Origin of the sequence: Endozoicomonas numazuensis (genome assembly GCF_000722635.1) — a bacterium.
Taxonomy (GTDB): Bacteria; Pseudomonadota; Gammaproteobacteria; order Pseudomonadales; family Endozoicomonadaceae; genus Endozoicomonas_A; species Endozoicomonas_A numazuensis.
Genome location: NZ_JOKH01000002.1, coordinates 746,427 through 804,097 on the forward strand (window position 1 = coordinate 746,427; position 57,671 = coordinate 804,097).

Below are 57,671 nucleotides of genomic sequence, written 5' to 3' on the forward strand. Positions count from 1 at the left end.
GCTCTCCTTGCATTAATTAGCCATCATTTTTGGCCAGTTCGTATCACCCAGCTTGATGAAGCCCGGTATATCTTTCTGCCACTTTCCCTGAATATCTGCGTCGTAATTCAGATAAAGTTTCTTGTCTACAATTTTCCAGTAATTGGGATCACCTGGCGCTCTTTGTTTTTTTTCAGCCACAGCCCAAGCGCAATAACCACCGTACTGAGGACGATATTTATCAGGTTCTCTCTTGAACATATCAAGGTGTTTTTCAGAGGAGAAGTACCATTCTACATCCAGATACTTGTACTTGAATCGGGCGTTACCCTTAACGGCTTTACCTTGAGTAAAATAAGCCACCGTGTCATACCCACTGACTGCTTTATTACTGAACCAGCCGGTATAAATATTCTTGGCAGCAAAAGCATTGCTGCTGAACAGCAACACCAGAGCCAAAATAGCGCGGATCATCCTCGCCTCCCTGCGGACAATTACTCCGTATCCGGATATTGTCTGACAAGCTCTCGCTCCTGCTTCCATTGTTTATACAACGCAAAAATGGAAGGTGGGCGAAATCCCCGGCGCCGATTGAGCCACCCCAGTCGAAAGAGCGTGCGATACTGATAAAACAGAACTCGATAGACTTCTCTCAGAGAATTTCTGCAATCCCAGATATGGGCTGCTTCGCTACTGGCACCATTCACTTCAAGTATATAGTAATTTTCGCCATTCATTATAGAATTTATATCTCTAAATCGAATATCAATGCGTCCGTAGAAGTAGTCTGGCAAGCCTTCAGCCACTTTATCAAAGGCTTCTTCAAGCTTCGGGGTTATATATTCCCTGCCATCTCGGAAGATAGCGCCTCTGGAATGACTGCCTGCAAATGCCAATCGAAATGGAACGTCTCTGGGAATAACCTGCTCCAACTTTTGAAAATGACGCCTGAAATACAGCTGGCTGACTTTACTGGCCCTTGGATCTTTTTCGATTAACTGCCGCAAAGTATCCACGCCATTTCCAATCACATAAGGAGGGTATTTCAGTGTCATTGAAAATATCCGTCCTCGTTCTTCCCCCGGGTAACGAATGTAAAATACACCGGCCTCTGCTTCATACGGTATGACTTTCTGAAGCATAATCTGACCCGAACTGGGAAAGTTATTGATATAAGCTTTAAGCTCCAGAGTATCTCTGACAATTTGAACCCCTGCCCCCCGGCAGCCGACATCAGGCTTGGCAATAACTGGAAACTCCAGCTCAATAGACCCCATAAGCTGGCGAGCTTGCCAGACAGCATCTTCTGTTGAACTCCAATCCGAAATAAGGCACCAGGGCGCAATTTTTTCTCTGGCCTCTCCAGAAGCGGATGAAAAAATTTCTGACTTTGATTCCCCTACCATTCCACTAAGGCTGATTCCGGGGTTACTGATTAAAGGTAAGCTGACTCCCCTATATCGAATCGATAACCAAAGCCATTGCACAGCGACGGGAAGATAAAAAATATAACTGGGCCAGAATTCAAAATAGGAAATGGTTTTATCCGACATATCCAGTGGTGGCATTCCCTGATGAACCACCTTGTCTTTTCCGTCAGGGCGTACAAATGTTTCAACCAGACGTTCCGTGTCGGTTATTTCCATGGTTATTTCAACACTCCATATGTGCGATAAATCAATCGATGTCCATACATGATTAAAATCACGACAACAGGTAACAAAATCCACTTCCAAAGGCCTAATTCAGACCAGAACATAACTCCAACCGCATAAAAGCCCGAAAATAAAAACGCAGTCCAGACAATAGAAGCAATAAAAACCAACATAAAAAACTTTAAGAAAGAGAGCTTAAAGAATCCACAGGCTGTATAAACAGGAAATCTCAGTCCCGGTATAATCCGCACAGATAGCACGGTCGTCGACATTCGATTTTCCAGCCAAACTCCAGAACGTTCAACAGATGAAAGGTCAAGAAAACGACTTAGTCTGTTTACTTTTCTGGCAAGAACGCCTAATCCATAAAGCCCAAGATCACCTGTAAAGATACCAATAAACAGTGCCCAAAATGCCAATTGACTGCTGATGGCTCCGTCTGCACTTAATAAAGCCGCGAATACGATAGCAGCATCTTCCAATATATAGCTGCCCAAAAGAATGAGTAATGCCAGCAACCAGGGATGCTGAATAGAACTCAACCAGTACTCAAGCATATCTCAACTGCCATTTTTTTGTCATTTGATTCAGGTTATAACGTTGAAACATGGTAATTCAATCATAAACAGCAGAAATTACAGATCTGATATGACACATCAGGTGGATTATTACTTGGTTCAAACTCTTAATACAAGGCACCCCCTGTACAGGAAAAACGACACCTCTTCGAAGATGCAGTGTCGTCCTGTTTAACATCAACCATACTATTTTGAATCGCTTTTCTAAGAACCAGAGATAAGGATATCTCGCCATGAAAGCAAGGATTGCTTTATTACTGTTTTTTCTTGGATTCATTCCTCAAAGTGCTACCCCCCAGGAAATGGAGAATGAAACAGCTCCCCGTCAGGTAACCGACCGAATCATCGTCAAGTACCACCCCAAGCCCACCCAGGGTAATGCCATGGCTTTCATCAAACAGGGCGTCAGCTATGGTTCTTTTGGTGTTGCTGCTGGCAAGGATAAAGAAATTCTTGAGATTGGCAGCAGCCTGAATATTAATGATGTTCAGACACTGGCAGACAGCCTGGAGGACGACCCTCAAATTGCCTTTGCTGAGCCTGACTTTATTATGCAGATCATGCGGACTCCCAATGATTCACGCTACAACGAACAATGGCATTACTTTGAATCAACAGCAGGTAGCAACCTGCCTGCCGCCTGGGACATTTCAACAGGCCACAATGTCATTGTTGGCGTTATCGATACAGGCATCGTTTATCACAAGGATATTGATGGTAACGTAGTTTCAGGCCATGACTTCATATCACACTCATGGATAGCCAATGATGGTGGAGGCCGTGACAGTAATGCAACTGATTCAGGCGATGCTGTGACTTCAGCAGGAGCCTGTGGTTACACTAATGGCCAGCCCATTCCTTCTTTACCCACTGAAAGCAGCTGGCATGGAACCCATGTTTCCGGCACCATCGCCGCAGAATCCAATAACAGCACAGGCGTTGCTGGCGTTGCCTGGAATGCCAAAGTCATGCCTTTACGCGCTCTGGGACGATGCGGTGGTTATACCTCGGATATTATTGATGCCATGCGCTGGGCAGCAGGACTGGACGTTTATGGTATGGCTCGCAACAGCAACCCGGTCAAAGTAATCAATATGAGCCTGGGAGGTTTTTCCTACGGCTGTCCCCAGAGTTATCAGAATGCAATCAATGAAGTCGTCAGTGCCGGGGTAACCGTTGTTGTTGCTGCAGGGAATGAAAACACTAACGCAGCTTATGCCACGCCTGCAAACTGTCATAATGTCATCACTGTTGGCGCTGTTGATCGAGGCGGTGACCGCAGCTGGTATTCAAACTATGGAAGCCATGTGGATATTTCAGCTCCCGGCGGAGAGACTCGCTATTATGGAAATGGTGTCCTGTCTACCGCCAATGCGGGAGCCACTTCTGCCACTCAGGATAATTATGAGTATTATCAGGGTACCAGCATGGCCACGCCCCATGTTGCCGGAGTTGCCGCTCTCATGTATTCCATCAACCCTGATCTGACACCAGCCAGATTAGAAGAAATCATCAAATTCAATGCTCGCCCCTTCTCCGGCGGTACATGCAATACCCGTCTTTGCGGCGCAGGCATTCTTGATGCGGGTGCCGCAGTATTAGATGCCAGCGACGAATAAATCATAAAAAGCAGGTTCAAAGCCCATGCAGGACCTGCTCCCTTTATTACCCACCCTTTATCACATAGAAAGCACCTTTATCAGTCAGACAGGACAAATTCAGTTTTTCCAATTCACACTCCTCTAAATCAGCTAGGTTTTAAAGAGGACCTTTTAGTTTTTTTGAATCTTCAACTTCAGCAGTGTTGGGATTAAATCAAGATCCATGGAGCGGAACCTTGAAAACCAAATTTCTACCCACACTGCTGGCCACGTGTATTTTCGCAAGCAGCCAATCTATCGCAGAACCCCAGGAAGAAGAGGATCTTTTTGATCTCAGCCTTGAAGAGCTGATTTCCATGGAGATTCCTGACGTTACTTCTGTATCCCGAAAAAAGCAGCGTTTAATGGATTCCGCCGCCGCTATTTATGTCATTACCAATGAAGACCTTCAACGCACCGGGGTCACTTCAATACCCGAAGCATTAAGAATGGTTCCGGGTATGCAGGTAGCAAAACTGAATGCTAACACCTGGTCTATTAGTACACGGGGATTTAACTACATCTTTGCCAACAAGTTGTTGGTACTGATTGATGGCAGAACCGTTTACTCCCCTCTCTTTTCGGGTGTCAATTGGGACGTTCAGGACACCATGATGGAAGACATAGACCGGATTGAAGTAATCCGGGGACCCGGTGCGGCACTCTGGGGAGCCAATGCCGTCAACGGTGTTATTAACATCATTACAAAAAAAGCAGCCGACACCCAGGGCAATCTACTCTCAGTCGGAGCTGGCACCGAGGAAAAAGCCTTTGGAGCCTTCCGTCATGGTGGCGAGTTTGGCGAAACAGGTTTCTACCGAGTTTATGTCAAAGCCTTCGAGCGGGATGGCCAGGTCAATGCAGAGGGTCAAGACACTGCTGATGACTGGAAGATGCGCAGGGCTGGCTTCAAATCAGAATGGAAAACAACACCTGACTCAGAAATGACGGTTCAGGGTGAACTATACGAAGGCACTACCCGACCACCATTAAGGTTACTCGATAAGTCGCAGCCAACCAATCCACAACTCTTAAATGGCTTTATCGTTAATGGACTCAGTCGGGATCAACGTGGCGGTAACATTGGGGCTAATTGGAAAAGAACCCTTAGTGACACACACGATTACTCCTTCAGAGCCATCTACGATAACTACCAGAACTTTGATTACCGGATCGCTGAAAAACGTGACACGGTTGATTTTGAGTTTCAGCATTACTCCCAACTTTGGGGTAAACATGATCTGGTATGGGGGCTGGGTTATCGAGCCACATGGTACGAAGTCAAAAACACGTCCTACATGTATTTGCTGGAAGGCAAGGATTCAAAACAAACAGAACTGTTCAGTGCTTTCATACAGGATGACATCACCCTGAATGATCAATGGACGTTTACTCTAAGCTCCCGATTTGAACACAACAGCTTCACGGGTAATGAAGTTCAACCCAACGCAAGACTGACCTGGAAACCCACTGAAAACAGGACATTCTGGGCTGCTCTTTCAAGAGCTTTAAAAACGCCTTCTATCAGTGAAACAGCATTACAAACGGATGGCATCACTATCGAAAGTAGCGGTGATGTCGCCTACGTGATCCCCATCATGGGCAACCCTGATCTGGAATCAGAAAAGCTAACCGCTCTTGAAATAGGCTACAGAGAGCAGTTTGGCAACAGTTTCCGGTTAGATATCACTACATTCTATAGCCAGTATGAAGATATTATTGCCTATGTTGATATCAACCGGTGTCCTAACGGCAATCCCACAATGTCATTTGGGCAATTGCAGAACTTTTGCCCCTATCCTGGCCTTGTTCAAATACCCACCACTCTAATCAATGGTCTGGATGTAAAAACATACGGACTCGAAGTAATTGCAGACTGGCAAGCAAAAGACTGGTGGAAACTGCAGTTTACCTATAGCTGGCTGCAAACAGATGCCATTCCCAACAGGTCAAGCACAAGCTTCCTTAAAAGTAATGAAAGAATTGTTGAAGAACTGAGCGCCCCCCATACCGCCAATATCAGATCCACAATGAACTTACCTAATCAGTGGTACTTTGATTTCTGGGTCCGTTACATGGACGAGCTCAAGAACGCAAAAATTGGTGCCCACACATCACTGGATATTCGACTGGCTAAAAAATATAGCGAAAACCTTGAGTTTTCTTTGGTCGGACAAAACCTCTTCAGGAATCATCACCGGGAGTTTTATGAATCTCTGAGTGGTATGGCCCCAACTGAGACCCAGGAATCATGGTACGCCCAGATTCGCTGGCAATTTTAATCGGATGGAGGAGGATAACTTCATGCCGATGCCAATGAACATGATTAAATCAAACATCAGTCTGTTGTTGATTACTGTCAGTTTATCAGGACTGTTCTTTGCCCCTGCTGCAAAAGCCGGCACACCGGAAGATAGGGTTAAAACAGCTATTGTCTATAAGATCACCAAGTTCGTCACCTGGCCCAAGAAAAAGCAAAGTCTGACTCTTTGTATTCTTGGTGAAGGTTCGATCAACAGTGAGTTAATTAAAATCAATCGAAAAAGCAGCATGGGCAGACGCTTGTCTGTCACTCATAAGGATCTTAATGCTCCTGTGGGTAAGCTCTGTGACATTCTTTACTTGCACAGTATTGATCAGGCTTCCTCTTCAAAAATTACCAGCAGTCTGCAGGGTAAACCCATTCTTACGATCAGTGATAATCGCTCATTTGCTGAACAGGGGGGATTGATTGGCTTGGCCAGACAGGGAAAGAAAATCAATTTCACCATCAACAAATCATCGGTTGATGCATCAGGCCTGAATATCAGCTCACAGCTGATGAGTCTGGCCAAAGTGATCGAGTAATACGGCCATGAGCTGAAGATGCAGTGAATTCTGAACCTGAGAAGACTGCCTTTTCAAAATAAACAGTAACGACTCGTTTTCATCCCGTCCGGGATGGAAACCTTTTTTGGTAGCACAATAAAAAATGGTTACTTTCAGGAACCTTCCTATTAAGCGAAAGCTGCGATATGCCATGCTGATCACAGCATACGCAGTTCTGCTGGTAACCTTATCCATTCAGAGTGTCAGTGACCTGATTAAATCCCGAACCTCTCTGGTTGACCACATGGAAACCCTGGCTGAGGTGGTGGGCTCCAATGCTCATGCAGCTCTGGTTTTTGAAGATGAAAACTCTGCAAAAAATCTTTTAACCGGCTTTGATAGTGCTCCACATATTCAATCGGCTTTTCTCTTGAATGCCGATGGTGAAGAAATTGCTGCCTATCACCGCTCAAACCATAGCCCCTGGGCTTTCTCACTTCAGGATTTTGAACGCCCGGTCACTATTTTCAGCAACACCCGTCTCCACTTATACCGCCCCATTATTCTGGATAAACAACTGATTGGGGCTATTTATATCCAATGCGATTTGTCACCACTGTATATAGAACTGACTCAAAACCTTTTACTGGCGCTGGTAGCAGCCCTGATCTCTGTCATTCTTGCTTCTATTCTCGCCTCAAAACTGCAGAGATTACTGGGCAAGCCTATTACGGAACTGGCTAACACTATTTCCCAGATGACCAAAAATGAGCAATACGATCATCAGGTACAAAAATTTGATAACGATGAGATTGGTCAACTGTACGACTGCTTCAATGAAATGCTGATGCAGATAAAAGAGAGAGATCAAAGACTTCAGCAACACCGTGAAAATCTGAAAGCTTCCGTTGCAGAAAGAACCCGGGAATTACACAGCGCCAACCGAGAGCTCAAAGACAACATTTCAGAACTCAATGAAGCCAAGGAAGCCGCACTGGAAGCCGCCAAGGCTAAAAGCACATTTCTAGCAAATATGAGTCACGAGATCCGTACCCCCATGAATGGGGTGCTGGGTATGCTGGAACTTTTGAAGGATACCCGTCTGGATCGAGTGCAACAGGACTTTCTGGAGACGGCATACAGCTCAGCCGATGCTTTACTGCAAATTATTAACGACATCCTCGATTTCTCCAAAATTGAGGCGGGTAAAATGGAAATTGAATCCATTGAGATGAATCCCGCTGAAATTGCTGAAGATGTCTGTGCTCTTTTAGCAGGAAAAGCCAGAGAAAAAGGTTTAGAGCTCAATTGTTACACCGATGTTGACCTGCCCAGCATTCTTAAAGGAGACTCTGTACGCTTACGACAAGTTCTTACCAACCTCGTCGGTAATGCCGTCAAATTTACCGAAGAAGGTGAAGTGGTTGTCCGGCTGAATATGCTGGAAGCCAAAGACAAACATGTCAAAGTAGAGTTTTTAGTAGAAGACACCGGCATTGGGATTGCCGCTGATGTTCTGCCAAACCTGTTTACAGCCTTCACTCAGGCTGATGGCAGCACGACCCGAAAGTTTGGAGGAACAGGTCTGGGACTCCCCATATCCAGACAATTGGTGGAACTGATGGGCAGTGATGTAGAAGTATCCAGTGCACTGAACCTTGGCTCAACGTTCTCATTCGTGCTGGATCTGGACGTCTCTGAAACCCAGGCAATTAAACCCAGAAACGTCAGCCATGCTCTTGAAGGCATTAAAGCATTGATTGTGGATGATAATGCCACCAATCGCGAAATTCTCAGGCACTATCTGACCGCCTGGGGTATTGACCACTCGGAAGTAGACAGTGGGATTAAAGCACTGGAAGTCTTGAATAAAGCACTGGAAGAAGGTGCGCCCTACGAATTAATTCTTCTTGATATGGATATGCCTGAAATGGATGGACTGGCACTGTCCAGAGCTATTGACGGACAGCCAGAACTAGCGAAAGCCAGAAGAATTATGCTGAGTTCTTCTGGTTTTATTACTCGCGCTAAACAAAAAGAAGTGGGTATCTCTGCCTGCCTCAGCAAACCTTATCGGCAATCCAGGTTACTGGATACCACCATGCAGGTTATGCATGAACACCACATCAAACAAACTGAAACAGTTGAAGCTCATGTTGAGGAAAGCGCCTTCAGTCATAATATTCGCATTCTTCTGGTTGAGGACAACATTGTTAATCAGAAAGTAGCTGTCAGTATGTTGAAAAAAGTCGGACTGAACAGCCCAGATATTGCCGCAGATGGTAAAGAAGCGGTAGCCATGATCCACAAACAGGAATATGACTTGATACTCATGGATTGTCAGATGCCTGAAATGAGCGGCTATGAAGCCACCGGTTTGATAAGAAAACGTGAAAACACTCACAACCTGCCTCGAATCCCAATCATTGCCATGACAGCCAATGCCATGCAGGGAGACAGAGAAAAATGCCTGACTTCCGGTATGGATGATTATCTGAGTAAACCCATCAAAGCCAACACCCTTAAGGAAAAGCTGGCTCAGTGGTTAATCAATGATCTTGATGACTGTGATATTGACTCAGAAACAGAAGAAATTCTCGAAAGAGTGGAAACGGAAAATCATCTGGAACCTGAAGAGCTGAATCCCATTCTGGACATGATGACACTTAATACATTGAAAGAAATCATGGAAGAGGAGTTCGACAGTCTTGTAGAAAGCTATCTTGAAGATGCGCCATCACTCTTGAAAGATATCCAGAATGCTTCAAAAGAAGCCGACTTGCAAATTATGATTCGGGCAGCCCACACATTAAAATCCAGTAGTAATAATCTTGGTGCCTCACTCTTAGCGGGCTTCTCATTGCAAGTAGAAAAACTGGGTAAGGACAATCAACTGGCAGAAGCAATCCAGATAATCCCTCAACTGGAAGATGCTTTAAAGAAAACAACAATAGCGCTCAAGTCCCTCTGAAATACTATTTAACGCTTCCTAAAAAGAAAAAACCTCGCAAAGCGAGGTTAATTGTTCCTGGGCTGACTCCCTGTGAGCGTCCTGCTCGTTATTTTGCTTCCTTGCCTCTACATTCCATGTAGATTAATAGCCCATTAATTTAACTATAGACAAATGGTCAGGAATGAAAAGTTGATTGAGTTAAAGATTAACGCTGTTTGTCATTCAATTGACTTTCAGCTTTCCTATCTTTCATAGGAAAAGCCTTTCAACCCAAGAGTGAAGAAAGGCTTTCTTTATCCATTTATTCTATTAATACATCGCTTACAAATTGGAAAAAATGCTTATCAGAATTGTTCAACAGATAAGTCATAAAGCGCCTCGGCTCCAGAAGCAGCAGAGAGTAACAGACCTTCCATTCTTGGTAACAAACGCTGGTAATAGTATCGGGCAGTGATAAGCTTCGCCTGATAAAAGCTGTCTTCCTCAGTACCTGCCAATAACTGATTCTGAGCTTCTCTTGCCATCATCGCCCACATCCAAGCATAAGAAACATATGAAAAAGCATGAAGGTAATCAGTACAGCTGGAATTAACAACATTGGAATCTTTTGCTGCTTGCTTAATCAGCTTATTCGTCAAAGATTCCAGTTTGGCCAATGCAGCTTCAAGAGGAGCAGAGAACTCATCACTTTCACCTGCAGCAAGGAAGCTTCTGATATTCCCGGCAAACTGTTTGAAATAGCTGCCGCCATTCATAGTAATCTTGCGACCCAGTAAATCAAGCGCCTGAATACCATTGGTTCCTTCATAAATCTGAGCTATGCGAACATCTCTCACCAGCTGCTCCTGACCCCATTCACGAATGTAGCCATGTCCACCAAATACTTGCTGACCAGCCACACAACTTTCCAGCCCCATATCGGTCAGAAATGCTTTGACGACAGGTGTCAACAGAGCCACCTGGTCGGCAGCCTGCTTTCTCTCTGTCTCATCCGGACTGAATTTTGCTGTATCCAGAAGAGTCGCCACATAAGTTGAGAATGCTCGCCCACCTTCATTCAAGGCTTTCATATTAAGCAACATTCTTCGTACATCACCGTGCACAATAATTGGGTCTGCTGCTTTTTCAGGCTCCTGAGGACCAGTAGCTGCACGCCCCTGAATTCTGTCCTGAGCATACTCAAGGGCTGTTTGGTAAGACATTTCACTGGTACCTAAACCCTGAATGCCTACGAAGAGTCGTTCGTAGTTCATCATAGTGAACATAGCGTTAAGACCCTTGTTCACTTCACCGACCAGATAACCTTTAGCACCATCAAAGTTCATGACACAGGTGGCTGAAGCCTTGATACCCATTTTGTGTTCTAGAGAACCACAGCGAACTTCATTTCTATCTTTCAAAGATCCATCTTTATCAACATTCACTTTTGGAACCAGAAACATAGAAATGCCTTTGGGGCCGACAGGAGCATCTGGCAGTTTAGCCAAAACCAGATGGATAATATTGTCTGTCAGGTCATGCTCACCGGCAGTAATAAAGATCTTGGTACCCGTGATGTTATAGGAGCCATCGCCATTATCTTCTGCCCGGGTTCTGATAATGCCAAGGTCTGTTCCACTGTGTGACTCAGTCAGACACATAGCACCGGTCCACTCACCAGAATAGAGTTTGGGAAGATAGAGTGATTTAAGCTCTTCAGAAGCATGAGCATCAATAGCCAAAGCAGCACCAGATGTCAGACTTGGATAGAGGATAAATGCCAGGCTGGCACTGCTGAACATTTCATCAAACTGAGCACTGAGCGCTTTTGGCATCCCCATGCCTCCATGCTCTGGGTTGCCTCCTATCCCTGTCAGGCCGGCCTCGGAAAATAACTGATAGGCTTCTTTGTAACCCTTTGGGGTGGTGACACCTTCTTCACTCCAGTGACACCCTTCTTCATCACCTTCCCGGTTCAGGGGAGCAACGGTTCTTGCGGCTAGTTTGGCTCCTTCCTCCAGAAACGCATCGGCTGTTTCACGATCAACCAATTCCTTAATAGCAGGCCACTGCCCCCAACGCTTGTCAGTATTGAAAACTTCGTACATCACAAAGCGCATATCACGGAGAGGTGCCTGATAGTCAGCCATAGAGAACACTCCTGGAGTCTTAGTGTTTTTAGTCAAGTGTACTTTTATTTTACCCCAGAGTTTCAGGGGCTAAAAGGAATGTTTTAAACTAACGTTTGAATTTTTAACTACAAAAAAGCCACAGTATTTATCTGTGGCTTTTGCGCTCAATCTGAAGGGCTTAATATGGGATATTTCTAATATCAGAACCGGTAATAAAAACCTGCTGTCAGAACAACACCTGCCCAGGAGAGTTCAACACCAAAGCCTTTATAATCAATATCAAGCACAGCCTGAGCCAAGGGGAAGAAGCGTGTGTCATACAAAGTCAGGTACTTTTTGTAACCATACATAAGGCCTGCACGATAGCCCGCCCCTACATCAAATTCGCCATACTTCTGCTGAAACAAGGTTCGTTGCCAACCAGCTGACCACACCCGGTCTCTATGCGTATTGATAAAGGTTCCGCCATAATAACCCTTGTAAGAGAAACCGACCAATTCATTATTGTTTTCCTGATCATCGCCGGGATCCAGATGCAGCGTCCACATGCCCAGATAGATATGATCCCGGGATGGGCGCCCCCAGATTTGATCAACCCATCCAGACTCCTGCTCAAAACTGTCATAAGCCAAATCAATTTCTAATGTTTGTATTACCTCCACTTCCTTTGGCGATTCCTCTTCAACCTGACCCCCTTGCTGGTCAGTATCTGCAGCCAACATAACACCAGCAGGCTCTAACCATTTAGACTGTCCTTGATGTGCTCGAAGTCCGTAGTCCATTTCGCTGCTTTCTGCAGCTTGTGCCTTTAAGCCACAGACAATCAAAAGGATAAGAAGTACCTGCAAGAAAGAATTAATGAAGAGCTTAAAAAAGCCCGATAAGGGGTTTATTAGTGTTTTATATTTGCTCATCGCCTCGCCTAATACAGCTCTGGTGCGGCTGTTATATCTCCATGGACTATGAAAAAAGGATTAATGCCGTATTTTTTTATAGACCAGCGCTGAAGGTTAGGCAAAAAACAAATAGACGATAGACTCAAAAGGGCCCTCTTAAAAAATCACCGGATTATGATTTTTTTCATGTTAACTTAAATATGTGCGCATATTTCAAAGGAATGACTATGCGGTATCTGATGACCCTGATCAGCATTATGTTGAAAATCAAATGGCAACCTGACTGGATGCAGAACCAGTCGCCTGAGGCCAACCACTTTTATCGCAGAACCTTTACCCGCTCTTATCGAACAAAAAAAAGAATTGTAAAAAATATCTGGATTGCTGCCGGACTGTTAATGTTAATCAATCCTGTTATTCACATTGTGATGTTAATTGCCCTGCCCGCGACATTACTCAGTTTTGTAATACTGGATGAGACTTCATAACTTCCAGACATAAAAAAAGGGCTGCCAGAAGCAACCCTCTTTCAAAAGATTAATCAGTGATTAGAGCTCACCAAAATCTTCCTCTGCCATATCCAGCAGATTTTCTGTACCTGACATCATGGCAGACTTATGAGCCAATGTTCTTGGCAGGATACGCTCGTAGTAGAAGCGTGCAGTCTGAATCTTGGCTTTATAAAAGCCTTCTTCAGTAGTCCCTTCAGCCAGTTTTTCCTTCGCTAAACGAGCCATATCAGCCCACATGTAAGCCAGTGTCACATAACCGGAGTACATCAGGAAATCGACTGCAGCTGCACCCACTTCATCAGGATTCTCCATCGCCTTAAGACCCAGCTGCATGGTGAGATCACCCCACTCTTTGTTCATGGCTGCCAGTGGTTCAACGAAGGCTTTCAGATCATCATTCTCGGCATGAGCCTGACAGAATTTGTGTATTTCTTTGGTGAAAGGCTTCATGGACTCACCACCGGTCTGGAAGATTTTCCTTCCCAGCAGGTCCAAAGCCTGTATACCAGTCGTTCCCTCATAAAGCATGGAAATGCGGCAGTCACGAACATTCTGTTCCATGCCCCATTCACTGATATAACCATGACCACCGTAGCACTGAACACCATGGTTAGCAGACTCAAAACCTGTTTCAGTCAGGAAAGCCTTTAAAATAGGTGTCAGGAAGCCCAACTCTTTATCAGCCTGCTTACTCACAGACTCATCAGGACTGTGCAACAGATCCGCTTTCTTGGCTGTATAGTACATCAGAGCACGGTTACCTTCTGTGAAGGCTTTGATCGTCAGCAACATGCGGCGCACATCAGGATGTACGATGATTGGGTCTGCTGGACCATCAGGATTCTTGACGCCGCTCAGAGAACGCATTTGCAGACGCTCACGGGCATAACGCAGAGCACCCTGATAGGCAATTTCACCATGAGACAGTCCCTGAATACCGGTACCCAGACGAGCCGTATTCATGAAGGTGAACATGCAGTTCAGACCACGGTTTTCCGGACCAATCAGGAAGCCCGTCGCTTCGTCAAAGTTCATGACGCAGGTCGCGTTACCGTGAATACCCATCTTGTGTTCGATAGAACCACAGCTGACGCCGTTGCTCTCACCGTGCTTACCTGGCAGATGCTTGGGAACGATAAACAGGGAGATGCCTTTGGTACCTTCAGGCGCACCCGGCAGACGAGCCAGAACGATGTGGACAATATTGTCTGCCATGTCGTGTTCACCGGCAGAAATAAAGATCTTGGTACCTGAAATCTTGTAAGAGCCATCAGCAGCAGGCTCAGCCTTGGTACGCAGCATACCCAGATCAGAACCACAATGAGGCTCGGTCAGACACATGGTGCCGGTCCACTCACCGGATACCAGTTTGGTCAGGTACGTTTGCTTCTGATCTTGAGTACCGTGGGCTTCCAGGGTATTCATAGCACCATGGCTAAGTCCGGGATACATTCCCCAGGACCAGTTGGCTTCACCCATTAGCTCGCTGAGAACCAGACCCAGAGAGTAAGGCAGACCCTGACCACCATATGCAGGGTCACTGGCCAGTGAAGGCCAGCCACCTTCAACATACTGCAGGTATGCATCTTTGAAACCGTCAGGTGTTTTCACACCGTCCTCAGACCAGGTGCAGCCTTGCTCATCGCCTACCTGATTAAGAGGAGCCAGAACCTGCTCACAAAACTTGGCACCTTCTTCAAGAATGGCGCCCACCATATCAGGGGTGGCTTCTTCACCACCGGGAATACTGCCGTAATGCTCTTGATATCCTAAGAGCTCGTCACGTACGAACCGGATATCGCGCAGGGGGGCCTTATATTCTGGCATAACGGTACCTCTGGGTTCTCTTATATTTATTCAATGAACTGATCATATGTAAAAGTATAGTATCAGTTTCAAACAGTTGTTTGAAAGTTACGTTCGCTTTCAGTAAATGTCAACTATTGTCATGCTTTATCTTTCAAAAACGTGGTGGTTAAAGAAGAACCTGATCAGTGGCTTTTTTATTGGAGTCTTCCGGGGGGCAAGCGCCTGACTGCCTCGCTCACTGTGTGCAGAATTTTATTATCACTTTCGGGCTCTTTTCGGAGCCATTGTGCAGCAGCTTCTTCACCCAAGGTTAGCTGACCCAGCTTAACCAGAAAACTTCTGGCACTGGAAAGTGTGAGCAGATGATTGGAAGCCAACACATCTCCTCTTCGGTACTCGTCATAGGCGTTATCCACAGCTTCTCGAAGGCGGTTCAGATAGCTTCCTTCATCAGCAAACTCTGCCAGCAAACGACCGGTATACTCCTCTGGATGATTCAAGATTTCTCTTTCAATACTGTTCAGAAAATCTTCCTGTGCATGACCTTCACCGGTGTAGAAAGCTCTCTGATGCATCAGCTGCCTCACAGAAAAGATATCTTTCATAAAAGACTCTGTATTCCCCTCTCTCAGAGAGGACAAGGCAGTATCAACCCGACTTTTGATTTGAGCATCCATACGTGGAACGGCCCTGCTGGCCCAGTTCGAGGGCTTTAAGAGTCCCAGTCGAAACTTGAACTCTTCCTTTGTCATTCTTTTGATTCGTCTTTGCCCGGAAGAGCGTTTGAATGGATTAGTCTTTAAATGACCCAGCTTTCTTTTTACGCCCTCGGAAATTCTGACTTTAAAGCGACCTTTCCATTTGACGGACTTTGGCTGAACCTGCTGAGGAGTAGTGTCCGTTGAATGATGGAGTGCTGGGGTCTCGCCGACTTTCTTATCCATAGAATGAAGTTCCAATATCCACTATTGGCTTTATCGGAAGACAGGAAAGAAACTGTTATGAGTCAGGAGCCATGAACGACTCCTGCTCTTGAGAAAAAGATCAGATATTGAGGTGAGAGAGGTCAAGACTGGCTATAGCATCAGTCTGCTGGTCATCTGAACACCAGGGGACAACACCAAGACAAGGGGCGTTAATCGAACGCTTTAACGTTTCAACATTTTCCTGAAAACGACTCATATTAGGATCAATCTGATTAGCCACCCAACCCGCCAAGTGACAACCACTTTGTAAAATGGACTCAACCGTCAGCAGGGAATGACTGATACAACCCAGCTTCATTCCCACGACCAGAATCACCGGAAGATTCATCTCTCTGGCCAGGTCCGCCAACATTTCCCGATCATTCAGAGGAACTCGCCAGCCACCTGCTCCTTCAATAAAAGAGAGATCATGACGGGTCATCAGGGCTCCACGACAAAAACCGGTCAACCGATCCACTGTCACACGCCTGCCTTCTTCCTGTGCTGCAATATGAGGAGCAACAGGCGGTTCAAACAGAACCGGGTTGACCTGTGAGTAGCCCAGCTCAACATTCATGGCACTCATCAGATTAAGTGCGTCATCATTCCTTGGGCCGTCTGGTGTGTCATCTGAACCGGCGGCTACCGGTTTCAGAGCCAGCGTTTTCAGTCCTTGCTTATTGGCCACCTGCAACATGGCACAGGTAACAAAAGTTTTTCCGGCATCCGTATCGGTACCTGTAACAAAAAACGTTCTAGGCATGATCAGGTTTTCTCAAAATCCCGTACAACACTTGATAGGACAGGGGTAAACCGGCGTCCACACGAAAAGATTCATAGGCTTCCTGCAACCGGGCCAAACGACCCCGGGTCATTAATCCAGGCTGCCTGCTGTGCACTGTATTCACCCCCAGTGCTTTCAGTTCTCTCAGTAACTGAAACAGATCAGAATAGTAAAGTGTTTCAGTCTGCTGTTTGAAAGACTGTTGCTTAAAGCTCGAGTCAAGAATCCACTGTTTCTGTTTTTCAAAACTGTCGAATCCGTTGATATGGACATTACTGTCCACCTGCTGCCAGGCCTCCCCCAACTCAGCCATAGTGCCACTAGTCAGACTGGAGAATACAAAGACACCACCAGGTTGGAGCACCCGATAGATTTCCTCCAGTACTGTTTCAAATGAGCACCATTGAATGGCCAGACTGGAGAACACCAGATCAAAGCTGTTCGACTTAAACGGCAGTGCCTCAATATCACCGGAACACCAGGCAGCCGAATCACATTGAGAACGGGCAAATTTAAGCATCCCCATGGCCAGATCAAGCCCGGTAACATAAGATTCAGGGAAATGACTGGAGAGCAATGAAGTCTGGCTACCCGTACCCGACCCAAGATCCAAAACATAGTCAGGACAACTGTCAGTGGACAGCCCCATCATAGCCCTTGCTGCAACACGATTCTGAAGCACTGCAGCTGAATCATAAGTGCTTGCAGCCCGACTGAAATTAGCAGCAACACGTTGCTTGCTGATACGGGCTTCTATCGAACAATCAGCTACTTTCAGCTTCGGTTGCATAAGCGGTTAACCTGATCAGCTACCTGTCTGATGGCCCCAGTGCTGTGATCAAGGAAGAAACAGTGGCCGCCTTCCATCATCAACACATTATGTGCAGGGTAGTCCTGCTCAATTCTCTTGCCGGTATCGGAGGGCACAAGAGCATCATCCTTTCCAAAACAATGCACTACCGGACAACGGATATCAGCCAGCTGAGAACGAACATCACTGGCCCCTAATAGTTTCAACAACTGCAAAAGAATAGTTGATTCCAGGTCAGCGTCACGACGCACAGCACTTTGCAAATTTTTAGCGACTTCTTTGCGATTGCTGTTACCCATACTGCAAAGCAGGGAAAATTGATCAACAGTCGCGGCAGAATCTTCCTGCATACCGGCGTAAAAGCTTTCGAACGTCTGCGGCAACATAGCTTCTGACCAGTCCTGGTTTCTAACAAAACAGGGGTTGCAACCCAGTGTTACCAAACCTGCTACTTTGTCTGGATTCTGACTGGCATATATTGAAGCCAGTGTCCCCCCTAAAGACCAACCGATCAGAATGACTGGAGTTTCCAGCAAATGCATGTCCAGATAGTCCAGCAGTTGCTTCCAATCATACTTTTTACGCTCCCAGACCAAGCCTGGCAGCTGAACCACAGACACTCGACCATCGCCGTCCAAAGCCTCAGCCAAGGGCTCCATAACAGTTGCAGGCATCGCCCAACCACTGACCAGAACAATGGGTAAACTCATGCTACTTCCTCCTGTAACGGGCGTACCGTTCTCTCCAGTGCATCCAGTAGCTGCTCTACATGTTGTTGTTTATGAGCCGCACTGAAGGTAATACGTAACCTTGAAGTTCCTTTAGGAACCGTGGGGGGACGAATGGCCGTCACCAGGATACCCTGAGCGGCCAGAGCTTCACTCATGGCCACAGCGGTATCAGCAGACCCGACAATAACAGGCTGAATGGGAGAGTGCGAGTCCATGAGTTTCAGCCCCATTTGCTTGCACTCTTTTCTGAAGAATTGAATCAGTTTATTCAGGTGTTCTCTTCTCCAGTTTTCTTCTTTCAAAATCCGAAGACTGGCTCTGGTTGCCTCTGCAACCGCAGGAGGCATGGAGGTTGTGTAAATATAAGTACGGGCAAACTGAATGAGTGTTTCAATCAAGGCTTCACTGCCTGCTACAAAAGCACCCGCTGTACCAAAAGCTTTACCCAGAGTACCGACCAGAACCGGTAAGTCATCCTGATTCAGGGAAAAATGTTCGGCAACACCACCCCCTTTTGCACCCAAGGCGCCAAAGCCATGGGCATCATCCACCATCAACCAGGCACTATGTCGATGTGCAAGTTCTGACAACTCTTTCAGAGGCGCCAGATCACCGTCCATACTGAATACGCCGTCAGTTACGATCAACTTGCGTCTGGCGTCCGTTCTGCTCAACCGGGCTTCAAGGTTGACCACATCATTGTGAAGATAACGCTGAAACCGAGCCCCTGATAACAACCCTGCATCCAACAGAGAGGCATGGTTCAGCCGATCCTGAAAAACAGCATCTTCTTTGCCTAACAAAGCACTGATGACCCCCAGATTCGCCATATACCCATTGGAAAAAAGCAAAGCCCGCTCACGCCCGGTAAACGCTGCCAGCTCTTCTTCCAACTGATGATGTGCACGACTATGGCCGATTACCAAATGGGAAGCACCGCCCCCAGTACCATACTCTGAAGTAGCACTTGCCATAGCAGCACTGACTTCAGGATGACTGGCCAATCCGAGGTAATCATTGTTGCAGAAAGCCAGATAAGGCTTTCCATCAACTTTCACTTCGGCCCCTTGAGGAGCTTCAAGCGTTTTTCGTGTTCGATATAGCCCTTGAGCCCGGCGAGCCTGAAGGTCCTTTTCAAGGTCAAAACTCATCAGAAAGCCTTCTGCCCCATGGGGTTACTCTTCATAGCATCAAAATAATGCTCATTGTTCAATAAAGCGTCCTGCTCTCGCAAAGGGCAAACCTCCGCCAGCTCCTGCTCTTCCAGCTTGGTAGTGTCATCCATGTTGATGCCCAGCTTGTTGAACAGCTGTCGATCACTGCTTTCTTTAGGGTTGGCAGTCGTCAGCAGTTTGTCGCCCAGGAAGATTGAGTTAGCGCCCGCCAGAAAAGCCAGAGCCTGAAGCTCATCACTCATGTTTTCACGGCCTGCAGACAGACGCACGCAGGAAGCTGGCATCATAATCTTGGCGACCGCAATCGTTCGTACAAAATCAATCCCGTCGACTTCTTCAACATCTGCCAGAGGCGTACCTTCTACACGAACCAGCATGTTGACAGGCACACTTTCCGGATGCTTGGGCAGGTTGGCCAGCTGGATTAACATACCGGCACGGTCTCTTTCTGTTTCTCCCAGACCTACAATACCGCCACTGCAGATATTCATTCCTGCATCACGCACATGGGCAAGCGTATTCAAACGATCGGAGTAAGTACGAGTAGTGATGATGCTACCGTAGAACTCAGGCGAGGTGTCCAGGTTGTGGTTGTAGTAATCCAGGCCAGCTTCAGCCAGCTCCCCTGCCTGCGCTTCATCCAGCATCCCCAGCGTCATGCAGGTCTCCAGCCCCATCTCTTTCACCCCTTTAACCATCTCCAGGATGTAAGGCATGTCTTTTGCCGGTGGGTTTTTCCATGCGGCCCCCATGCAAAAACGCGTTGCACCCGAAGCTTTCGCCTGACGAGCTTCTTCCAGCACCTTACGCACTTCCATCAATTTTTCTTTATCCAGACCGGTGTTGTAATGACCGCTTTGAGGACAGTATTTGCAGTCTTCCGGGCAGGCACCTGTCTTGATGGACAGTAGTGTACTAACCTGCACCCGATTGGGATCAAAGTGTTCTCTATGAGCCAGCTGAGCCTGAAAGATCAGATCATTGAACGGCAATTGGAACAGGGCTTCGACTTTGTCGAATGTCCAGTCATGGCGCAGTGCGCTGGAACCTGAGTCTTTGAGGCTTGAAACGTTGGTCATGTTTTTCACTGATTCTTCCCTTGGGAAGCTCTCTATTTGTTAGTTAGGCCTCAGGCCAAATATTAGAAATCAAGATTAAAAACATGACTGATGATAGTAAAATGAAATTATGCGTCAATTGTTAAAACGTAACAGCGTTTACAAGCGATTAAATATTAATCAGCTTATTAGTATAAGTTGCTTGCTTTGCAGGGCAGATACACCGATGAACAAGCCTGTCTGTAACCTTTGCATACAGGCATTACCTATAGCAGATAAGCACTGCCTGCTTTGCGGTATTCCTGTTCTGGCCAACTCTTCCGATCTCTGTGCCCGCTGTGTTCAGAAAAAGCCGGCCTTCGACATTTGCCACTCTGCTTTCAATTACGAATTTCCTGTTGACCACCTGCTCAAAAAGATTAAATACCACCAGCAACTGATCTACCTTCCTCCCCTGGCAGAACAACTGAGTCGCACCTTGCTTCACCATTACGACGGAAAAGTTTGGCCCCAGGCCATATTGCCCGTCCCACTTCACAACAAACGACTGCGAAGCAGAGGCTTCGACCAAGCATTAGTCCTGGCCAGGCAGTTGGTCAAAAACCTTCACCCCTACCAGCAAATGAAACTGGAAACCCACCTGATCAAGCGTCAAAAGCATACAGACCCACAACAGGGCCTGCAGGCCTCACAACGCAAGAGAAATATCAAGAATGCTTTTTCTCTGACGGGAACGCCAGACTATCAATATCTTGCCATTCTGGATGATGTAGTGACGACTGGGGAAACAGTATCTGAGATTACCCGACTGCTGAAACAGCAAGGTGTAAAACGCGTGGATATCTGGTGTCTGGCCAGAACACCGGTCTAAGTCAGAACTCAGGATGCAACCTATTTGAGAACGCTAAGAGCATATTGCGCTGTTGGCCGATGTTTTGGATGCCAGGCCAACATCGATTTCAATAATGGGGCATATTGTTTATCAATAGCTTCTACTTCTTTCAACCGGGTATTCAGATACTCATAATAAATGTGCTGTTTTCTCATTCTGCTCTCATCAAACCCTTCAGGAAACAGCTTATCATTGGTCAACATCTCAAACAAAATAACCCCAGCTGAAAAAACATCGGTTTTCTTGGAGATTTCCTTCCCTCCCATATAAAACATCTCAGGGGGCTTGTAACCCTCTGTACAGACTTCTTTTTGCTCTGCTGGACCAACATATTGGGACAGACCAAAATCAATAATGGTGAGATGGTGTTCATCATCAATCAAGACATTGCCCGGTTTCAAATCCAAATGCCAGATTCGTGAGTCATGTAAGTGAACAATGCCGTTCATTAACTGTAAAGCATAAGGCTTGAATTCACCGTATGGTAATCCTGCACCGGGTTCCGTCAAGAGGTCATGAAGAGTCTTTCCAGCGTAAGGCATCAACAGTGAATCATCATCCGTTTCTATCAGAGAAATGATATTCGGCCCCTGAGCTTGTCTGAGAATGTATTTTTCATCTTTTAAAAACCTCTTATTATCATCGCCAATAGCACACTTTCTCATATAGATATTTTGCCCCATAGGTGACCCCCAAATCTCACAGGTCACCAAATAATCTTCATCCTTGTGCGCCTCCTGCGAGTCCAGCAACTTCTCATTTACATTGATCAGTCTGGCCTTACCCAACACGTAATAAACGGCCTTTGATATCGCCTCACAGGCATTCTGAGAGCGGCCTTGAACAGACTGTGAAATATTTCCGGGGTAAGAGGCGCTTTGTACATCCATTATTTCGTCCTTCCTGAGATTGATATCTGCTTTAGACCCAATAGGGGTCGGAATAGTTTTCAGAACAACTGACAGAAAGGTCAGTAAAACTAACGCCGCTGAATACCCTTATGAATTGAGTGCACACCCTTGCTCCAGTTTCGTAGTAAACTGCAGCAGCTAAAGATTATTGGCCTATTGGGAGCCTTCTATGAGTTCAGAAATCCAGCACCCCTATGAGCGACTGACTCCTGACCGGGTGATGGACGCAGTGGAAAGCCAGGGGTATCTGTGTGATGCCAGAAATCTGGCTCTGAACAGTTACGAAAACCGTGTTTATCAGGTCGGTATTGAAGATGACACGCCCATCATTGCGAAATTCTATCGCCCCGAACGCTGGAGCAAGGATCAGATCCTGGAAGAGCACTCGTTCTCACTGGAATTACAGGAGATGGAGTTTCCAATAGTCGCGCCTATGCAAAATGAACATCAGGAAACACTCCATGAATTTGAAGGGTTTCAATTCGCTCTGTTCAAACGAATGGGGGGTTACCCTCCGGAACTCGACAACCTGGACCACCTGCTGATACTGGGACGGTGCATGGGAAGGCTTCACAAACTGGGCTCAGCCGAGCCCTTCCAACACCGTCCAGAAATCAGCCTGCAGAGGTACGGTACTGATAATGCAGTCTGGCTACTGGAAAATGACTTTATTCCATCCGCACTCATAGAAGCATACGAAACCCTGACCCGGGATGTTCTGGACCGTCTGTCCAAAATCGAAGCCAGTTACAATCCAGAGCTGATCCGGGTTCATGGTGATGCCCATGTAGGCAACATTCTCTGGCGCGACGACAATCCTCACTTTGTCGACTTTGATGACACCTGTATGGCTCCGGCCATTCAAGATCTGTGGATGTTTCTAAATGGTGACAGAGCCAGCCAGACAATCCAGCTGGCAGAACTACTGGAAGGGTACGAAGAATTTCACGAGTTTAATCCGATAGAACTCAACCTGGTAGAATACTATCGAACCCTCAGACTCATGAATTATTCCGGCTGGCTGGCAAAACGTTGGACTGACCCTGCCTTCCCAATGGCGTTTACCTGGTTCAACACCGAACGGTATTGGTCAGAACATATTCTGGAATTAAGGGAGCAATTGGCCAACCTGGATGAGCCACCGCTTTCGGTTTACGGAAACCTCTAAAGATCTATAATTCACCACTGGCGGACACAGCCAGTGGTTGGAAAATAATGAAGGTAATGGTTACTTTAAGGCGAGATTATTCACAATCTGAATCAGTAATTCTTCAATTTTATCGAACCGACTGTTGTTCTCTTTCTGCATGAACCCCATCTCTTTTTTCAGCAAACCAACTTCTTTTTTCTGCTCCATCTGTTCCTTCAGAATCAACGCAACAGTACCCTCTATACCAGTGAGCACCTTATCCCAGTGCTCTCGGTTTTCTTCCAGCGCTGCTACTCTGGCCTCAAGAGTCATACTGCAAACCTTTATTGTTCGTTGTTTGAGTCATGAGCATAGCAGACAAGAACAGAAACATCTGACACCAGACCTTGTCTTACAAAAAGCTATTTCAATCGCCAATCGATCACTCATCATCAAAGTTAACATAGGCATCCGGGGCAAGATTCTCAAACCGGGTGTACTGACCAATAAAGGCCAGCCTGACAGAACCAATGGGACCGTTACGCTGCTTACCAATAATGATCTCACCAATCCCCTTATACTCGGTATCAGGGTTATAGACCTCATCCCGGTAGATAAACATAATGACGTCCGCATCCTGCTCAATCGCTCCGGATTCACGAAGGTCTGAGTTCACGGGGCGTTTATTGGGTCTTTGTTCCAGAGCCCGGTTCAGCTGGGAGAGTGCAATAACCGGTACATTGAATTCCTTGGCAATGGCTTTCAGAGATCGGGAAATTTCCGAGATCTCGTTGGTTCGACCTTCACTGAATCCGGGAATCTGCATCAGCTGGAGATAGTCGATCATGATCATGGCCATATCACCATGTTCACGCACAATTCGACGAATACGTGAGCGCATTTCTGAAGGGCTGATACCTGCGGTATCATCAATAAACAGTTTCTTGTCTTTAATTCGCTCTACAGCGGATACCAGCTTGGGCCAGTCTTCCTCTTCCAGCTTACCAGAACGCACCTTGGACTGATTGATACGACCCAGGGATGACAACATACGCATCATCAACTGTTCACCTGGCATCTCAAGACTGAACACCATCACCACTTTCTCGGTATTCAGCAGTGCGTTTTCAACCAGATTCATCGCGAAAGTAGTGTTATGAACACAAAAGTCTTCTGCAACAAAGTTATGTGTACCTTCTACCGTTAAATCATAAACCTGTTTGTCGCCTTGAGGCTCAATGGCAGTAATTTTATCCCAGTAAACATCTGAATTTGATAAATCCCACAAGTAAGAGTCTGCAAAAAGCTCTGCAAAGAAAGCTACTCTCTGACGACTAAGCCCTCTTCGGCTCGCTCCACTCAAGTGGGGGTTATAATTCTCCGGGTACTCTTTACCTGCCTGGTCAAAGATCTCGCGCCAACTTCTTTCACCTTTCAGCTTCAAAATGTAGTCACACAAGCTCTCAGGTAAAGTGTCACTATTATCATGAGGTTGTTTATTTACCAATACCTGCCGAACAGAATCAATACGCTCTTCTTTGGCAAAAATACCAATCTCATCTATGAATCTCTTTATGGATGACTGGTTGAGAATTTCCAGTTCGTAAGGCACCTGAGCCTTTTCATAGCGGGTCATTTTTTCCCGGACTTTTGCATTTATTCCAAAACGAATCAGCAGGTGCTGAACCGCCCGAATCAGTTTATGGCTCGAAGATGAATAGGAGATGCGACACTGTCCATTCGCCTGAACAAACGCACTGCCATCACAAGCAAAAAGATGACTCAGGAATAAGGCAATTTGGTCTTTTTCTAACTCATAAATAATTTCTGGAATTTCTTTTTCATAAGCCAGTTTATTATGCAGCCCATGCTGCTCAAGCCAGAGAGCAACTGTACTCATACCATTCCATACAGCCTGCTTATAACTTTCAGAGAAAAGCTGCTCTTCAGTAACTTCTAGCGCCACACATAAGGGAGATACAAACTCTACACCTGGCACGGCTTTACCGTTACGCCAATAGCTCACTGTTGATTTGGCCGCGCCCAGCTTTTCTGCCAACCTTTCTCCAGTCATATTCAGCTGATCAAGGAGAAGGTTCAGCTCTTTGGCAAACTTGTTTCTTGTAACTTCTAGCTTACTACTGTCCGAAGACACTCTTATAGACGTTGTCCGGCCTTCAGATTCTATTCGTGAACACTTCACATTGCCAAAATGGCTCATAGCCTCAGTAAAGTCTCTTAATAACTCTTCATTACTGTTTGTGAAGTGCATTGAAGGCTGTGTAGTACCACCATCACCCAGAAAATAGGCCAGAGCTTTAACTTCGTGTTCAGAAAGCTTTGCTCTACCAAAGACAGGCAGAATTCTTGGAACGGCTACGCTATCGCCAACCTTAAGGTTACCAAGGGGCAGCCATCCTTGCTCCGACAGAAAAGGGTGAGTCAGCGTTGTTTCTATAGTTCGACCCAGTGCGGTTGTGACCTTGAAGACAGGTTTTAGCCCATCATCCACAAAAGCCGAAGGTGTAGCAGGCAACAACTTGAAGTCATTGCCCAGTGATAGCAGGGCGCCAGATTCTCTAAGCACCAAATCATCTATTTTGACCAGAGCACCGGATTCTGGATCAAGAACCCTGCTGCCTGCAACAATACATTTGCCCATGGAAGGACGAGCCGCGACAATGATCATATCGGACGACTGCATGCCCGATGTCATTTCATCCAGATCATTAAAACCCGTGGTAATACCGGTGATGGAATCGCCGGCATTAAAGAGCTCATCGATTTTCTGTACGGTGTTGTCCAGGATTTCTCTGACACCCACTGGGCCACCGGTTTTTGGCCGCTCTTCGGCAATATTGAAAACCAACCGTTCAGCTTCGTCGAGCACAGTCTGACTGTCTCGACCTTCCGGATTGTAAGCCGTTTCAGCCATCTGCTGACTGGCGTTAATCACCTTTCTGAGAACGGAGCGTTCCTGAATAATTTGAGCATAGGCTTCAATATTGGCAATACCGGCAACATTGGCCACCAACTCTGTGATGTAAACCATTCCACCCGCCTGCTCCAGCTCATCCTGATTTTCCAGGGTGGCGGCCATTGTCAGAGGGTCAAAGGGGATACTTTCATTCGCCGATTTAGCCATCGAGCCAAAAATGATCTTGTGGCGGGGGTGATAAAAATCTTCTGCAGTGACTTTGTCAGCCACCTTGTCCCAGGCCTCATTATCCAACAACAACCCACCCAGCACAGATTGCTCCGCCTCAATAGAATGAGGGGGAGTTTTAAGGCTTACGGTTGCCTCATCAATGGGCAATTCACTTTCTCGGGGCAGTGCTTCCAGCATGATGTCATGAATACCAAAGTCGGAACTTACAGAATAACGCAAGTCGGGCATAGGCTGAACAGGGAATTATCCCTTAGCAGGAAAAAGGCTTAAGAAGAACGACTGTACTTATTTAAGACCTTACTCTTTGCCAAGGAAGAAAATCTATTCAGGCATCTGACAGTACTGACTTCCAGTTGTAAGACAACTGTCATATTTTATCCATATAACACGATTAATATGACCTCATTCGGCTGACCACAAACAGCTGAAAGGTTTTCCACAGTCAATGTAAATGGAGTCATAACTATGGGCCTTGGCGGTATCAGTATCTGGCAACTGTTAATTGTGCTGTTAATCGTTGTTATGCTGTTTGGCACCAAACGACTAAAGGGTCTTGGCAGTGACCTGGGGGGAGCCATCAAGGGCTTCAAAAACAGCATCAACGACGACTCCAACTCTGTTGATAATGTTGCAACCCAAAGCCAGGACAGCGAAAAAAACAGGGAACTGAGTCATAACAAAGCCTGAGGGTATTCAGAGTGTTTGATATAGGCTTTGCTGAAATCCTGTTTATCTCAGTACTTGCACTGGTCGTTCTGGGGCCAGAGCGTTTACCTCACGCAATAAAAACCACCCTGCAATGGGTCAACTACCTTCGTCACAGTGCCAGCCATATCAAAGAAACCGTGCATAAAGAGCTGAAGGTAGACGAAATCAAACAGAATCTGCCGTTAGAAGAGTTGAATCAACCGCTTCAATCCCTGAAGCAGGAAGCCTCCACATTAACGGACAGTCCTTCCAAACCATCATCCGATATCAACAAAAAGGCAGCCTGACGCTGCCTTTTTTTGATGCATTTTCGAGATACTTATGACGACTGAACCCCCTGCTGTTCAATCCGAACAGCCTCTGATTCAACATCTAATTGAATTACGAACACGACTACTGAAAAGCATGATCGTCACTCTGCTGTTCTTTGCCGGGCTTTTCTATTTTTCCAGTGATATTTATGAGCTGGTTTCTGAGCCTTTGCGCCTGTTGATGCCTGAAGGTACCAGCATGATAGCAACAGACGTAGCCTCCCCTTTCTTTGCCCCTTTTAAGCTGAGCCTGGTGCTCTCCCTGTTCCTGGCTATTCCCTTTATTCTCCATCAGGTCTGGGGCTTCATTGCTCCGGGTTTGTACAGGAATGAAAAGCACCTGGCCATCCCGCTGCTCATTGCCAGCGTCATACTCTTTTATGCCGGTGTCGCCTTTGCCTATTTTGTGGTGTTCCCGCTGATCTTTGGCTTTTTCACCACCACCGGGCCTGAAAGTGTCACCATGATGACCGACATCAGCAGCTACCTGAACTTTATCCTGAAACTGTTTTTTGCCTTTGGGCTGGCCTTCGAAATCCCTGTCGCTACGGTATTACTGATCTGGTCCGGCGTCAGCACCGTTAAATCCCTTTCCCAAAAACGTCCTTACATCGTAGTGGGCTGTTTTGTCGTCGGCATGCTTCTGACACCTCCCGATGTCATTTCCCAGAGCCTGCTGGCAGGCCCCATGTGGGTGTTGTTTGAGATTGGAATTCTTTTCGCACGACTGATCCCTTCCTTGAAAAAATAATCCTGATCAAACAAAAAATGGGTTCACCCAATGATGAACCCATTTCAGGAGGCTGACCGAGAATAGCGTCCGAGCATAAAATTCAGTAGAACGAGTCAGCTTTTTAACTGGATTTGTGCGAATAGTTGACCTATTTAAGCAAATTCAGTGGAAAAGATGGCCGTTCTTTCTGGATTTTTAGGCTGGGTTGTCTATTCCCGGTCAGGCTCCTGGACAGCCTTAGTTGATCTTAGAGACCGACTTCACCACCACCGTCTTTCATAATCACAACAGTGGAAGAACGAGCCCTGTTGGCACCGCTGCTATCGGTAGCATCGATAGCACCCGCTGCTGGCCAATTACCCGGATGCTGCACATTCAGGAAGAAATTCTGGTTATCGGGCGTGAACGCCAAACCGGTCACTTCACAGTCGTTTGGACCTACAAAGAACCGCTTAAGCTGATCCTGATTACTGGAATTAACAGCCAGCATATTCTCGGTACTGTTCAACTCAGATGGTATGATAGCCAGCATCTGGTCATTAGTATTCTCATTGACACCTCCATCTGTCTGAATCCACAACAAGCCACGATCATCGAACGTCAGCCCATCTGGACTGCCGAATTCATTGGTTTCATTCAGGCCAGACAGGTTCACTAACGTGTTCGCAGATGCGAAAGAGCCAAACAGGAAAAACTCCCAGGTAAACTGACTGGGGTCAGCCCCCTCATTCCACCGAATAATATGTCCATACTTATTCCCTTCACGTGGATTAGCTACGTTGGTGTCAGTCTCTGAATTATTATCCTGATTATCACGACTGCTGTTGTTGGTCAGCGTGACATAGACAGAACCCGTTTTAGGATCAACAGCCGTCCATTCAGGGCGGTCCATAGGCGTGGCCCCCATCAGATCAGCTGCACCGGGGGTATTGAGAATGATATCTGCCTGAGTTGTGAAACCAGGCACATCACCAAGCCTTGCTCCATCTTTGGTCGTAGCATCCGGTACCAGAGGCAACCAGATACCTGCACCCTCTTCATTAAAACGAGCGACATACAAAGTACCTTTATCCATGTACTTGGCGCCGGTAGCTATACGGTCTTCAGGGTTGGCGTCCGCAGCACTCCACAGCGCTTTGGAAACAAACTTGTAGAGGTACTCAAACTGACTGTCATGACCTGAGTAAAAAACAACAGGCTGACCTTCAACCAGCTTGCCAAATGAACAGTCTTCGTGACGAAAACGCCCAAGTGCCGTTCGCTTAACTGCCCTCGCCTGAGGGTTGTAAGGATCAATCTCTACGATATAACCGTGACCATTGGCTTCGTTACGGAAGTCCTGAGTAGCATCTCCAGCACGGGGGGTTACATCAAACCGGACAAACTCACCGGTTTCATTTTCAGACACTGCAGAAACGGTATCCCAGTCATAACGTGTACCGTTTGCACTGATACCAAGGCGAAGCTGCTCTTCTGTCCAGCGACTCTTGTCGTCAGTACGAGTAAAATAACCAGGCCAGTTCTCTTCACATGTCAGATAAGTGCCCCAAGGGGTGTGGCCATTACCACAGTTGTTATTGGTGCCACGAGCCAGTGCTTTATTATTTTTCTCATCAGTGTATTTAGTGATCAGCCAGTCGCTGCTTGCAACAGGTCCTGTCAGATCCATTTCAGTAGCTGCGGTATAACGCTTGTTGTATTTACTGTTCTTAACGACGTCCCAAACACCATCAACCAGTTGAATATGAACCACTGAAACACCATGGGCGTTGATTTCTTTGCGAACTTCTTCAGCAGGACGCCTACCATTGGTATCAGTAGCTCCCGCTGGATGCAGTCTGTTCTGATCAATAAACTCATGATTCATGCAGAGCAGGCCTTCTGCGCTGCTACCCTCCAGCGGAAAGAAGTGCATACCATCATGCATCATGCCCGTTGAGTTCAGCTGATCTTCAGACGTGTTGCTGCCATCGTCTTTCCACTCATCAGCTTGATCATTCAAGGGGGTTCCCCATGGCGCCAGAACCTGGGCGGTATAACCAGCAGGTACAGACACAGCATCGGTCTTGGAACCGGAAATAGAGTCAAAACCGAGAGAGAGACCAGAGGAAGGAGGAGGGGTCACAGCATCATTAGAGTTGTCGTCATTGCAACCGGTCAACCCCAGACTAGCCAGTGCGGTAAATGCAGCCAGCGCACCCCCGCGCTTCAAAACACCCCGACGGGAAAGTTCTTTTTCCAGTACAGCCGAAATAGGCTTATTGTCACTGGAGTTATACACCGTAGGATCAAAAGTATGTTTGCTCATGTTACACCTATACTGCGAGCCAGCTTTAATTCTTGTCTAAGCGGGTGCAATTAAACGACATAAGCATTACAGCAAGATGTATTTAATGTGACAGTCTTAATTAAAATTTTCCGGGAATTGTAAGCGACTTTTCCTCAATCATCCGATTCCAGCACATCACTCTCCAAGTCACTTAGATCCGATAAATCTGACTCATCTTCTGATAAGTCAGCATGACTCACAGTACCTACAGAGCCATTCTCTGAGTCACCCACTCCCGAATTAGAAGAGACCTCCGAAACTTCCCCTTCAGTAGCTTCTATTGAAAAGTGAAAAACAGCATTCAGCCCCATAGAATGCAGCAACTCCACCAGTAGAAAATAAACCTCTCCATAATTATCAAAGCTGTGTGCCAAATCATGGCCATCCAGCCAGAGCAACATAGCATCCTGCTCGAAGCCAAGATGAATATACACCCACTGATTCTGGTTGAGAGAAACCGCCAAAAACTCCCGCCTGTTATGCCCTGTAAAATCATCTTTAGGAAGAATTTGCTTCAGTTGTTTTCTAATCTCTCTCAGCGTTGCTTTCCGGCTTCTTAAAAGATGGTTTTTCAGCCGAGTGTCTTTAACACTGATTTGATCCACCCCCTGAGCAGGCGCAGAAACAACTTGAACTGAAGGCTCCCATCCTTCAAAACCAGACTGATGCACAGCCTGTTGCATGTCCTGAAAACTGATGTTGCCCTGAGAAAGATCCAGAATAGGTGGTTCATCAGAACCTGATGGAGGCTGATAAGCCAGAAACAAACTCAACTCCGGAAGAAACTGAATACTGCCCCCCTGATGAAGCCTGCAGTTATTCCCGGCTAAAAATTGATTACACTGCCGGCAATAGAAAGGCTGGGCGTGGAGGATTGCCGACAATAGCAAAAGACTCAGCCCACAGCAGATACTTTTTTTCTTATTCATTCATCTACATCCCAGTAAGAATTCTCAGCCAATATTTATAGTTGGATTTACGGGATATGCAGAAAAAAGACAAAAAAATACCCGTGGGCCAAAGCCCACGGGTATTTTGTATCAAGCGTAGCTAAAGCTGAACTTACTCAGCTTCAACGAATACCTTGATAGTAGCTGCAACGTCAGTGTGCAGCTGGATGCCGATGTCGTATTCGCCAGTCGCACGAATAGGGCCATCAGCCATACGGATTTCGCTCTTGGCTACTTCTACGCCAGCGCCAGTGATGGCATCAGCCAGATCACGCGGGCCGATAGAACCGAACAGCTTACCTTCGTCGCCCGCTTTAGCGGTCAGGGTCAGTTCGATTTCAGCCATTTCAGCTGCACGCTTCTCAGCAGCAGCCAGCTTTTCGTTTGCAGCCTTTTCCAGCTCAGCACGGCGAGCTTCAAAAGCTTCAACATTATCCTTAGAAGCAGGCACAGCCTTGCTGAAAGGAATCAGAAAGTTACGACCGTAACCGGCTTTAACGGTAACCTTGTCGCCCAGGTTGCCAAGATTGGCAATTTTCTCAAGCAGGATAACGTCCATCGCTAGCCTCTTACCTTATACCTAGTGCCTGTCAGCCCTGAGCCTGCTGATTCACGCGGTTGCGAAAATCAAACAAACTGTCAAGACAAGCAGTCAAAACAATAACCGGGTATGCCAGTTGCGTAAGGGTGATCAGCAGCATATAGATACCAATCAACCAGAAGCTGCCCAATTGTCGCAGTTTCACCAGTCCGTGGACCAGTGACAAACCTGCGATAAACAATGGCAGTGATGCGATGGGAACCAATGCTGTCATCATAGGTGACAGTGCCGATCCCATCAAAGTTATGGCCAGAAGCAATATCCCTGCGGCAGCAGGTAAACGCACCTGACGGAATTCTTCGCCGAATCCGCCGGGGTTATAAAGACCTGACTGCCAGGAGCGCGCCAACACCAGAGCCAGGACACAAAACAATATGTGCACCCAGGCTAAAGCACCCGCAACGCCGTATTCCAGAATCTGTCTCAGATGTTCACCCAGCTGCAGCATCCCTTCACTGCTACTGTTCTGGAGGCTCTTTTTCAGAAACTCCATCACAGAGTCAGTCATGGTACTGATCATCTGTGGCGATATCTGGTACATGGCAAAAGCCACGAGGCCTCCCAGTGGCACTACAGCCAGCAGGGTTTTAGGCCATGAGACAGTCTGGCGCAGGATACAAGCCAGCAACGAAGTGGTTGCCAGCCCGATCAATACGCTGTACTGACCAAAGGCGGCCCAGACTATTCCCGGTAACAGAGCCCACATCAGGACTTTCAGCCCGTGGTCAATGCCGCGACGAAGTATCACCAGGGATACAATGGCCGCACTCAGCCAGAAAAGCATGGGAATACAAGCAAATATGACCGCCAGAAACAACGAATGTTTCGGGCTTTTCATTGCCAGTTCCGCCAGTTTACGCATCAAGCAATACCTTCAGTTCCAAAGTTTGCCGACTGATCAGTGACGATCAGTGTATGGCAGCAGTGCGATGTAACGCGCACGCTTGATAGCTGTCGCCAGCTGACGCTGATAACGGGCTTTGGTACCGGTGATGCGACTTGGTACGATCTTGCCAGTTTCAGAAACATAAGCCTTCAGGGTGTTCAGATCTTTGTAATCGATCTCTTTCACGCCTTCAGCGGTGAAACGGCAGAACTTTCTGCGGCGGAAAAAACGTGCCATTGCAACGTCTCCTTGAATTCAACAAATGGTGATGTTCTTAATTCTGTCAGCCCTGAGCGGGTACAGTATCAAGGACGACTTACTCAGCAGCTTCTTCAGCGACTTCTTCTGCAGCAGCTTCTGGAGCTTCAGCAGCAGTTTCTTCGCGACGCTCTTCACGACGATCGTCACGACGATCATCACGGCGCTCACGCTTCTCTTCAGCCTGCATCATGATGGATGGCTCGGAAACGGCCTCATCACGACGGATCACCATGTTACGGATAACTGCGTCGTTATAACGGAAGTTATCTGTCAGTTCGTCCAGGATCTCGTTGCTGCACTCGATGTTCATCAGAACATAGTGAGCTTTGTGGATCTTGTTGATTGGGTAAGCCAGCTGACGACGGCCCCAATCTTCAAGACGGTGTACCTGACCACCGTGGTCGCTGATAGCACGTGTGTAGCGCTCTATCATGCCTGGTACTTGCTCGCTCTGGTCAGGGTGTACCAGAAAAACAATCTCGTAATGACGCATTATTTGCTCCTTACGGGTTAAACAGCCTCCCACGCTTTGGACGAAACTTGCGTTCCATTCAGAGAGCAGTAAGGCAAGGAGATGGACAGGAAAATACAGCCACCCAAAAGATGCCTGCACACCACGCCCAGCATACAAAGAGCGGAGAATTCTAGAGAAGTGTGACCATAGTTGCAAGAGTAAGTACCACAATCGACCGGATAGATTCCGACAGATTTCCAGCTCAGCTAAGCGTTAACGCCTATACGAACTTCATTCACCCTGAGGCTTTTAGAAGGATGCTGGTCATACATTTTGACAGGTTCAGTGCCAACGGTATGGGGTTTAGCTCTTAGGAATAGTCCCGAAATAACTTCCCGATTATTCAGCTCTGTCTCGTCATCCCCGCGAAGGCGGGGATCCACTGTTCGTGGCGGACTCCTAACTACGTGGGAATGACGAAAATACGGAAGTTATTCCGGGACAATTCCTTAGCTGTACTAATGCACCATAACAATGATTATCTGGTAAACTTGAACCCAATGAACTCAGGCTCATAATAATAAATCAGTATCAGGAAGTTCGCTCATGACCGCTCTGGCATTCCCTACCCTGAAAATAGATCATATAAGCTACCAGATTAATGGCACTGAAGTCAGCCCTGAGGGCATTCCTGAAGGAAGCAGCTATTTAGCCCAATTCAGCTTTCAGGAAGTCGTCCTTTTCACTCTGTTTTTTTCTGAAGACGACCTGATCAGTGAAATTGTCGTGGGTAACCAACAGGAAATACCCGACCCGCTTCTTTATACGCAGCTTGTCTGTGACCACCTGTCTTTAGCCTATGGCCATAAGCTCAACCCTGATCTTTCAGTCAAGGCGATCGCTACAAAGGAAAGTCTCAGCGGAGCATTCACTCAGGAAAACTGGACTACAGACACCACCCTGTCACTTCCTGTTGTCCTGTTCAGATTTGACATTCACGAGAAAGGCGACGGAGGCTATTACCTGATCATCCGGGAAATATCCGGTTACGCCATTGAAGAATACTGGACCCAACCTGTTACCAGCCCCTCCAGGACGAAACATTTTAATACTGACAAGGAACTGCTCTGTATTGAATACTCATTCCCTTTTATAGATCAGGATGAAGCTCTTGACTTCAGCACACTTTATCGGGAATACACTCCCATCGGAGAGAAGACACTTCTAAGCCACATTACTGACACCGGATATATTTTCCCGGTTCTAGATGACCCGTCGCTGGTTGAACAAGCCTCACCCTGGTTAACACTGGCGATATACCGGAATTTTGACGGAGAAGGCGAGAATCTGAGGGAAGAAGAACTGGAGTTCAAGGAACACTACCTGACTCAATGGGCCAACATCAATAAAGAAATCGAGTGTGAAGAGTTGATGCAACAGCAAGCGGTTGAGTCGGCCAACATTTACGGTGTGCCTGAGGAAGCTCGAAAAATTGTGATCCAAGCTTATTGGCGAGACCTGCATAAAAGAAGACACTTGCTCAGCCCTGCCGCTGCAAATGGCTCCGACATCTTGACGCTATTTGCGCCCGATGAAGAAAAAACATCCTGGACACCTCTGGAAGCTGGCCAGTCTATCCAGCAAAGCTGCAGTGCCAATCTGGAGGGGAAAATCCTATATTACACATCGACCATTTATGACGACCAGAATCGCGTCCTCAAAAAGCGCTACTTCCATCAACCCGACGAGAAACAACTTTTTATGGAAGATACTTACCATATTGATGAGGAAGGGCGTCTTGTGGATATCTCACGGGAATCTGTGGTTGATCAGAGCCAAACACGCCATCATCAGATGCAGCGGAGGCATTACGAGGGCTTGGAATCTATTATCAAATAGTCTCGAAGCCTTGAATCAGGAGAGAAAACCATCAGTCTATGATTTTCTTTCCCTGAGCAAATCAGTCTCCCATGTACTCCGGCTTATCTGACCAGTCAAGAGGTGGAAAATCTTCAGTCACCCGCATATCCGGACATTCTGCCATGACCCGGTCATACTGTGCCTGGGCTTCTGGTGACAACGTCAGTTGAATACTGTTGATGATATTATCAATCAACTCATCCATAGGCTTGTCATCGATCAGATGGGCTTCTTTTTCTGCGCTACCGTTGTAATATTTGTCAATATCAAAACTGACTAACCCTAAACAGTGATCACCCAGTGGGAAAACAAAACAACGCTCTGGAGCTGTTTTCTCATACGACGGCGGCAACTCGTCAAACTTTACCATAGGGACAGTCAGGTGACCCAATACCTGCCAGTTGACAGGTGCCGTCCATCGAGGTTTGCTGCTTAAAGGGATCTTATCGTACGCATGAGCCGATGAGTTCAGAAAGTTGGCTACCCCTGCCTCAAAGGCGCGGGGGTGAAAAAAAGAGGCATTCTCATTGATACCCACTGGCTCCAGCACACAAAGCCCCATATTGACCTCTGCCTTAACGCCACTAAACCATGGCCCCATGAAAGCCCAGGAACGATTCATTATTAATTGATATCGCCAGTTCTGATCCGGATTTTCATATTCACGAAACAACTGATCCGGCAAATAGTTATGGTTGTATTTAATACGGCGATAGTTAATCGAAGAGCCTTTATATTGAGGATTATTCTGGGGCAACCCAATCACAAAGTCATTACCAGCCAGTTGGCAACGATAATAGCTGGCACGCTTGAAGTTCGGCCCCATGGGAGTACAAAACCCTTTGGTTCTACGGAACTCCAGCCGGTTATATTTCAGCCAACTCACCATCCCAGCTTCCTCTTGATTTGACGGTGGCGATCCGGCAGCGTCTGCTCCACGAGCTGATTGCCCAACTTGGCGACTGGTTTGGCGGCTACCACCGCGCCTAAAAACACCACCAGCGCCGGATGGGCCGCCATTAAGGCTGATACTGATATCTGCCCCGTTGTAACCCCCGCCTGGGTTGCCAGAGCAGAACCCACTGTTGCCAATATGGCCCCTCCTCCATGCAGGCTGGTTCCTAATTGATAAAGATCTTTGGTGGCATGACCAGCATGATATTCTTTCCCATGACGTAACCTGTTACCAATCAGCTCAAACTGGTCGCGGTTGCCCATATAGTCCAGTAGTCCCCGTTTGCTGAACTCAGAGGGGATATTCAGCTTTAGCTTTTCTGCCAGCTTGTAGGCTTCATTGGCGGACGTTCGAGGTCTGTAGAGGAAAACAGTGTGGTTTTCCAAAGTCACGTTACGATCGGTCAGCATTTTCATGGCTTGTGTCAGCACACCAGAGCCACCGTATTCTGCGACCCAGCCCACCCCTTTTATATTGCGGGCATCATACATGGTTTGGGCCAGCAGATAGGCCGATTCATGGAGCGACTCATTATCCAGTGGCCGAGTCGCCTCTTTATAATTGATCAAGCCCCCAATTTTTTTGGTGCCTGGCGTGTAGTGAAGATCAAAGCCATTCTGGTTAACTCTCTGAGTACCACCAGAAAAAGGGGCTGCAGCCAAACTATCAGCGCCCTCCTTAGCCGCTTTTCCGACTTTATTATAATTTCTTTCAGAAATAGCAACTAACCGGTCTTTTTCATTTTTTATATTTCCATTCTCTTTCAGTGTTGCTGTCCAAACTCCTCTCCTCCCCGTTTGCTTCGCCTCATAAAGTCCAGGTCTTTCAGCTCCCTGCTGCAACTGAAAGTAATTCAGATCGGGTTCAAGGTTCACCACAATAAAAGTGTCGTCTGGTCGCTTTTCCACGGTCACCTTGCAACCGGGCAGCATCATGGTGAACTCTTCATAACCACCCTGGACGAGATGGTTCTTTTTGACAAAAATATTATTCTGGTGAGTTCGGCCGGATTTGAGTGACTGGATACCTTCTATCGTTAACCGCGCCCAATGCTGCCCCTGGTTAGCCAGGGTAACCAGACTGTCATAAACCGGCCTTATATTCGGAGCACATTCCACTATCTTGCCGCCATATCGCCCTGCTATCGGGTCATTGGCTCGACTGGCCTGATAAACAACTCCCATGTAAGGATCTCCCTGACGTCACTTATTTTTTTCCTTGGCTGGCATTCTATTAAGGTTTGCTGAAAAATGGCAAGCTGAAAACACATTCTGCACATTAGCGGCTGAAGGAGTTTTTGCAGCAAACCGACTATGTTTGACTGAATGGGAGTCATGGAATCAAGAACAATCACATGCAACCTGTTTACTGCCTTCTCACTCTGCTTTTTCTGTTATTTTCAACAGGAAAAGCTGCTGCATTACTCTATGAAGTCGAAGGTCTGGAAGACGGGCAAAAGCGAAATGCCGAACTTTTCCTGCAAACCTTGCCTCAAATAGAGCCTGATCAGCTACCCCGCTATCAGAGCAGTATCCTTGAAGCCGTTCAGAAATCTCTGCAAGCTCTAGGCTACTTCAGTCCAACCATCTCCATGGAGATAGATAGCAAGGACACAGACCAGCTCAACATTCATGTTGATCCGGGACAACCGGTGCTTATTCGCAATATCAACATTGAGTTAAAAGGGGACGCTCGAAAAAATCGTTCGTTCAAACGAATCGTCAAACGATCCCCTCTAAAAACAGGAGCCGTATTCAATAGTGGCGAGTATGAAAGCCTTAAATCTGCTCTTAACACTCAAGCCCAGTCTCTCGGCTTTTTTGATGCTCAAATGTCGACCCATAACGTCAAGATCTATCCAGAAGACTATGCGGCTGACGTTAAGCTGGTTTTTGATTCGGGTAAACGCTACCGTTTTGGGGAGATTGTTTATGGCGAAATCCCGGAAAACACCATAGTCCTGATTCAGGAAATGTTGACCTTCAAGCCCGGCTCAAAATATCGATCCGTCCGACTGGGCAATCTGAACAAGGATCTTGCTTCTACCGGCTATTTCCAACAGATTGATATTCGCCCCATGAGAGATCGCATTGAAAACTATCATGTGCCGATTTTTATCAATATCACCCCCAATAAAAACTATGAAATAGAAACCGGAACTGGTTACTCTACCGATGAAGGGCCACGACTATCACTCACCTGGGATATCCCCCTGATTAACGACAGAGGGCATAGCCTCACCAATGAAGCTCTGATCTCTGCGCCCAGATCCGAGCTGACCTCCAGTTATAAAATCCCCTACGGAAACCCATTAACTGAATTCTATGACCTCCAAGTCGGTTATCAGTACAAGGAGCAGGAAGACACCATCAGCAATCTGGGATCGACTTCAATCCACAAATGGAAAAAGAATCCCCAAGGCTGGGACCGTGACCTGTTCTTCAGAATTCAGTACGAAAGCTACAAGCAGGGTCTTCAGAACGGAGAAAGCTTGCTCGGCATTCCAGGTATATCCATGAACAAGCGGCGAGCAAAGGGAGGCAAACTGGATCCGGCAAGTGGCTACCTGATTATGTCCAAGACTGAGCTTTCCGACAAAGTGTGGGGGTCAGATCAGAGCTTTGTGAAGCTCTGGGGACGCACCAAAGGCCTGACCACACTGGCAGAAAAGCACCGTTTTATTGGCCGCATTGAGCAAGGTGCTATCTGGATAAATGACGTCAGTAAAATACCGCCATCCGTTCGCTTCTTCACAGGAGGAGATCAAACCGTAAGAGGCTACAACTACGAGAGTATTGCCCCTAAGGATGCCAGCGGAAAACTGATTGGGGCCCAATACACGACAGCGATCAGCATGGAATACAACTATCAGTTTTTGGATCACTGGCGAGCAGCACTTTTTGTGGATTCAGGAACGGCTACCAATGATTACAAAGATGACTGGAAGACCGGTGCCGGCTTTGGTATTCGCTGGGTCACACCACTCGGAGCTTTAAGAGTCGACCTGGCCTTTGCTGTCAGTGAACCTGGCGCCCCTTATAAACTGCACTTTTCCATGGGGCCAGAAATATGAGGACGGCTGTTCTTTATCTGCTGAAGGCTCCAGGAATCCTGATCATTCTTGTCTCAACTCTTTGTCTGGCGCTGTTTCTGCTTCTCACTCACACCGGCAATCTCTGGCTATGGAACCTGGCTCGCACCCAATTACCTGAACTTCAGGGCGAACTGATTAAGGGATCAATTCCTAATGGCATCGTCTTTCAGAATCCGGGCTGGGTTGATCAGGATATGGCGATCACAGCAAACTGGCTGACTCTGCAATGGCAGCCAGGAATGCTGTTCGAAGGAAAACTGGTGATTGATGAACTGCTGCTGGAAAACCTTGCCATTAAACTGCCAGCGTCTGATAAAGAACAAGCACCCTCCAGCGACAAGATGATATTGCCAGAGATAAAACTACCTCTACCCATCACTCTTAAAAAAATGACTCTCGACAAGGGCACTTATGAGCAGGGTGAGATTAAAGAAGCCGTGAGCGCCCTCTTTCTGTCTGCTGACGCCCGGCAATCCCGAATCAATATCAATACACTCAGAGTTGAACACGCCCTTGGAAAGGCCAGTCTGGAAGGAAATATATCGCTGAGCGGTGATTATCCACTGTCAGCAGAAGTAGATATTCATCCAGCCCCTTTGAATAGTGAACTTCAACCAGAAGAGCTGAGCCTTGCTATTCAAGGCTCCCTGACGGACTACCAACTGAATGCCAGAGCCAGGGCTGTTTCAAACTTTTTATCCACACCTGAGACTCAGAAAGACACTGAAATCTACGCCACCCTCAAAGCTCAGGGGAGTCTTGAACACATTGCCATTCAACGACTTTCTCTCTCAACTCCAGAAGGCAATGCAGACGTCTCTGGCCAGCTCGGCTGGACACAGGGTATCTCCTGGAATGGAAAGATTAATCTCAATTCCCTGAATACTGCCAACCTTCTACCGGAGTATCCCGGCACCCTCGATGGTGTGCTGGAAAGCCGTTTCAATCTGAAAGGTCAGTACTGGCACCTGGTGGTTTCTGAAATGAATATTACCGGGGAGCTCAGAGACAAACCTGTTTCACTCTCTGGCACTCTGGACGTCAACAGTCTTTTTAAATGGAAAGTGGATCGCGTCAATGCCGAGGTCGGTGACAACCGGTTGAGCGCTCACGGTCACCTTGACGAACAATGGAATATAGAAGCAGAACTCAATGCTTTGAATCTGGCAGAACTTTATCCGGGACTGAAAGGTGAAGTAAAAGGTTTAATCAATATTTCAGGAAGCAAACAGCAACCCTCACTAGACTTTCAACTGGACAGCACCTCCATTCGATACTTGGACACCGCCTTTAAAGGCCTCTCTGCAAAAGGCAATATTGAAAAGAAAGAACAGTTACTGGGTCAGGCTCGTATCAGTATTGATTCAATGAATCAGGGCAGCCAAAAGCTGAGCCAGATCTTGCTGGAAGCCAGAGGCAATGAAAAACAGCATCAGGTCCGACTCTCAACTCAAGGCAAAGAACTCAAAAGCATCATCACTGTGGCAGGCAGCTACAGTAACGAACAGTGGCAGGGGCAGCTGACTCGCAGCGACCTGAATACCCGGTTCGGTCACTGGTCTTTGCAAAAGCCCGTTGATATCAAAGCATCAGCGGTCAGCGCTTCATTCTCACCATTCTGTCTGGAGTCATCCCCTTCCAGTATCTGTGTTCAATCAAACCATCTGAGTAAAGATACCGGTCAGCTCTCCTTTAATATTGACCAACTGGCTCCTGAGCGATTTAAAGCCTTTTTCCCTGCCGAATTTAACTGGCAGGCTTTCCTCTCCTCCCAAGGAGAGGTCCGCTGGAAAGACAACCAGCCAGAATTAACCCTGAACCTCAGCTCCACACCCGGCACACTCCAGGCCTATGACCTTTCGGGTGATTACACCGAGCTTGCTCTGGAAGCCAGCATTGCCAACAACCAGCTTCGAAGCTCTTTAAACTTTCTCTCCAACAAACTGGGACACAGTAACCTGAGCATGGCTGTTGATGATTTACAGGATCAAAAAACACTCACCGGCCAACTGAATGTCGATCAGTTACTGCTGGAAATATTTGCGCCATTTTTGCCAGAAGTCAGCAAACTGAATGGTACTTTTTCTGCCCGGGGACGACTGGAAGGTACACTGACCAAACCCCTCTTTTATGGTCGACTGGCCATTGAAAACGGCTACGCCAATACTACCCGGGAAATTGTCAGCGTTTCTGAACTGAATACCTATCTGAACGTGAACGGCGACTCCGGCACGATAGAAGGCAAAATGCAGGTAGGCCAAGGCTCGCTTGACCTGGGAGGTCAACTGAACTGGAAAGACCTTCAGAAGCCTTCTGGAAACATCACACTGGCAGGACAAAACCTGGATGTTAAATACCCAGGCATTGGTGAAATCAGAGTCTCTCCCGATCTAAAACTGACACTGTCAGAGCAGATTGAGCTGACAGGTATTATCCGGATCCCCTGGAGCCGAATTAATATCAACAGTCTTCCGGAAAATGCCGTTTCAGTATCAGACGACGTTGTAATAATACAAAAAGGGCAAACATCAGAATTCAACGAACAAACCAGCAAACGGTTTTCGATGAAAGCGCGAATAGAATTGGGAGATGATATACGACTGGATGCCTATGGCCTCAAGACCAAACTCGCAGGGCATCTCGATCTTCTGCAACTCACCAATAAACCCCTTGAGGGGCACGGTACCATTAAGCTGATTGAAGGACGATACCGGCAATTGGGCCAGGACTTGTTGATCAAAGACGGGAAGATCATTTTTCAGGGGCCTATCGACTCCCCTTATTTATTGGTCAATGCCATACGAAACCCGGATACCATTGAAGACAATGTCGAAGTCGGCATTAACGTCAGCGGCCCTGTAGCCAAGCCGGAATGGAGCGTTTACTCCAGTCCTGAAATGCCTCAACAGGAACAACTTTCCTACCTGCTGCGAGGCAAAGGTCTGGAAGGCGATGACAGCTCCAGTGCCCAGGCAATGCTGGTAGGTATCGGAATCTCTCAGTTTGGCGGCATTGCCACGTCCATTGGTGAAACCTTTGGCTTCAGTGATGTCTCCCTGGATACCGAAGGCAGTGGTGAAGACACTCAGGTCACCATCGGTGGCTACATAGCGCCAGGTCTTCGCCTTCAGTACGGTGCCGGTGTTTTCAGTTCAGTCAGCGAAGTGAAAGTGCGTTATGAACTGATGCCCAGGCTCTATCTGCAAGTTGTCAGCGGTCTGGCACAGGCTGTGGATATCTTTTACCGTTTTACCATCAAACATGACTGAATGACCGCATTACAACTTCCATTTTTGTGACCATGAAAAAGTAGTAATATACTGCCTCGGGAGCCTGTCGGACTTAAGACAATTTTGGCCTGAATTCCAACAGACTCCTGGCTAATAATAAAAACCGCAGAAGGAAGTTGTATGGAATGCCCAAAATGCAATAACACTATGTCAGAGATCCCTGATATGGCTTTGTCTGCATCTAAATGCAATGGATGCCACGGCATCTGGTTTCGCGACGGTAGCCATGAAACTGCCAAAAGCATTAAGGACAGCGGTGAAATTGACACGCCCTCCAACAACGCAGCCTCTGCCTATAACTCTGTGAGAGATATTGATTGTCCCGAGTGCATGAAAAAGATGATCAAAATGGTGGATAAGACTCAACTGCATATTGAGTTTGAGGCCTGCACCTACTGCAATGGCGTTTTCTTTGATGCCGGTGAATTCAAAGATTATTCAGAATACAAAATACTGGAGCGGGTTAAACAGGCTTTTCAAACCCTGAGATCCAACCTCTCCTGAGTCACTCATCACAAAAAGACCAACAGTCCATCGTTTCATGGCTGTAGATGACGAAGTAATGATTAAGAAGAAGGAATACCATGCTGGAAGTTAATGAGTATTTTGATGGACAGGTAAAATCTATTGCATTTAAAGGTGAATCACTCCCCACCACCGTGGGCGTTATGGCACCGGGCGAGTACGAATTTGGTACCAGTCAGAAAGAAACCATGGCCGTTGTCAGTGGAGCCCTCACCGTCAAGCTGCCTGACAGCGATATCTGGCAAACCTTTCGAAGCAACGAACACTTTATTGTTGAAGCTAATAAAACCTTTCAACTGAAAGTAGCCAGTGACACCGCATATCTTTGCACTTATGAATAAATGTTAAACGACCAGGCTTTAACTTTGTGATTAAAGCCTGGCCTCTTCAGCCTCTTATGGTCAGGAACCCAGCCCACCCATCATCAGATATTTAACTTCCATATAACACTGCTGTCCGGTTAAAAATCCGGAATAGCTGGAAAGTGCCTGTCCCTGTTGTTTAAAAAATTCGGTATCTGGCACTTTCTCTCTCCCCTGAGCCTGACAACATGACTTTAAATCGTGACAGGTGCTTCCCATGCATTCATTTGCCCCCGGTAATAAACTAAGGAATAGTCCCAAAATAACTTCCTTATTCAAATCTGCTCAAAATCCGTTCGGGCTGAGCTTGTCGAAGCCCAACGCCATAACCCTTCGACAAGCTCAGGGCGAACGGAATCCGGGTGAAAATCGGGAAGTTATTTTGGGGCAAATCCTAAAGGAGCACTGTCTTGATCCAGATGGATGTGCTCAACCTTTCCTACCAGAATGGCGTGACCGCCTCCGTCGTATTCGTTCCAGAGGCTGCACTCAATCGTCGCTACAGAACCTTGAATGATGGGAACCCCCGTCTTCCCTTCCCTGACAGCAATGTCTTGAATAGCTTTCGCCTTGGCTTCTCCTTTTTTGGCAAAAGCAAAGGCAGGCCCAGCCTGATCCGAGGCCAGGATATTAATGGCAAAGCGTTTTCCCTGAGTCAGAACAGGATAGGTGTCAGAGTTGTAATTCGGACAGACGAACACCAAAGGAGGAGACATGGATACAGCAGTGAAAACACTGGCAGTTAAACCAGTCAGCTCCCCTTTATATCGTAAGCAGTAACAATAGTAACCCCCGCAGGGAAGGATCCAAGAGCCTGCTTATAGAGTTCTTCGCTGATCATTTTTATTCTTCCTCAACCCATCAGGTTAGTGATCAAATCATAACTGAACGAACGTTCGTCTCAATAAATATGACCAGAAATAGCTCTACCCATTCCAGTCAGGGGAACTTCGTCTATTTGAATGAGTCAGATGAATGATTAGATAAGCTCAAATGGAGAGCGACCTGCAATGGATCTACAGGCAATAGCCAAACCCACTGGACCAGTATCCTCTGAAGCGTTTGATGAACGTGAAGTTTACCCCTGTGTCAGAAAAAGTTTTGGATTTTATTTTCTCAACACCCTGCCTGTAAAAGTTTTTAGACTTCTTGAATCAGATCGGGAACACTTTCTGGGAAAACCCCTGTGTGACAGATTGAAAAGAGACACCAATGACTGGGATATCTACCAGATATCCAACATCAGACCGTCCCTGAATGATCGTAACCCCAGTGATCTGGCACACAGCATGGCTTTGGCTTATCGAAGAACAACTGAATCAAGCAAGGATATGCCTGCCACGCCGGATGACCCTACCTCTCTGGGCTACAACTGGCAATATCACAACACCACCAGCATCAAACTGCCTAAAGCGGATCACTTTGATGAAGGCACTCTCATTTCCGTCTTCAACTCGGAAGAAAAAAGAACACTGACCATCAAAAACCATGAAGATACGACTCATCTTGGCCTGCACGCCTGGAAAGGCCTTATTTTTGAGAGAACAACCGGACAGAATGGCAACCCCGTCTGGAGAAAGGGTGCTGAGTTTGACTCGATAAAAAAACAGTACATTCAGAGTAATCCGCTGGTCTTTGATATCCCCAGAGTCTTTGATACTGATGGACGGCCTCTCCCCCAACTGCCGACCGAAGGCGAACTCTACCCAACGACAAAAGTCATTCAGGATTTATTTGAGCTCAAGCATGGAACACGGCCAGAAGCATTCAGAACATCGGAGCAAATGATCCCCTGGCTGAAAAACCTGAAGGAAGATGGAGCTATCAGCTTTATTGTCCAACACCCTTATGCCGCTCATATGATTGCCGCCCGAATCATCAGGAGAGATGGCTATCTGGTCTGCTATCTCCACGAAACACTGGATGGCAGAAATAAACACTCTGAAGAGATTTATGAAGAAGTGAAAACTGCCCTGAAAACCGCCTTCCCCAAAATGAACAGAGCGATAATGACCCCTGCCTTTGAAAGTCAGAAAGATTTCTCCTCTTGCGGTGTTTTTACTAAAAAAACACTGTGTGCCCTGGCCAAACCGGAGAATAAGCTGGATGAATGGTTTTTGAGACAAGCCCAAGTACCAGAGACACCCAACGGTGATAAACCAAAATCTAAAACAAGAGATCTAATAATTGATCTGGTGGAGTACCCTGCTGTTCTCCTAAAGCTCTATCAGGGCTCAAAGGAAGACCTGAACCAAACGGTACCTGTTAATGCCATTAGTCCACATGCAGGCCATAAATTGATGGACGCTGTCGTCCACAGAGAAAAAGTAAAAGACGGAGTTAAGATCTCATCACAAATGACTCTAAAAGAGTACCGCGAGTATCATAGCTACAAAAGCGTTCTGAATGACACGAATTGTGGTGCGCAACAACTAGAGTACTGTCTGGTCAGTACCGGAAAGCGTTACAAAATGCTGATGTTATGGCGAGACCACTTTCTTTCTGATTCTGACACAACCGCATCTACCACAGATACTTCTTCTACGTCAGAGCTTTTAACCCTCAGAAAGCGCAGCCACGACAGTGCTTCAGAAGCTCACGTTAATAGCTACTCAGAATCAGATCTGAGCGAAGATGCCCTGAGAATTAAACAGGAACACAGTTATTCGCTTTCACCTGATCATACTTTGCCTGCGGCCAAGAAAAAGTCACCGTCTCTCCCAAGAAAAGAAGAATCCGAACCCGTTGACGGCCCATTTTTATGTATTAAAGCTACCGACCAGAGAGAGTCTGAAGCCAATGACGGTAGCAGCGAAACACTGGATAGAACCGTTGCCCCACACAAAACCAATCACAAAACCAAACACAATATCCATGAAAGATTAGCCACAGCAAACATGAGTAAATCTTATAAAGAGCTTCTGACGCAGCTGCCTCTTCGCTACAAAAAAGGGAGCTCCAAAACAGAGATACTGCGCGCTGCTGCCGAGTTTATTCAAGATAAACAAAACCGTCCTCTGAGCGACTTGCAACTACAACCGCATATTGCTCCCTCACAAACAACAGACCCAATAGAATTAACTTTTTCAGCTGAAGCTGAGAATACCTCAAAGCTGACCAAGAAAAATGCTCATAACCAGATTGAACGAAATCGCCGGGCTGTCATTAATCAATGGCTCGATATACTGGCAACGTTAATACCCGACCCAGAAAAAAAGAAACGTTCGAAGCAGGCGATACTGTTGGCAACTATTGCGAAAGTAAAAGAGCTCCGACAAGTAAGCACAGAGCCACTGTCCGATGATGACGAACAACCTGACAAACACACGACCTCAAGAGTTTGCAGCCCTGAATTAATGGAAATACAACCCCAATGCTCCAGTTACGCCTCAAGAAAGCATTCATAGTGTTGTGCTGCAAGATTTATCAGTCTCTGCCTCGACTCAAGACTTCCCCATGCACAATGGGGAGTGACAATCAGATTAGGTAATGATGTTCTGAGCAGAATATTGCCATTAACTGGCGGCTCTTCTGTTAAAACATCAAAGCCGGCTCCCCCCAAACGCCCTGATTCCAGCGCTTTGGCCAAAGCACATTCATCGACCAATCCACCTCTGGAAGTATTGATCAGAATAGCGGTGGACTTCATCAATGAGAGCCTGTTCTGATCCAACAGGTTGGCAGTGCTTTCATTCAAGGGGCAATGCAAACTAACGACATCTGCCTGCTTAAGCCCTTTATCCAGCTCAACCCGGTCATTCCCTTTAGTACCCGAACCCGGAACAGCCGCCTTCAACACCGTCATTCCAAAAGCTTCTGCCAACCTGGCTGTAGCCTTGCCTAAATCACCAAAGCCAATGACCAGTAACGTTTTACCTTCCAGCTCTATAATGGGGTGATTCAACAAACAGAAACTATTACTTTTTCCCCAGGTACCATTCTCAACATCACGAGAGTAAGCAGGTATCGAACCAGCCAGGGAGAGGATCAAAGCCATAGCGTGCTGAGCTACCGATGCAGTGCTGTATCGCTCTATATTTTGAACTCTGATGCCCCGGAGCTCACATGCAGCCAGATCAATATTGTTTGTTCCTGTCGCCAGCACTCCGATATAGTGAAGGTTGGGCAGAGAAGAGAGCATCGACTCATCAATAACCACTTTATTGGTAAAAATTGCTACAGCATCACGACAGCGTTCAACCACATTTTCAGGCTCACTGGTATCGAATACCTCCAGAGATAAAGGAAGCTGCTGAAAGGCAGCCAGAGAAACATCGTCTCCTAACGTTGCAGCATCCAATAAAACAGCTTTGTTGGTTTTACTCACACTTTTTCCTTCATTTCTTTTTCAGGCGAAGCGTTTTCAGGCGAAGCGTTTTCAGGCTGCTATTCTGATCGTTATATAAGACAGACACAGCCCCGGTAAACAGGAGGTATCCATGGAACCTGCTCATCACACCATGAACGATCTATTTAATCAGCTCGGACTGCCCAGCAGTGATAAAGAGATTGATGCGTTTATTGAAAAGCATCAAACAATGCCACACCAAACAAAAATTCAGCATGCTGAATTTTTTTCAGACAGCCAGCAGGCATTTATCCAACAGGCTTATCATGAAGACGCTGACTGGGTCGTTGTGATCGAGCATCTGGATGCTCTGCTACGTGGAAGCTAGTACCAGCCCATACCGTTCGCACTGAGCCTGTCGAAGTGCATTACCAGCATCCTTCGACAAGCTCAGGATGAACGGAGTATCTATGAGCATTAACGCTTGGCTGCACTTGCGAGAAAATCCTTCCTGAACGTCAAGATACTGTTCTGTTGATATCAGCCCAGTCTCTGGCGGACAGCCTCAAACAAACAGACACCTGTCGCTACAGAGACATTCAAACTACTGACTGACCCAGCCATGGGAATAAAAATCAGTGAATCACACTTGTCCCGGGTCAGTCTTCTCATACCTTTACCTTCAGCGCCCATGACCAGAGCCAAAGAACCTTTAAGGTCGGTCTTGTAGATATCAGAAGCGCTTTCACCTGCGGTACCCATCATCCAGATACCTCGATCTTTCAGCCATTCCATAGTGCGGGAAAGATTGGTCACCTGAACCAGTGGAACATTCTCTGCTGCTCCACAGGCTACCTTTCGAGCGGTGGCATTCAGGCTGGCTGACTTATCCTTGGGCGTAATCAGAGCGTGCACACCTGCGGCATCCGCCGTTCTCAGGCAGGCTCCCAGGTTGTGAGGGTCAGTGACACCGTCCAGAATCAGAAGAAAAGGGGGCTCATCGAGGTTATTCAGAAGATCTTCAAGATCACCTTCCCGATACACTTTTGCCTGGGCAACACGAGCAACAATCCCCTGATGCACACCTTCTACCTTGGAGTCCAGGCGACTTCTCTCGACAAACCGTACCGTCACACCATGACTTCGGGCTTCATCAACCAAGCCACTGATTCGTTTGTCAGTCCGACCTTTCTGGATCAGAAGCTCAAGAACTTTTTCTGGAGAATGCTCAAACAGGCTCTGCACGGCATGCAGGCCAAAAACCAAATCGTCGCTCATTGTCTGGGATTTCATTAAAGGAAAAGGAGGAGTAAGAATGAACGAATAGTAGCAGACCAGCCTCTTCTGTTGGAACTCTGACCTATCCACCTAGGAGGCTGACCGAGAATAGCGTCCGAGCATAAAATTCAGTAGAACGAGTCAGCTTTTTCACTGAATTTGTGCGAATAGTTGACCTATTTAAGCAAATTCAGTGGAAAAGATGGCCGTTCTTTCTGGATTTTAGGCCGGACTGTTTATTCTCGGTCAGCCTCCTAGTATTGCTAACAACTGTGACAGCATTTCTAACAGCAGTAAAACTCTTCTGCAGACTCCTTGTCCAATAGAAACAATTACATCAACCCGGAGCCTCTTCCATGCTAACACAGATCATTCAGAAACCACGCAAACAGCAACCGATAGAGCCCAGGACGCCAACGGAGCAAAGCAAAACACCTAATGACACGCCTAAACAGATAGTCGGTGGTTCTCTGGATAGAACCCACGACCATTGGAGCCAGCACCCGAAATGTTCTGAACGGAAAGTGGAATGGATAGAAAAGCGTCAATCGTTGGTGCAACCTCTTCCAAATGAATACTATAAACTTCCTGATGGTATTGATTCCAGCGCTCTGGACAGGGAGTTCGACCAACTATTTACTGAGCTGGAAAGCTTCTCTCTGGAGGAACATTGGCTCTCCGAAGAGTTTGGGTTAGACGCTGGTATTTTAGCGAAAAGGATACAGGCCGCTGAAAAAGATGTGAAAGAACGTTTATCTCTGGAAAAAGATGTTGCTGGATTTGTAAACAAACTGACTGACAATTTTATCTCACCGGAAAAAAATAAAGCGGCAACACACTTTATTACCTGTATGGAAGAGTTCAGAAGGATAGCCAAAGCTCTGCCAAAATCTGAATTTTCCAGAAATCTTATTAAAAAAGCTTTAAATAAACTGGCAGACCAGATGGATTTCCTTACAGCGGAAGTTAGAAAACACTGCATTAGACAAACCTACCGCCACCTTGAAAAAGATAAAGTCATGGACAGGTGCTCAACAGAGGAACAGAAAAATCAGGTACAGGCTGTACAAGATTTAATGGCATTTGAGGAGTATCAGCTGGATATTAACGCCATAGTCAGTGAAGTAGTCGATCCTTCCCAACCTGGAGACTCATCGGATGAAGGTGAAGGCGAAGAAGCATTATCTGGTTCAGATCATGCTCAAATGAAACAAGAAGCAGCAATAAAGGCTAAAGAAATAAAGGCTAAAGAAATAAAGGCTAAAGAGTGGAGTGAAAGAAAAGCCAGAGAAGATGAAAACTTTCAAATAGCTATCACCTCGCTAGATGATATTACAAGACAAATACAGGAGCTAGAGGCTCGCAGAAAGAAGGAGGCGTCTGATCGTTTAAACCCATGGCAAAAGCTTGTGGAAAAAAAGGAGCAAGAAGCTTTAGAAAAAGAAAAAATATTGCCTTCGCCCTCAACAGTTTCAGTACCTGCCAGGCCAATTCCATCACCCAAAAGCATTGAAAAAAGAGAAGACAATGCTCCTAAGCCTGTTCCTTCATCAGTAATGCCTTACGCACATTTATATCCTGCTTTAGACGGCATTAAAGACAGAGATGGAAAACCTGAGGATAGCTCTCTACCACCGCCTTCTATAACTCTGCAGCCTACTCCATCAGTGCCGGTTGAACCTGTAAAAGCAAAAGAGATTACGAAAACGAATAAGAAATTTAAAATAATTGAGCAAAGAAAGCAGGAGGTTGCCGACGCTCAGGGAGAGCAAGACAAAATGGCTGAAGCCACTAAAAAAATGGTTTTTATGGCTGACCAAGTGAATAAAAAAGTGACTGAAAGAACAAGAGATATTGCAAAGAAACCACTCTCCAAAGACAAAGTAATCAGTAAAATCGGACACCTTGTCGATGTACGAGCCATTCAGGATAAGATCGTGCCCCCAGGAACACGCCCTTGCGAAGTAGTAACCGTCAATGAGGCAGAACCTGGAAAACCCGCCAACATACATGGCACTTTAGTGGAACTTCTTGAACAGCCAGTCATGAGGCGATTTGATTCTCAATCTGATGCATCTCCTGACCAAGTCAGAAGCTGGTCTCTCCAACAGTTGAGAGAAAAGTTCGAAGAAAAAGCTGATCGATTCAGCGAGCCCCAGAGAGAGTGCATAATAAAGCATTTACGTACACTAAAAAGCTTTCTTGGAAACAAAAGTTACCCCTTTAGCTATTTCAGAAACATGACAACACCCGTGAAATTACCAGAGGAGCCATTTGGTTTGATTGCACAGAGCCTGTACGATGAATGGATAGGATTCCCAATGGTTTCCCATGGAGACTACGCAAAAATTCATGCCTTTGATGATTCGACGCTCTCCCGTTTTCTGTCTGAAATATTTTCCGAAACCACTATGACGGTTTTGGAATCGCTATTCCCCAATAAAGCAGGAATAAAAGGAGTAATCAGCGGCAAAGACTTATGCTCCAAGCCCAAAGATGCGTTTGATGTTGGGTGCGTGACGCACACTAACGATATTCGCATAGCGATGTTGTATTCACCCTCTAAGCGTTCTCACTATTTAGCAGTTCGAGAACGTGGAAAAGAAAGTGTTATCCGCTGTAAAGGGAAAAACACCAGTGAATATTTAGGGGGAAGAAGAAGCACCAATATCGCCTACCAAAGCATAAAAGTACCTATGATCGGAGATAATGGATCTTCAGCGCTGGCGATTTCAAAGAGTAATCCTCTGCCCTACAAACCAACATTTTGAAGGCTGAACGGTATTGTTGCAAAGTGAGCAAAGCCCTGTGAGCCTGAGAGAAGCAGGTGATCGGGGTGAGTGAACGGTATGGAGATTAAGACTTAGGAATAGTCCGTAAATAACTTCCTTATTTGACCACCCCCCGTTCGGGCTGAGCCTGTCGAAGCCCAGAGCCACCTCCCTTCGACAGGCTCAGGGTGAACGGAGTTCATGTTTTAATCGGGAAGTTATTTCAAGACAAATCCTTAGATTCATTAGGCTCTGAGGCTTCGCTCCTTTGCTGCCTACCCACACCTTCAAGGGTAATGGGCCCAGGAGGCTGACCGAGAATAGACAGCCCGGCCTAAAATCCAGAAAGAACAGCCATCTTTTCCACTGAATTTTATGCTCGGACGCTATTCTCGGTCAGCCTCCTATCCAGGGTATTTTAAAGACTCAGGTTTGACATTCATTGATTTTAAAAACACGCTGAGCATTTTCACGGAGAAACTTCGGCCAGACCTCATCTTTGAAAGGCACGTCAGGCATGTCTCTAAAAATACGATCCAAAGAGATCCCCATAGGAAAATAGCCGGCATACATTACCTGGTTTGCCCCCCGAGTATTGGCAAAATCAATAATGGATTCCGGATAATATTTGGGGGCAAAAGCACTGGTGGAATAGTAAAGATTGGGGTACTTGAGCATCAGCTTCCAGGCCAGATCATCCCAGGGTTCACCGCCATGCCTCATGACCACTTTCAGCTCAGGGAAAAACCAGCAAACTTCATCTAATAACTCTACCTTTTGAGGTGCCATAGGCAGACGAGGGCCTGGTACGCCGACACAAACACAAAACGGCAGATCCAGCTCCACCAGCTTGGCATAAATGGGATACCACTTTTTATCGTTGATCGGAACCTGAGGACAAAGACCTGAGGGAAAGCCCGTCACCGCCTTGAGTCCGTATTCGTGATACAACCTTTCTATCTTGCGTACTTCATCCATTGCATTGTTGGGATTCGCTTCATAAGAAGCCATAAAGCGCTCTGGGTGGCGACGCAGGGCTTCCATAGCGGTTTCATTATTCTCATCAAACCCCATCAACGCCTTTTCAATATTATGCTTATCCATCTGCTCCAGCGTGTAAGCAATATAATCTTCTTTCTTACCCGCTTGAGGAATATCCTTGAACATATACTGGGCTGGCATTTTGAAGAGCTCACGGCTCTCAGCATCCAACAGCATCGGCTTCATATACTCGTACCACTGACTGTTGTCTTCACCGGGTACGCTAAGCATTAGATCAATGACTTTGATATCGCTGGGCATTGGCATCTTTCTGGCCCCTTTATTCTTATTGTTATTTACCCGACTATTGTGCAGAGCAGGACAGGAGTCGGCAACTTCTATTCAGGCTATCGACTTAAATCCATAGCCTGAATGAAGATTATCTGACAGGAAGCACATACAAAAGGACTGCAAAGAAATGGCAGACACTGCCACCCAGAACAAACACATGCCAGATAGCATGGTTGAATGGCAGCTGTTTCCACAAATAGAAAACGGCGCCCAATGTGTAAGAAAGACCACCCGCGACCAGCCAATAAATACCTTCCATTGATATCTGACTGGCCAGTTCTTTTGAAGCAAACAGCACCAACCAGCCCATCAGAATATACGTCGCTACTGAAAGCTTTTTGAATCGGGGGCCAAACCAGACCTTGAAGACAATCCCTGTGATAGCCAGTATCCAGATGATCGCGAACATGATCCAGCCCACTGTTCCTCTCATGCTGACCAACAGGAACGGAGTATAGGTTCCGGCAATTAATAAATAGATGGAACAATGATCCATCAGTTTGAAGACCTTCTTGGTCTTTTCATGCTGAAAGCTGTGGTACAACGTTGACGAAAGAAACAAAAGTACCAATGTTGCTCCATAGATACTGAAGCTGACAATCCGCCACACGTCTTGCTGCTGGGCAGCATAGACCACCAGCAGGGTCAAACCCGCAACACTAAGCAAAGCACCCAGGCCATGAGTGATACTGTTCGCGATTTCTTCTGCCAGGCTGTAGCTTCTGGCCATCAAGTTGTTTCCTTTAGGGTAATCAGTTGCCATTTTATCGTAAAAACCTTTTCACCACCGAAAGGCGCAAGTATGAGTTAAAGCCACTTTGGGCCGATTCGTAATCGTTTTTATCTTCAGTAAGCCTAAAAGCACAAAAACAGTGCCAATATTCATGGCTGAGTTGATTATTTCGCCATCATACAGGGATATGGGCCCAACTCTGACTGGCAATTCCACTTAAAGCCAGAACCCCTCGGAAATAATGCTCCTGAGCAAGCCCTTTTTTCTACACTCTCTGTGAACTTAGCAACAAGATTGCGATCAAAACTAGGACTTACGCATTGACAGCACCTACTGAAGTTTGATGACGGCCAGAAATAACTGTTTTTTTCCAGGGATGAAAGTGAGAAGTACAACTCGCCCAACGACTGCACGATGCACCCTTTCGCAATACATGGGCTTTTTGATTAGTGAACCAAAATCATCAACATGCACAAGGCTGACAGAAGTGGCTGGCACCCCTCACGATAGCGCTAATCATTTTCTGCACCGCGAGGATTATCAATCATCAAACAAGGTTCATGTTCGCCGTTGAAAAAACAGGACAGTATCACTGGAAAAAGGTCAGTGGCAGCAGGTTCAGCATCTTGAAATACCAGATGATGGCCTGAACGCGTGGGTCAAAGATTTTGGCAAGGTCAGGTTGTTTAGGACGATACTAAAAGACCATTGTCGCCACTACGTTTCGCCAGCCTATTGAGCTTTGTATATCTTCAGAAAATGCAGATAGCACAGGAGTTTACGAATATTTATCAGCACCAACGTGAGCTATTTAAAGAGACGGTGGGTGCTTTCATTGAGCGTTTTGCAAAGGGCAAAGATTACCTGCTGCCAAAATTGGCAGGTGCCATCAATGCGTAAGTCCTACTAAACCACTTTTTTACCTCAATATTTATTGCTTAGGGTCCAGAACCTGACTAATGAAGCTGTATTCTTTTATCGCTTTGTGGAGGCATCCACTGGTAGCAGGGATCGTTATCTGGACCCTGGGAACCTGCTTACCTTTACAATCGAATCAGGCCGATCAGATCCGTGGATGGCAGAGCAACCCGGCGCCTTTATTTCTTTTTCGAATCAAGATGATGAAAAGCGTTCTGGAGAAAAGTGGCACCAAAGTGCACCCCTTTACCAAAGCCGATCGCTGGCATACCCGGCTGACCCAGCTGGAACAAACCATCCGGCAAGCGGAGCTTAATCAACGCTATCCAGTTTCACCCGACTTTGCCAAAGCTGAGCGACTTATTGATAAAGCCCTTACCCATCAGCACTCCCGCCTTGCGCATGAACAGCACTTTTCTCAATCGATTCAGTCAGTCACACGATTAACTCTGAACTATGTCGAAGGTTATCTGCAGGAACATTACTGCCCGGGGCAAGCTTCCCGGATGATCGATAAAGGTCAGGCACTGGGGGCTATCCCCGGTTTGGCCGACTGGGTTCTTGGCGCTCAGAATGAGCTAAGCCAGCCCACCATCAAAAAGCTTCCTGTGACAATATCCAATACAGAAGCGCCCACAGATGCGTCTGGCGACGATACCTCCTCACAGCCCAGCCTGAGTATTCCTGAAAACTTTGAGCCCCTGATCAGAGAGTTGCAATCTGACCAGATCAAGCTGAACGCGCAGGAAGAACGTATCAACATTCTCTCTTCTGACCTGAGAAGCAAACAGTCAGAGCTTAGCCAGCAAAAAGAGCTGACAACCACCTTGCTGACTTTACGTCAGGAAAAAGAACGGATGCACCAGCAAATAAGTAACCAGAAGCAGATACTGGAAACGGCCAGTGTTGGCCTGGTCGCCGAACAGGACAGACTGAAGCAGCTGGAACAACAACTCTTGAGCGAAGACTTTGATACTCCCCTGCCTCAACAGGACGACCTTCCTGACTCACCTTTACTGCTGGACAGCCCTGAACCACAGGAGAATCCTTTTCAGCGTGACCAGTTCATTGCGAATCTCAAAAGAATCAAGCTAGAAGAACAGCAGAGTTCAATCCACCAACAACGCCATGAAGCTCTTTCAGAGTTGAGAAAAATAGAAGACCGGCAGAAACGCTTGCAAAGCCACCATCAGAATGTTCGGCAGGCACTTGATCGCTGGGCGTTGAAAAAATCCTCGATCGAAGAAATTCTGGACCAAAAAAATAAAAAACTAAACGGCCTGCAACTTGAGCTGGATAAACATCGACAGACTTTGGCAACAGGACTTCACCAGCAGGAAGCGAGAGCCAGAGAGATAGAAGATTTAAATACGGCTCTACTGGAAGATCAAACCGCTGACTTGTCTGCCAGGGTGAAAGCGTTACAAGAAACACTCAAAGACAAACAGGAAGAGTTTAGTGCGATAAAGCAGCAAAAAGAGCTGTGGACACGAGAAATAGAGGAGCTTGGTCAATCAGACAAGGTGACAGCTGAAGATCTGGAAGCTCTGCATCAGATGACCCTTAACCACGAGAAAACGTTTATAAAGCCTCTGCAAGACAACGTTAAACAGGCGGAGCATGAGCTGAGGCAGGAAAAAGACAGGCTCAAGAAGGCTCAAACGTCGCTGGATGAAGTCAATCTTGAGCACAACAAAATCACTGCAGAGATCAAAGGCAGCCAGTCATTAGTCCGTCAACTTGAACAAAAGCTAAAGCCGCACACCGTTGAAATTAAGGAAACTGAAGCCTCTTTGCTGGCTCATGAAGAGTTACACGACGATCTAATACAAAACCTCAATCGCGCTCAAAGTGAACTGGATCAAACCTCAAAAGACAATACAAGGCACACACTCGACAGGCAGCTTTCGGAGCTTAACCGACTCTTAGACAGAATCTCTGTAGACGAACAATCCAGTGACCCGCCTTTAGATACTGAAGTGTTCAATTCGGATCTTCCCAAGAATAGCAACCCGACATTAGAAGCCTATATTTTAGAGCAAAGAGAGCTTCTGGAAAAAAGACAGCACTCATACAATCAAGCACTCGAAGAGCAGCATACCGTTGAAAAAAATGCCTTACACCTTGATCAAGAGTTAAACGAACTGTTTTTTGAGCACAAACAGACGGCTTTAGAGAGTGATGATCTTTTGGGTGAGAAGAAACCCGTGGAAATCAGCGAAAATGATTATCAACAAAGGCTCCAAACGTTTTCAGCACAGGAACAGAGGTTGAACCAGCAAGTTGAAACCCTGGCAGGCGACCTGGAGCAACTGAATATACATCAGGAAGTGCTGGTCAGAGACAGGAATAATCATTGGGAAGCCTTAAACCGGCTAGCCAACGAGCATGAAACGCCCCGACAAG

Annotated in this window: 48 protein-coding genes and 1 pseudogene (1 of these 49 only partly in view); 20 read left to right on the forward strand and 29 right to left on the reverse strand. The window is 46.6% G+C overall.

The genetic code is table 11. The annotated features are described in order from the left end of the window. Positions 1-12: 12 nt before the first annotated feature. Genes GZ78_RS10655 through GZ78_RS10665 form a run of 3 tightly spaced genes read right to left on the reverse strand, consistent with a single transcriptional unit; the run spans position 13 to position 2,191 of the window. Positions 13-453, reverse strand: a complete 441-nt coding sequence (locus GZ78_RS10655; protein WP_034835298.1) for a YHS domain-containing (seleno)protein — start codon at positions 451-453, stop codon at positions 13-15. 20 nt (positions 454-473) lie between these two features. Further along, positions 474-1,625 carry an ATP-grasp domain-containing protein gene (locus GZ78_RS10660; RefSeq protein ID WP_152558660.1) on the reverse strand — a complete coding sequence of 384 codons (1,152 nt, stop codon included), beginning with the start codon at positions 1,623-1,625 and terminating at the stop codon, positions 474-476. 2 nt (positions 1,626-1,627) lie between these two features. Further along, positions 1,628-2,191 (reverse strand): DedA family protein, encoded by a 564-nt coding sequence (locus GZ78_RS10665; protein ID WP_051786046.1) that lies wholly within the window; start codon positions 2,189-2,191, stop codon positions 1,628-1,630. A gap of 254 nt (positions 2,192-2,445) precedes the next feature. On the opposite strand from GZ78_RS10665, the gene GZ78_RS10670 reads away from it, so the two are divergent. From GZ78_RS10670 to GZ78_RS10685, 4 genes are all read left to right on the forward strand, one after another. Then, positions 2,446-3,831: a S8 family peptidase gene (locus GZ78_RS10670; protein WP_051786047.1), complete on the forward strand. Its 1,386-nt coding sequence runs from the start codon at positions 2,446-2,448 to the stop codon at positions 3,829-3,831. A gap of 218 nt (positions 3,832-4,049) precedes the next feature. Further along, the gene (locus tag GZ78_RS10675) at positions 4,050-6,134 is read left to right on the forward strand and encodes a TonB-dependent receptor plug domain-containing protein (RefSeq protein ID WP_236631527.1); all 2,085 of its coding nucleotides are present in this window, start codon (positions 4,050-4,052) and stop codon (positions 6,132-6,134) included. A 22-nt stretch (positions 6,135-6,156) separates the two neighbouring features. Then, positions 6,157-6,699 (forward strand): YfiR family protein, encoded by a 543-nt coding sequence (locus GZ78_RS10680; protein WP_161787361.1) that lies wholly within the window; start codon positions 6,157-6,159, stop codon positions 6,697-6,699. A 172-nt stretch (positions 6,700-6,871) separates the two neighbouring features. Then, the gene (locus GZ78_RS10685; RefSeq protein ID WP_034835302.1) at positions 6,872-9,631 is read left to right on the forward strand and encodes a response regulator; all 2,760 of its coding nucleotides are present in this window, start codon (positions 6,872-6,874) and stop codon (positions 9,629-9,631) included. A gap of 326 nt (positions 9,632-9,957) precedes the next feature. Here GZ78_RS10685 and GZ78_RS10690 read toward each other — a convergent pair whose 3' ends face one another. Together GZ78_RS10690 and GZ78_RS10695 are read right to left on the reverse strand one after the other, a co-directional pair. Further along, positions 9,958-11,742 carry an acyl-CoA dehydrogenase C-terminal domain-containing protein gene (locus GZ78_RS10690; RefSeq protein ID WP_034835304.1) on the reverse strand — a complete coding sequence of 595 codons (1,785 nt, stop codon included), beginning with the start codon at positions 11,740-11,742 and terminating at the stop codon, positions 9,958-9,960. Between the two features lie 182 nt (positions 11,743-11,924). Beyond that, a complete protein-coding gene (locus GZ78_RS10695) occupies positions 11,925-12,638 on the reverse strand; it encodes a hypothetical protein (RefSeq protein ID WP_034835306.1) in 714 nt (237 codons plus the stop codon). Between the two features lie 209 nt (positions 12,639-12,847). Between GZ78_RS10695 and GZ78_RS10700 the strand changes: the two genes are divergently transcribed. Then, complete coding sequence (locus GZ78_RS10700; protein WP_051786049.1) at positions 12,848-13,108, forward strand: hypothetical protein; 261 nt, start codon at positions 12,848-12,850, stop codon at positions 13,106-13,108. A 60-nt stretch (positions 13,109-13,168) separates the two neighbouring features. Here the strand turns inward: GZ78_RS10700 and GZ78_RS10705 are convergent, their stop codons facing one another. The 7 genes from GZ78_RS10705 to bioB all read right to left on the reverse strand — a co-directional run bounded on the left by GZ78_RS10705 (position 13,169) and on the right by bioB (position 20,486). Beyond that, positions 13,169-14,959, reverse strand: coding sequence for an acyl-CoA dehydrogenase C-terminal domain-containing protein (locus GZ78_RS10705; protein WP_034835308.1), 1,791 nt, complete (start codon positions 14,957-14,959; stop codon positions 13,169-13,171). A gap of 176 nt (positions 14,960-15,135) precedes the next feature. Continuing rightward, on the reverse strand, positions 15,136-15,885 hold the full coding sequence (locus tag GZ78_RS10710; RefSeq protein WP_034835309.1) for a hypothetical protein: 750 nt from the start codon (positions 15,883-15,885) through the stop codon (positions 15,136-15,138). Between the two features lie 100 nt (positions 15,886-15,985). Further along, positions 15,986-16,669 carry a dethiobiotin synthase gene (bioD, locus tag GZ78_RS10715; RefSeq protein WP_034835311.1) on the reverse strand — a complete coding sequence of 228 codons (684 nt, stop codon included), beginning with the start codon at positions 16,667-16,669 and terminating at the stop codon, positions 15,986-15,988. Then, a complete protein-coding gene (bioC, locus tag GZ78_RS10720; RefSeq protein ID WP_051786050.1) occupies positions 16,662-17,480 on the reverse strand; it encodes a malonyl-ACP O-methyltransferase BioC in 819 nt (272 codons plus the stop codon). Before bioC ends, bioD begins: the two co-directional genes overlap by 8 nt. Beyond that, positions 17,465-18,211, reverse strand: coding sequence for an alpha/beta fold hydrolase (locus GZ78_RS27400; RefSeq protein ID WP_051786051.1), 747 nt, complete (start codon positions 18,209-18,211; stop codon positions 17,465-17,467). Before GZ78_RS27400 ends, bioC begins: the two co-directional genes overlap by 16 nt. After that, positions 18,208-19,383 carry an 8-amino-7-oxononanoate synthase gene (gene bioF / locus GZ78_RS10730; protein WP_034835313.1) on the reverse strand — a complete coding sequence of 392 codons (1,176 nt, stop codon included), beginning with the start codon at positions 19,381-19,383 and terminating at the stop codon, positions 18,208-18,210. The genes GZ78_RS27400 and bioF overlap by 4 nt, the downstream gene beginning before the upstream one ends. Next, positions 19,383-20,486 carry a biotin synthase BioB gene (gene bioB / locus GZ78_RS10735; protein ID WP_034835315.1) on the reverse strand — a complete coding sequence of 368 codons (1,104 nt, stop codon included), beginning with the start codon at positions 20,484-20,486 and terminating at the stop codon, positions 19,383-19,385. The genes bioF and bioB overlap by 1 nt, the downstream gene beginning before the upstream one ends. Positions 20,487-20,595: 109 nt before the next feature. Between bioB and GZ78_RS10740 the strand changes: the two genes are divergently transcribed. After that, complete coding sequence (locus GZ78_RS10740) at positions 20,596-21,336, forward strand: ComF family protein (protein ID WP_034835317.1); 741 nt, start codon at positions 20,596-20,598, stop codon at positions 21,334-21,336. A 20-nt stretch (positions 21,337-21,356) separates the two neighbouring features. Here GZ78_RS10740 and GZ78_RS10745 read toward each other — a convergent pair whose 3' ends face one another. Next, entirely contained in the window at positions 21,357-22,247 is an 891-nt protein-coding gene (locus tag GZ78_RS10745) for a protein kinase domain-containing protein (protein ID WP_034835319.1), read from the reverse strand. Between the two features lie 190 nt (positions 22,248-22,437). Between GZ78_RS10745 and GZ78_RS10750 the strand changes: the two genes are divergently transcribed. Further along, on the forward strand, positions 22,438-23,436 hold the full coding sequence (locus tag GZ78_RS10750; protein ID WP_034835320.1) for a serine/threonine protein kinase: 999 nt from the start codon (positions 22,438-22,440) through the stop codon (positions 23,434-23,436). 60 nt (positions 23,437-23,496) lie between these two features. Here the strand turns inward: GZ78_RS10750 and GZ78_RS10755 are convergent, their stop codons facing one another. Beyond that, positions 23,497-23,730, reverse strand: coding sequence for a hypothetical protein (locus GZ78_RS10755; RefSeq protein ID WP_034835321.1), 234 nt, complete (start codon positions 23,728-23,730; stop codon positions 23,497-23,499). A 109-nt stretch (positions 23,731-23,839) separates the two neighbouring features. After that, the gene (dnaB, locus tag GZ78_RS10760) at positions 23,840-26,794 is read right to left on the reverse strand and encodes a replicative DNA helicase (protein WP_051786053.1); all 2,955 of its coding nucleotides are present in this window, start codon (positions 26,792-26,794) and stop codon (positions 23,840-23,842) included. A 237-nt stretch (positions 26,795-27,031) separates the two neighbouring features. Between dnaB and tatA the strand changes: the two genes are divergently transcribed. From tatA to tatC, 3 genes are read left to right on the forward strand one after another with little or no spacing between them, the layout of a single operon-like run. After that, positions 27,032-27,253 carry a twin-arginine translocase TatA/TatE family subunit gene (gene tatA / locus GZ78_RS10765; protein ID WP_034835323.1) on the forward strand — a complete coding sequence of 74 codons (222 nt, stop codon included), beginning with the start codon at positions 27,032-27,034 and terminating at the stop codon, positions 27,251-27,253. An 11-nt stretch (positions 27,254-27,264) separates the two neighbouring features. Continuing rightward, positions 27,265-27,561, forward strand: a complete 297-nt coding sequence (gene tatB, locus GZ78_RS10770; protein ID WP_051786054.1) for a Sec-independent protein translocase protein TatB — start codon at positions 27,265-27,267, stop codon at positions 27,559-27,561. A 34-nt stretch (positions 27,562-27,595) separates the two neighbouring features. Further along, a complete protein-coding gene (tatC, locus tag GZ78_RS10775) occupies positions 27,596-28,336 on the forward strand; it encodes a twin-arginine translocase subunit TatC (protein ID WP_034835325.1) in 741 nt (246 codons plus the stop codon). 229 nt (positions 28,337-28,565) lie between these two features. Here tatC and GZ78_RS10780 read toward each other — a convergent pair whose 3' ends face one another. The 6 genes from GZ78_RS10780 to rpsF all read right to left on the reverse strand — a co-directional run bounded on the left by GZ78_RS10780 (position 28,566) and on the right by rpsF (position 33,838). Continuing rightward, the gene (locus GZ78_RS10780; protein ID WP_034835328.1) at positions 28,566-30,626 is read right to left on the reverse strand and encodes a PhoX family protein; all 2,061 of its coding nucleotides are present in this window, start codon (positions 30,624-30,626) and stop codon (positions 28,566-28,568) included. A 134-nt stretch (positions 30,627-30,760) separates the two neighbouring features. After that, entirely contained in the window at positions 30,761-31,576 is an 816-nt protein-coding gene (locus GZ78_RS10785) for a hypothetical protein (RefSeq protein WP_034835330.1), read from the reverse strand. A 133-nt stretch (positions 31,577-31,709) separates the two neighbouring features. Continuing rightward, complete coding sequence (rplI, locus tag GZ78_RS10790) at positions 31,710-32,156, reverse strand: 50S ribosomal protein L9 (protein WP_034835332.1); 447 nt, start codon at positions 32,154-32,156, stop codon at positions 31,710-31,712. Positions 32,157-32,187: 31 nt separating this feature from the next. Further along, on the reverse strand, positions 32,188-33,060 hold the full coding sequence (locus tag GZ78_RS10795; RefSeq protein ID WP_034835334.1) for a YybS family protein: 873 nt from the start codon (positions 33,058-33,060) through the stop codon (positions 32,188-32,190). A 36-nt stretch (positions 33,061-33,096) separates the two neighbouring features. Next, positions 33,097-33,321 (reverse strand): 30S ribosomal protein S18, encoded by a 225-nt coding sequence (rpsR, locus tag GZ78_RS10800; protein ID WP_034835335.1) that lies wholly within the window; start codon positions 33,319-33,321, stop codon positions 33,097-33,099. 79 nt (positions 33,322-33,400) lie between these two features. Then, the gene (rpsF, locus tag GZ78_RS10805) at positions 33,401-33,838 is read right to left on the reverse strand and encodes a 30S ribosomal protein S6 (RefSeq protein WP_034835337.1); all 438 of its coding nucleotides are present in this window, start codon (positions 33,836-33,838) and stop codon (positions 33,401-33,403) included. Positions 33,839-34,405: 567 nt separating this feature from the next. Here rpsF and GZ78_RS10810 point away from each other — a divergent pair. Continuing rightward, positions 34,406-35,698 (forward strand): hypothetical protein, encoded by a 1,293-nt coding sequence (locus GZ78_RS10810; RefSeq protein WP_034835340.1) that lies wholly within the window; start codon positions 34,406-34,408, stop codon positions 35,696-35,698. A 61-nt stretch (positions 35,699-35,759) separates the two neighbouring features. Here the strand turns inward: GZ78_RS10810 and GZ78_RS10815 are convergent, their stop codons facing one another. Both GZ78_RS10815 and GZ78_RS10820 read right to left on the reverse strand, forming a co-directional pair. Then, positions 35,760-36,608: a hypothetical protein gene (locus GZ78_RS10815; protein WP_034835342.1), complete on the reverse strand. Its 849-nt coding sequence runs from the start codon at positions 36,606-36,608 to the stop codon at positions 35,760-35,762. Further along, positions 36,602-37,858, reverse strand: coding sequence for a hypothetical protein (locus tag GZ78_RS10820; protein ID WP_034835344.1), 1,257 nt, complete (start codon positions 37,856-37,858; stop codon positions 36,602-36,604). The genes GZ78_RS10815 and GZ78_RS10820 overlap by 7 nt, the downstream gene beginning before the upstream one ends. 170 nt (positions 37,859-38,028) lie before the next feature. On the opposite strand from GZ78_RS10820, the gene tamA reads away from it, so the two are divergent. The 4 genes from tamA to ppnP all read left to right on the forward strand — a co-directional run bounded on the left by tamA (position 38,029) and on the right by ppnP (position 43,924). After that, positions 38,029-39,747, forward strand: coding sequence for an autotransporter assembly complex protein TamA (gene tamA, locus GZ78_RS10825; protein WP_051786055.1), 1,719 nt, complete (start codon positions 38,029-38,031; stop codon positions 39,745-39,747). After that, on the forward strand, positions 39,744-43,037 hold the full coding sequence (gene tamB / locus GZ78_RS10830; protein WP_034835345.1) for an autotransporter assembly complex protein TamB: 3,294 nt from the start codon (positions 39,744-39,746) through the stop codon (positions 43,035-43,037). Before tamA ends, tamB begins: the two co-directional genes overlap by 4 nt. Before the next feature lie 141 nt (positions 43,038-43,178). Further along, on the forward strand, positions 43,179-43,562 hold the full coding sequence (locus GZ78_RS10835) for a zf-TFIIB domain-containing protein (protein WP_081869832.1): 384 nt from the start codon (positions 43,179-43,181) through the stop codon (positions 43,560-43,562). Positions 43,563-43,642: 80 nt separating this feature from the next. Beyond that, on the forward strand, positions 43,643-43,924 hold the full coding sequence (ppnP, locus tag GZ78_RS10840) for a pyrimidine/purine nucleoside phosphorylase (protein ID WP_034835347.1): 282 nt from the start codon (positions 43,643-43,645) through the stop codon (positions 43,922-43,924). Between the two features lie 60 nt (positions 43,925-43,984). Here the strand turns inward: ppnP and GZ78_RS30645 are convergent, their stop codons facing one another. Next, the gene (locus GZ78_RS30645; protein ID WP_269078756.1) at positions 43,985-44,107 is read right to left on the reverse strand and encodes a hypothetical protein; all 123 of its coding nucleotides are present in this window, start codon (positions 44,105-44,107) and stop codon (positions 43,985-43,987) included. Positions 44,108-44,322: 215 nt separating this feature from the next. After that, a complete protein-coding gene (locus tag GZ78_RS10845) occupies positions 44,323-44,751 on the reverse strand; it encodes a flavin reductase family protein (RefSeq protein WP_330217611.1) in 429 nt (142 codons plus the stop codon). A 204-nt stretch (positions 44,752-44,955) separates the two neighbouring features. On the opposite strand from GZ78_RS10845, the gene GZ78_RS10850 reads away from it, so the two are divergent. Continuing rightward, positions 44,956-47,352: a helix-loop-helix domain-containing protein gene (locus GZ78_RS10850; RefSeq protein WP_034835349.1), complete on the forward strand. Its 2,397-nt coding sequence runs from the start codon at positions 44,956-44,958 to the stop codon at positions 47,350-47,352. On the opposite strand, the gene GZ78_RS10855 is transcribed toward GZ78_RS10850, so the two are convergent. Next, entirely contained in the window at positions 47,328-48,272 is a 945-nt protein-coding gene (locus GZ78_RS10855) for a D-2-hydroxyacid dehydrogenase (protein WP_034835351.1), read from the reverse strand. The two genes, GZ78_RS10850 and GZ78_RS10855, sit on opposite strands and share 25 nt — an antisense overlap. A 112-nt stretch (positions 48,273-48,384) precedes the next feature. Between GZ78_RS10855 and GZ78_RS10860 the strand changes: the two genes are divergently transcribed. Then, positions 48,385-48,621: a DUF2789 family protein gene (locus tag GZ78_RS10860; RefSeq protein ID WP_034835353.1), complete on the forward strand. Its 237-nt coding sequence runs from the start codon at positions 48,385-48,387 to the stop codon at positions 48,619-48,621. A 152-nt stretch (positions 48,622-48,773) separates the two neighbouring features. On the opposite strand, the gene rlmB is transcribed toward GZ78_RS10860, so the two are convergent. Next, on the reverse strand, positions 48,774-49,511 hold the full coding sequence (gene rlmB / locus GZ78_RS10865; RefSeq protein ID WP_034835355.1) for a 23S rRNA (guanosine(2251)-2'-O)-methyltransferase RlmB: 738 nt from the start codon (positions 49,509-49,511) through the stop codon (positions 48,774-48,776). Between the two features lie 524 nt (positions 49,512-50,035). Here rlmB and GZ78_RS10870 point away from each other — a divergent pair. Beyond that, positions 50,036-52,282, forward strand: a complete 2,247-nt coding sequence (locus GZ78_RS10870; protein WP_034835356.1) for a hypothetical protein — start codon at positions 50,036-50,038, stop codon at positions 52,280-52,282. Between the two features lie 426 nt (positions 52,283-52,708). On the opposite strand, the gene GZ78_RS10875 is transcribed toward GZ78_RS10870, so the two are convergent. After that, positions 52,709-53,584: an amidohydrolase family protein gene (locus tag GZ78_RS10875; protein ID WP_236631529.1), complete on the reverse strand. Its 876-nt coding sequence runs from the start codon at positions 53,582-53,584 to the stop codon at positions 52,709-52,711. Between the two features lie 118 nt (positions 53,585-53,702). Further along, a complete protein-coding gene (gene trhA, locus GZ78_RS10880; protein WP_034836449.1) occupies positions 53,703-54,344 on the reverse strand; it encodes a PAQR family membrane homeostasis protein TrhA in 642 nt (213 codons plus the stop codon). A 385-nt stretch (positions 54,345-54,729) separates the two neighbouring features. Here trhA and GZ78_RS28305 point away from each other — a divergent pair. Together GZ78_RS28305 and GZ78_RS10885 are read left to right on the forward strand one after the other, a co-directional pair. Further along, positions 54,730-55,247: pseudogene (locus GZ78_RS28305) on the forward strand (hypothetical protein). Positions 55,248-55,306: 59 nt separating this feature from the next. Next, on the forward strand, positions 55,307-57,671 hold the 5' portion of the coding sequence (locus GZ78_RS10885) for an autotransporter domain-containing protein (RefSeq protein ID WP_034835358.1). Its footprint extends 2,147 nt past the window's final position; the window shows 2,365 of its 4,512 coding nt (coding positions 1-2,365); the start codon lies at positions 55,307-55,309; its stop codon lies beyond the right edge, outside the window.

What these genes read in the sequence shown, in the direction of transcription:
- bioB (WP_034835315.1), bottom strand. Translation starts at nt 20,486, where the DNA reads ATGACCAACGTTTCAAGCCTCAAAGACTCAGGTTCCAGCGCACTGCGC.
- bioD (WP_034835311.1), bottom strand. Translation starts at nt 16,669, where the DNA reads ATGCCTAGAACGTTTTTTGTTACAGGTACCGATACGGATGCCGGAAAA.
- bioF (WP_034835313.1), bottom strand. Translation starts at nt 19,383, where the DNA reads ATGAGTTTTGACCTTGAAAAGGACCTTCAGGCTCGCCGGGCTCAAGGG.
- bioC (WP_051786050.1), bottom strand. Translation starts at nt 17,480, where the DNA reads ATGCAACCGAAGCTGAAAGTAGCTGATTGTTCGATAGAAGCCCGTATC.
- tatC (WP_034835325.1), top strand. Translation starts at nt 27,596, where the DNA reads ATGACGACTGAACCCCCTGCTGTTCAATCCGAACAGCCTCTGATTCAA.
- GZ78_RS10755 (WP_034835321.1), bottom strand. Translation starts at nt 23,730, where the DNA reads ATGACTCTTGAGGCCAGAGTAGCAGCGCTGGAAGAAAACCGAGAGCAC.
- GZ78_RS10780 (WP_034835328.1), bottom strand. Translation starts at nt 30,626, where the DNA reads ATGAGCAAACATACTTTTGATCCTACGGTGTATAACTCCAGTGACAAT.
- GZ78_RS10860 (WP_034835353.1), top strand. Translation starts at nt 48,385, where the DNA reads ATGGAACCTGCTCATCACACCATGAACGATCTATTTAATCAGCTCGGA.
- GZ78_RS10655 (WP_034835298.1), bottom strand. Translation starts at nt 453, where the DNA reads ATGATCCGCGCTATTTTGGCTCTGGTGTTGCTGTTCAGCAGCAATGCT.
- GZ78_RS10850 (WP_034835349.1), top strand. Translation starts at nt 44,956, where the DNA reads ATGGATCTACAGGCAATAGCCAAACCCACTGGACCAGTATCCTCTGAA.
- GZ78_RS10665 (WP_051786046.1), bottom strand. Translation starts at nt 2,191, where the DNA reads ATGCTTGAGTACTGGTTGAGTTCTATTCAGCATCCCTGGTTGCTGGCA.
- GZ78_RS10810 (WP_034835340.1), top strand. Translation starts at nt 34,406, where the DNA reads ATGACCGCTCTGGCATTCCCTACCCTGAAAATAGATCATATAAGCTAC.
- GZ78_RS10690 (WP_034835304.1), bottom strand. Translation starts at nt 11,742, where the DNA reads ATGGCTGACTATCAGGCACCTCTCCGTGATATGCGCTTTGTGATGTAC.
- GZ78_RS10700 (WP_051786049.1), top strand. Translation starts at nt 12,848, where the DNA reads ATGCGGTATCTGATGACCCTGATCAGCATTATGTTGAAAATCAAATGG.
- rpsF (WP_034835337.1), bottom strand. Translation starts at nt 33,838, where the DNA reads ATGCGTCATTACGAGATTGTTTTTCTGGTACACCCTGACCAGAGCGAG.
- GZ78_RS10785 (WP_034835330.1), bottom strand. Translation starts at nt 31,576, where the DNA reads ATGAATAAGAAAAAAAGTATCTGCTGTGGGCTGAGTCTTTTGCTATTG.
- GZ78_RS10670 (WP_051786047.1), top strand. Translation starts at nt 2,446, where the DNA reads ATGAAAGCAAGGATTGCTTTATTACTGTTTTTTCTTGGATTCATTCCT.
- tatA (WP_034835323.1), top strand. Translation starts at nt 27,032, where the DNA reads ATGGGCCTTGGCGGTATCAGTATCTGGCAACTGTTAATTGTGCTGTTA.
- GZ78_RS10745 (WP_034835319.1), bottom strand. Translation starts at nt 22,247, where the DNA reads ATGGATGTACAAAGCGCCTCTTACCCCGGAAATATTTCACAGTCTGTT.
- rplI (WP_034835332.1), bottom strand. Translation starts at nt 32,156, where the DNA reads ATGGACGTTATCCTGCTTGAGAAAATTGCCAATCTTGGCAACCTGGGC.
- GZ78_RS10835 (WP_081869832.1), top strand. Translation starts at nt 43,179, where the DNA reads ATGGAATGCCCAAAATGCAATAACACTATGTCAGAGATCCCTGATATG.
- GZ78_RS27400 (WP_051786051.1), bottom strand. Translation starts at nt 18,211, where the DNA reads ATGAGTTTACCCATTGTTCTGGTCAGTGGTTGGGCGATGCCTGCAACT.
- GZ78_RS10820 (WP_034835344.1), bottom strand. Translation starts at nt 37,858, where the DNA reads ATGGGAGTTGTTTATCAGGCCAGTCGAGCCAATGACCCGATAGCAGGG.
- GZ78_RS10750 (WP_034835320.1), top strand. Translation starts at nt 22,438, where the DNA reads ATGAGTTCAGAAATCCAGCACCCCTATGAGCGACTGACTCCTGACCGG.
- GZ78_RS10705 (WP_034835308.1), bottom strand. Translation starts at nt 14,959, where the DNA reads ATGCCAGAATATAAGGCCCCCCTGCGCGATATCCGGTTCGTACGTGAC.
- GZ78_RS10815 (WP_034835342.1), bottom strand. Translation starts at nt 36,608, where the DNA reads ATGGTGAGTTGGCTGAAATATAACCGGCTGGAGTTCCGTAGAACCAAA.
- GZ78_RS10710 (WP_034835309.1), bottom strand. Translation starts at nt 15,885, where the DNA reads ATGGATAAGAAAGTCGGCGAGACCCCAGCACTCCATCATTCAACGGAC.
- dnaB (WP_051786053.1), bottom strand. Translation starts at nt 26,794, where the DNA reads ATGCCCGACTTGCGTTATTCTGTAAGTTCCGACTTTGGTATTCATGAC.
- GZ78_RS10740 (WP_034835317.1), top strand. Translation starts at nt 20,596, where the DNA reads ATGCGTCAATTGTTAAAACGTAACAGCGTTTACAAGCGATTAAATATT.
- tamA (WP_051786055.1), top strand. Translation starts at nt 38,029, where the DNA reads ATGCAACCTGTTTACTGCCTTCTCACTCTGCTTTTTCTGTTATTTTCA.
- GZ78_RS10680 (WP_161787361.1), top strand. Translation starts at nt 6,157, where the DNA reads ATGCCGATGCCAATGAACATGATTAAATCAAACATCAGTCTGTTGTTG.
- trhA (WP_034836449.1), bottom strand. Translation starts at nt 54,344, where the DNA reads ATGGCCAGAAGCTACAGCCTGGCAGAAGAAATCGCGAACAGTATCACT.
- ppnP (WP_034835347.1), top strand. Translation starts at nt 43,643, where the DNA reads ATGCTGGAAGTTAATGAGTATTTTGATGGACAGGTAAAATCTATTGCA.
- tamB (WP_034835345.1), top strand. Translation starts at nt 39,744, where the DNA reads ATGAGGACGGCTGTTCTTTATCTGCTGAAGGCTCCAGGAATCCTGATC.
- GZ78_RS10660 (WP_152558660.1), bottom strand. Translation starts at nt 1,625, where the DNA reads ATGGAAATAACCGACACGGAACGTCTGGTTGAAACATTTGTACGCCCT.
- GZ78_RS10875 (WP_236631529.1), bottom strand. Translation starts at nt 53,584, where the DNA reads ATGCCCAGCGATATCAAAGTCATTGATCTAATGCTTAGCGTACCCGGT.
- GZ78_RS10695 (WP_034835306.1), bottom strand. Translation starts at nt 12,638, where the DNA reads ATGAGCAAATATAAAACACTAATAAACCCCTTATCGGGCTTTTTTAAG.
- rlmB (WP_034835355.1), bottom strand. Translation starts at nt 49,511, where the DNA reads ATGAGCGACGATTTGGTTTTTGGCCTGCATGCCGTGCAGAGCCTGTTT.
- GZ78_RS10795 (WP_034835334.1), bottom strand. Translation starts at nt 33,060, where the DNA reads ATGCGTAAACTGGCGGAACTGGCAATGAAAAGCCCGAAACATTCGTTG.
- GZ78_RS10685 (WP_034835302.1), top strand. Translation starts at nt 6,872, where the DNA reads ATGCTGATCACAGCATACGCAGTTCTGCTGGTAACCTTATCCATTCAG.
- rpsR (WP_034835335.1), bottom strand. Translation starts at nt 33,321, where the DNA reads ATGGCACGTTTTTTCCGCCGCAGAAAGTTCTGCCGTTTCACCGCTGAA.